Below are 57,671 nucleotides of genomic sequence, written 5' to 3'. Positions count from 1 at the left end.
CACTTTGTGTGAATATTAGTAATAAGTAATACAAACTTGTCGTAGAAAGAGGCATAATAGTTTTAGTGAGAGTTTTGATGATAATATAAAAGTGAATTAAGAAAACAATAATACACTATTGTTTTCAATATCACGCGTTATTTTTTTCCTCTTTAAGTCTCAGTTAGGCCTTAGAAAAAGTTCTTTTTTTTGTCATGAATTAACTTAAAACTTAATTTCTAATTAAGTTTAATAAAAAATCTAACCTATTATCGTAACAATAGATACAATTGTTATGTTTAGAAGCAAAAAAACAATACTTAAATAATATTTGATTGTTAATGCTTTCTGATAATATAAAGCTGCTTTTTTAAAACAAAGGGGAAATGAGATGTAATTTAGCTTTTTTGTTTTTAGTACGAAGTTTTACATTTATCAAATTGGATATTAAAATTATAAAATGATTGAGATAATATTTGTAAACATCATTTTTAAAAACTATAAACAGTTATTTGTTAAAAAAGCTACTTTTTAACAATTTATATCTAATTTCTTACCGCCATGAAATTTCAACTTTTTTTCACTTTCTCGATCTTTTTGACTTTACTATTATGTGTCTCTGCTGAAAAAAAAGGTAAGATTAAATAATTAAATATTGTTATTAATAGTTACTGTATTTTGTCTTATACCATTTTATTTACTAATCGTAATGTGTCTTTTTTTTCTGATAAGTTTTAAAAACATGGGCAAATAACATTTCTTTCAACCGAGTGAAAGTACGTGCTTGCAGTTGTTCACCACAAAACAATCCTCCTGACCAAATCGTCTGTAAAGACGGAAGTGAATTTTCGTGTCCTAAAGAACTACCAATATGTCTAGATGTTGGCGTTTCCCTCGTTTGCAGTCCAGATGAATAAAAAGTAGTAAAAATTTTCATTAATTTCCTAAACCTAAAAGTTAAATAAGTAAGTTGTAAACGAAAAAAAAACTAGTATTAGTTATCTATTAAACTTTGTTTTTATTATTTTGTTTTTTAAATCTTAAAAGATATTTTTAGTTCTTTCTTTGTAATTGTTTCTAGTTTATTTTTCTAATCAGTTAGCAGTAAAAATTACAAAAATAAAAAAATCTTAATAATATTATTAGTATATTGGAAATTTTCTCTTTCTTTGTTTTTTAATACTTCCTAGTTTCATCAATTTTGTGCAAAACAAATGTTGTTTCCTTTGAAAATTATAATAACGAAGAACTAATTATCATAAATTTGAAAAAAATCCAACATGATCGTCAACACTTAAAAAGTGAAAGATCAAAACTTAAAATTAGAGATATATTATACAAGAAACAGATATTTAAAGCCAATGAATTCTATTCCTTTAAGCAAAAAAACTCTTCTTACAGGAAAAAAAAGCAGCTCACAGGATCAGTTATAGTGAAATCAATAAGAAAACTGTTTAAGTAGTCTAACGAAATTATGCTGTAAACATTTATTGCAACAACTAATTAAGTGATTTTTTTTGTGTGACTTTTGCTTCTGTCCAAATAATAACTTAACACTTGGATATCAGTTGGATTTATTCCTGCTATCCGCATAGCTATCCCTAGTGTGGCAGGCTTTATTTTAGTTAATTTTTCCTGAGCTTCTTTGGATAAATTGTTTACTTGAAAGTAGTCAATATCAGAAGGCAATGACATTTTTTCGCATTCTTTCATTTGAGCAGCTTCTTTATTTTGTCTTCAAATATAGCCTCCTTTTTCGTCTTTTCCGTATTTTACATTGACTTCCACTTCTCGTTGCTCGTCTCAATTTAGTTTGGCAATTTCTGGTATTCATGGAAAAAACTGCGATAAGGAGATTTTAGGATTTTTTAGCAAATTATATCCATTTATTACTTTATTTGTCTTCCGCTGACTAGTATCGAATTGCGGAAAATTTCGAGCAAAATCATGGTCAAACTTAAGGTTAATGATTAAATTTTTTAACTTTTGAGTAATTTCTTCTTGAATTTTTTGTTTTTCTTGAAATAGGTTTCATTGTTCCTCGCTTAGTAATCATAATTGTGGATAATCATTGTGGATAATCGGCCAAAGACGAGTATAAACATTATCGTGTCTTAATAATGAGCGATATTCGGCTCGCGAAGTTAAGAGTCGATAAGGGTCAGAGACTCCTTTAATTAAATCGTCAATTAATACTCCAATGTAAGCTTGGTCACGGGTGAGAACTAATGGCGCTTTTTTTTTTAACTTAAGACTGGCATTTATTCCGGCAATTATTCCCTGTCCTGCTGCTTCTTCATAGCCAGTAGTGCCGTTGATTTGACCTGCCGTGAAAAGACCGTCAATTAGCTTGGTTTCTAAATTAATTTTTAATTGAATGGAGTCAATTACATCATACTCGATAGCATAACCTCATTTTTTTACTACGGCTTTTTCTAAACCCGGTAAAGTTTTTAAAATTTCGGCTTGGATTTCGCTCGGCAGAGAAGTTGATAATCCTTGAATATAGGTGGTATCTAATTCCTGAGATTCAGGTTCTAAAAATATTTGGTGTTTTTCTTTATCAGCAAATCGATAAATCTTATCTTCAATGCTGGGACAATAAAGTGGCCCAGTGCCAATATTTTCCTTATAAAAAATTGGTGAAAGGTGAGAATTAACACGAATAATTTGATGAGTTTTTTCGTTAGTATAAAGTAGGTAGCAAGGCAATTGTTTTTCAAAGGACAATAACTTTGTGTAATTACTTTGGGAAGAAAATCGGAGGGGTAAATTGGTGCCTGGTTCTACTTTCAAAACAGAAAAATCAATAGTATTAGTTAAAATACGTGGCGAGGTTCCGGTTTTGAAGCGTTTTAATTTAAATCCTAGCTCTTGCAATTGTTGGGAAATATTATTGACTACTTTTTTCTCGCCATCTGGTCCTTCAATTTGGCTTTCTTTTCCTTTATAAGTAATGGGCTGCAAATAAGTGCCAGTAGTCAGAATTACAATGCGAGAGTTAATAACTTCTCCGTTATTTAACTCTACTCCTTGTATATTTTTTTCATTAATTATTAGATTTTTTACTGCCCCTTCGATAACTGTCAAATTTTCTTGTTTGCTGACTACTTTTTGCATATAACGAGCGTAAGCAATCTTATCTGATTGAACTCGTAAAGCCTGAACAGCAGGTCCGCCTGAAGTGTTTAACAATTTGAATTGAAGTGCTGTGGCATCAGCCGCTTTACCCATTTCTCCGCCCAAAGCATCAATCTCTCGCACTACTATTCCTTTAGCTATTCCTCCAACCGAAGGATTACAGGGCATTAGACCAATTTTTTTTTTGTCTAGAGTAATTAAAACTACTTTGTGGCCTAATTTGGCACTAACGAGCGAAGCTTCGATACCAGCGTGCCCACCACCAATAATAATTATATTAAAAGTTTTGTTCATTATTATCATATAAAATTATAAAGCATTTTATTTAGATTATTTTTAACTTTGTTTTTTACAAAAATTTTTTTTGCTCATGTAAACCTGACTTAAAATTAGAGATATATTATACAAGAAACAGATATTTAAAACCAATGAAAAATAAAAAAAGAATTTTGATAATTTCAACCCTTTTTATTTTATTGATATCGATAATAATATTTGTAAATAAAAATTCAAGAAATAATTCTTCTCAAAATTTTCAACAAGATCAACATCTAGCAAAGTCAAAGACTAAAATGGCTTCCAAAATCGAATTAATATTGGAGAACAAAAACATTAAAGTTGATAAACTACTAGAAGAGATAGGAATCGACACTAACATTATTAGTAACTTGAAGGATTATCTGGTTAGTAACAGCGAAATAAACAGTACTAATAGTTTGAAAGATTGAGAGAAAAAAATATTGTCTATCATCAATATTCTTGATAATAAAGATAATAAAGATAATAAAGATGACACGACAAAATACGATTTAAATCAAAATTCAACTTGGGAGACAATTCTTGCCGACATAAGAGAGTTTATGGGTTCAGACAAGACAAAAGCACCTACATTGGAAAAAATAAGGTCGGAAGGAAAAAAGATTGATAAAAAATATGGAGTTAGTAACTTTTGAGATAAAGAAGTTGATTTGAAAGGGGTGCCAAAAAGCAAAATTAGAGAAATAGAAGTCGATGATGTTTTTAAAAGAGAAATAAATGGCGCCAAAGATTTTACATTTAAAGCTAAAATTGAAGGAAAGGAAACTGAAATTGCTTGTTATGCAAACAATGAAAGATGAAAGAACTATGTAGGTTATAAAGCTTTGGGAGATGGCAATTGTTTTTTAAATTCTCTATCTAACTATTTAGAAGGAAAAAACAACGGTAAATATGCTCTTCCATTACGGACTAAAATGTGTCTTGATTTTATGATTAAAGAAGGTTCAGATACAAACCACATTTGAAACAAATTAATGGAAAATATTGATAATTCTCATCCATGGGCAACCAACAAAAGTTGATTGGATGGTGCTGATTTAGTCCATGTTTCTCGTATTTTAAAACGACCTTTGACATTGACTTATAAAACAAATGGTAAAATATATAGTGCTGGAAGAGATGATTATTATATTTCAACTAATAATGTAAACATTGCTTATAGTTTTACTTTTGAGCATGAAGAACCATGATTTATTCATCATTCGGGAGGTAACCACTTTATTACTATTCTTCGACCAGATAATCACCAAGAATTTTTGCTGAAATACACTATGTCCTCAAAAAAGGTAATAAAATGGTTTGGCGGCGTTGTAAATCCTTCTAAAACAAGTGACAATCAAGATGCTTACATTTCTATTCCTTTAAGCAAAAAAACTCTTCTTACAGGAAAAAAAAGCAAGATAAGTATAGTGGATGAGAATTTGCGTGAGGAAATTAAAAATCAGTTGGATGCTTTGAAATTGGAAGATAAAAAAAACATAGTGGTATATTTTGATGTAAGCACAAAACAAGGTAAAGAAAGTTATGAAGATTCAGTGAAACTTTTGGTAGGAGAAAATACAAAGGGCGCAACATTCATTTTAAGAGTTTGAACAGGAGCAGACTTTACAAAAAATTACCGAGGTATACGAATTGACAGTGATGAAATTCATTTAAATTTTTCCGATATTACTGCTAATGAATGGTTAATGCTTGATAAAGATAATAAAGATAATAAAGATAATAAAGATAATAAAGATAATAAAGATAATAAAGATAATAAAGATAATAAAGATAATAAAGATAATAAAGATAATAAAGATAATAAAGATAATAAAGATAATAAAGATAATAAAGATAATAAAGATAATAAAGATAATAAAGATAATAAAAAAATATTGTCATCAAAAGGAACAAAAAAGAGAAAAAAGCCAAAAAGTAATATAAATAGGGCTTTATTAGAAATTAGAAATTATGTAGAAAATAATTCGTTTAAAGCTAAAAACTTGAGAGAGATTAAGTCTTGAGCTGAAGCTAAGTTAAAAGAAACCAAACCGTTGGAAGGTATTAGCTTAGATGGAGCAGACAAAGATACTTTACTAAACTTGCCAGAAGGTAGAGCAATTAAAGAAAAAAAATATTCGGGAGAAGCGTATTATTTAGGAACTGCCAAAGGTTTTTTCGAAAAATACCGAACTGATTATAAAGCTATAAATTCTCTTGGAGATGGAAATTGTGGTCTTAATTCTATAGCTATTTTGTTAACTGGTGATGATAATATTAAGATCCAGGAAGATATAGCTCAAAGGTTGAGATTAGCTGTCTGTTTAAATATAATGATAAAAGAAGAGTGACAAGAAGAGAAAGATGAAGTTGGAGACAAAGGTAAAGTAAATTGAATAAAAGATAAACTTCTTAGGAATTGAGGAATTGAAGACAAAGAAGGAGAATACCCATTGGTAGATAATGTTAAGGCTCTAACAAAAGACCAAGGTCATACTTGAATAGCAACTGATGATTACAATTATATTTCTAAGATAATTTCTCGGCCGATTATCCTACTTTACAAAAAAGAATTTGCTAATCTCAATGAAATCCAAAAGAAAATAAATGCCTATAACGGCAATATTTTTCGAACCCTTATCAATAGTGAAGAAAATTTGACATATAAAAACCCATTTGTATTCTATAATTTAGGAGGAGGTCATTTTGAACCTTTGGTTCAAAAGGAAAATCACAATGAAGGCTGATTTGAATTTTTTCCTACTGGGATTGATATTAATTCTACTGACGCGCCCTTTTACGATAATAGAAGCATTACATTTAATTTTATAGCTGGTTCTTTAATAGCTTATGGTTTTTCTGAAAAAAACAAGAATGATAAAGTTGATAAACTTAAATTGGCAAAAAAAACTAGTATACAAATTTTCTATGACGGAAAGGATAATTTTGAAGTAAGAGATGACCGGTTTGAGGAAATATCTGCTCAGCTTGAAAGGATTAACCGAGTTGGTAAAAAATTTTTAATCGAATTTGGTAAGTTTGAGAATGTTTGTCCAAATGGTGAAGCTATTCATATCAATTGACAACAAATAGTTGACATTTCATTTAAGCAAAATTTATTAGGTCGATTTTCTCCTTTAATTCCTTTTCTAAAAGGAAAAAAACAAGAACCGGAATATCAAGATCCAGAATTAAACATTTCTTCTTTAGGAACTTATGAAGAAGATGAACAAATAAAAGATGGTAAAAAACGCGCTACTCACCAAAAAACAAATAACTTGTTGCCTCGAGGAGCTGCTTTGCTAACTAAATCTTATGTAGAAGAACACAAAGGCAAAAGTAAATTGTTAAAAAGCGGTATTTTTTATATTATTCATGCTGCTACTGGTTCTCATGATGAAATTTATAAACCTTCTGATCATTCTTTAATCACTTCCATTCAAAACTCAATTGTTTTAGCTGAAAGATTAGTCAAAAAAGATGTTGGTATTAAAAAAGCAATAGCTATTCCCCTAGTCGGCGGAGGAATATTTAAAGATTTGATTGGTTTATCCGAAGTAGAAATTGCTGATTTGATTGTCCGAACAACTATTTACCAACGAAGTGATAAAGACTTAGAGATAGTTTTTATAGACTATTGTTCTGATGATAAGGATAATAGATATCTCGAAGGGTCTTTTTTGAGGTTTAAAAATGAATTAAAAAAAGTTGGTAGTACTAACGATTTGCTTAATAAAGTTTCTACAAAATATGGTAAGGGAAATATTCAAGATGGCAACCTTCACAAATGTTCAATAATTATTAATGCCGCTAATGCTGCTGTTAAAATGAGAGGTCAAGCGGGAATAGCTAAGGATATCGGTGATGCTACTGGTAATGTCGAGACAATAGATGACGAGGCTGAAAAATTAATTATCGAATTTAACAAACGGGTATTCAAGACATAAAATATCATGCATATAAATAAAAAACATAAGCTATTGACGCTAGCAGAAGCTTTGAAAAAAATGGTATTTACGTTGACAACACTTAGAACAGAATACACTTTTGCCTAGAATGTTTAGGAAAGAAGTTTTATAATAGGCTAGTAGATTGGCAGAGGAAAAAGTTTAGGGAGTATTTGAGGAGGGGGGGTATGTTTAACAATTCAATTGAGAACTCAATTATTAGACTAACCTAAGCCACAAAAGGAGGCTTTTTTGTGGCTAAAAGAGGACTTTAAATTTGTTAACTTTTCTAAAAAGCCAGATTCATTTTTATAAACGAGATACTGGAATTAGTGTTTTTTTTTTTTTGTAAAAAAGGAGGAGGTTATGATTACTGCTCCTCCTACTATAACTAGTGAAATCGTGGCACTAGTCCTAAAAAGAACATTATTTCCTCATTTATTCCTTAAAAATGGGTCAACTACAAACAAGGCAAGAAGAAAAGAAGGAGTAAATATAAAAATAAGAGGAAAGAAAAACCAAAATACTCATCTTTTATTTTTTTTCATTTACACTTAAATGTATTTGTATTTCATTGGAAGTCTTGAAGAAGATGAAGAGGAACTACTGCTGGAACGAGAAGAGGAACTTGAACTAAATAAATTTCTTTTTGCATCTAATGCTAAAGAACCTTTATCATATATTTCTGTGCCAACTTTGTATCCTTTTTTAAAGCCATCTTCCACACTACTACCTAAGTTTTTTGCTATGCTTTTAGATGCAACTTCACAAACTCCACTACTTATTCCGCTGCAAATCGTTCCCTCTACTATAGACTGATGACTTAGAAAATATTCAGTTGTTCAAAGTCTTTATCAAAAATACTCCGAAACAGGCTTAGATGAAATCAGCAAAATAATCCTCAAATAAACAAAGTATTGGCAATCATTCGCTTTTCTACCTAAATATAGATAATAGAAACTACAAAAATTAAACTGAACAAAAGAATAATAATGTTTAATTCTATTCAGCACTCCCGAATTTTTTCTTATTCTTAGTAACTCAATTAACAATGAAAGTATTGTTTGTTAAACAATAAGGAGAATCTAATTATAAATTAGATCCTTTATCCTTATAAAATCTTTAATCATTTTTGTAATATGATAGGTTTAAAGTTCTTTATACTAGCTAGTTATATTGAAATTCGGATGTATTTAAAGTATTCTTTGCTGCTGTTCTAACTTTTTTATCAAAACCAATCATTGAATAAAAAGTGTTACAAGAAATAAAATATTTTTATGAGTAACAGAGCAGATTATTTGCACTATAAAATAGATAAAAAGATTTAATTTTAAGCGTCTGAAAAATAGTTCAACTGATATTTTTTCTAATCTCTTTTATTATCATGTCGTTTTTTTTCGCCTTTTTTGCTAAGGAATCAGAAAAAAAAGAAACGGTAAATTTAGACGATGTTATTGAAGAAGGATGTTTTAATAGACAACAGAAAGAGGAACTAAATAAAACCAAAAAAGTAAGTTATTTTATTGCTGAATTCTTACGTATACAATTTAATCACATACCAATACTATAAATTTTTGTCTAATTTTCATATAAAGTTTCATTTAGTTGAAACTGATGAAGAAACTGGAGATCAAAAAGCTTTTATTTTTAAAAACAAAAAGAACGGTCAGTTCGAGAAAAAGAGCATTCCATTATCGACTATTGAAGATATAGATTTTTGTGTTTCTAAGGTAGTTAAGGGTCAGTATATAAAATTTTCACAAGGTGGTAAAAAAATAGAGTTGTACTTATAATCATGATTTTAGAATAGTACTGTAAACATTTTTTTGTGTGTTTTTAAGTCTTTACATTTTGTCGCGACTATATGAATAAAATTTGGGTTTCTTGCTTATTTATTGTGTGTCAGCTATTATTTTCTCATGAATAAAGGGTCTATACTAAAAGTTTTTAATAGGGTAATTAACTTAGTTTTAAATGAGCATAAAAGCAAATTAATTATATCAAAGTGAATAGATATCTAAGCTACTTAATTTGCATGCATGTTTACATCATATCTTATTAAGGCGTAAGCCTTATAACCTTATTTATATTAGACTAAAATTATCTAAAAGTTATACATAAATAGTTAAATATTTTTTAGACTTCAGACTAAATATTTATTAAAAACAAAAAAAATAAAGCAAAAACGACTGATTTATATAGAAATATTCTCTCTTTCAAGCTCTCTATTAAAATAGTCGGAACGGCGAGACTCGAACTCACGATCCCCTGGTCCTAACCAAGCACCTTGCCATTAGGCCACTTTCCGTTGCTATATTTATTTATTTTTTGGCAACTTTTCTTCCAAAATTTTTTTAAGACTTAATACTGAGTCTTCGATTGAAGCAGTGCCGCGAGGAAAAAGGATTAATTCTATATTCTTTTCTTCACAATATTTTTTGCTGGCTTCCAGAAGAAATTTTTGCGTTTCAAAATTTTTTAAAAATTCTTCCTCATTATCAGTTGAACGACCTCGTTCTTTTAAAGAACTAAGTCAATTTTCTTTATTATTCATCTCAAAAAAAATAACAATATCAGCATCTGGAAGTATGTCTTTGTCAATTGCTGCAATTTCTTTCATTACTGGAAGATAGCGGTCCGAAGGAGAAAGCAACCATCGCATACAGAATTTATTAATGTAATAATGGAGGAGTTTATCGTAATAAGTATCAATTAAGATAGTTTCTCCTTCTTCACTCAGTTTTTGAGCTTCAATTAGCATCGGGACACGAATAGAACGAAATCACATTAGCATCGAAAAACTACCATAGGTTTTTCAATCTTTTGCCGCATCGGCTCATTTTTCTTCTTCTGGTTCAGCAAAACATTTTACATTTAGCAAACTGGCCAGTTTTTTAACTGTGCTTGATTTTCCCGAGCCAGGGATGCCAACGAATACAATTAACATAATTTATATTTTAACTTATTTGTTAACTGAGAAATATTCTTATCTATCTTGATCTTGAAAAGCCTTTTTAACTCTTTGGGCTACATCTTGGAGAACTTGAGAATAAATGCCTTGGAGATTAGGATTAGTTTCTTTCAGACTAGGTAAGGAATTTTGTTGATGGGTATAACTTACTCTCTTTTGTTCTTTTTCGTATTTGTCTCTTTCCACTTTCTCCAAATTCAAATTTCTTAACAAAGTCTTCGTAATTTATTGAATCACAAACATTTTTAGAGACTAAGTATTTTTTAAATTCTTTGTAAAATTATTGCAAGTTTTTAACTTTTAACATTCTTTTTTAATGGTTAATTTCTGACAAGTATCATTTTTTATGCTTACAATTTTAATAATTACACGCGGGTAAATACATACAAAAGATAAAAACTTAGGAAAAATAAACAAAAAGATACTAAAAAAAATAAAATAGTTGAAGACCAAGAACAGAAAAAACTTGGCTATCAAGGGGAAAGATATAACTATTTTAGGAAAGAAAAAAGATAAAAAAAATTATTGTTTATAAATTATGAGAACCTTTTTCCAACTTATCGCGGTAAACTAAAAATCGTTTTAGAAAATAAATAAAAAAAGAGAGACAAGTTAATAAAGAAAAGAGAGAAACATAAACAAGATAATTTGGAGCATTCGTTCTTATTGAGTAAAAAAATAGAAAACAAAAAGGATAAAAAGAAAAAGAAAAAAATTAGATCTTCTATCATATCTACGTATTAAAACACGAACTAATTTCATCTTTTTCTTACCTACTTTCTTTTTCATAATAATTATTTTTTACAGAAAGTTAAGGGTAGTGAACATTTTGTGCGTGGAGCTTTTAAACCAGTTCCTGCTGTTACTAACGATGTTGCTCCTGGTTTAAAAAGAGTCATGCCTACTTCCTCTAATTCTTCATCGTCAGTAGCTTTACCAACAACTGCTACTGTTCCCCCTACTAATGTCGTGGAAGCTGCCATAGCAAATCCTGCTGGCGGACATACAAGAGAGGTAGTTACTATCGTTATTCCAATACCAATTTCAGCAATATCGCTCCAAAAACCCATGTTGTTTTTAAAAGTATTAAAAAAAAGATAAGATAGAGATTTAAACCTAAACAAAACAAAGACAATATTAGCAAAAAAATAATTCAAAAAGACAAAAGTTAAAATAAATTCTTAACTCACTTTTATTCGTAAAAAAAACTTAATCAAACTTATTTTTTGACCGCACAAGGTGAAGAAAAAAGCAAATTAAAGTTATCTTTTTATAAGAAAAAAACATCACTGATATTGCAAAGATTATCTATCATTAATTAACAACAGAGTAAAAGCAAAGATCTCTGATTTGGTTAAATTCTTTGTCTTTATGTAATCTCTGTCTATCGCTGACAATCGCAAACCTTAACTATTTTTACTCTTGTTCTATATTTAAGAAAATTTAAACAAAATATTTTATTTATTCACACGAAAACACAAACAAGCCTCAAAAAATCATTATTTTGTTGCTTAAACAAACTTAATTCTTATTCTTTAAGAAGTTGAAAGATAAAGAATGATTAGTCTATAAAATCATCCTCAAATAAGTGTAGAACCTTATAGAATAAAGATGTACTTAAGAATAGAGATTTCCCAAGAAAAATCTTAATTAGTTTTAAATTGATTGATTTATTTGTCTTATTTGTCTGATAGTAAAAAGTTTGTTTTATCTTGCTAGGAAGAAATCTTTTCTATTTTTGCTAAAAAAGTTTTGTTTTCACCTGAGATTCTATCATAATCTTCAAAAAAATGCTTTGTATTTGTATATAAAAGATGCAATATGGTAACAAAAGCATGTTTTGTATTTTTATGGTTAGAACATGCGAACTATCTTTTTAATAGTACTTAATTTCAGAAATCCAATAATCATTGGTTCTATTCATTCATATTTTCTGTTAGTTCGGAATCTTACTTATTTTATCTTTATGAAATCTGTATCAAATTTAGAAATTAACAAAGCGTATGAAATTCATTCTGAACAATAGGTAAATCATAATTTGTAAAATTATAACTATTTTGTGAACAAAGTTCTTAAAAGTTTTATTTATTCATACTATTTTAATACATAAATAAGAAAAAACAAAAAGCGAAAAGAAAATAAAAAACAAATAATTAAAAACTAAAAACAGAAAAAAAACTAATCCAAGGATGGGAATTAGAAAAAAAATTAAAACAAATTTATAAAACATGACTCAAAAACTAAAAACTCTTAAGAATATTCAAGTTATTGATGGAGCAATAAATTGTCATTATCCTATTTATAGTATCGAAGAAGAATATTTTAATTTAATCTTTCCTAATGGACAAGATATTGAGTTTATTGAGGATTTTTCGAAACGAATAAAAAAGACAGAGAAAAAAGAAGAAAGAAAGAGATGAGACAAAGTTTTCGAAGAGATGTGAAAAAATAGAGTAGATAAAAAGTTAGTAAATGGTATTCACGGAACTTTGTTTTATGATGCAGACTGACATAGAACTATGTATTTAAAAAAAAAGTTCTATCCTGATAAAAAAGAGGTGAATATCATTATTCATTCTTATAACCCCTCAGATAAGAAAAGTAAGAAAAAATCAAACGTTGCCTATTATAATTATAAGATGTCTAGTATCTCGCCGATAGACAAAAACAAAGATCCGGAATTTTTAGGGGTGCATCAAAATGTTTATCCTAAAAAATAAGTTCTGTGTTTTATTCTCACCTTTGTTAAAACTTCTTATTTTCTTCCTCTCCTTACAGTTCCATCTGGAAAAACATTTTCATAATCTCCGTAATGTCCGCTAGGATATTCGACATCCCAGTGAGGACCTCCATGAGAGTTAGGATTATTTGGATTCTCACCAGTAGGAACCCAAACACTGCCATCCTTATGAGGATAGCCTTTGGCTTTGCTTTTATCATTAGGTCTTTTTAGTTCTCCATTCCAGCCTTTTGGAGGTTCCCATTTACGTTCCCAGCCAGGTGCATTGACAGGCGGTTTACCTGGAGCTTTCACTTCACAACGGATCATAGTTTTCACCTCCTCCAACGAAAAACATTCAGTTCTGATATTATATCCTAACTCAAGTAGCTTTTGGTATTCCTCGTCAGTAAGACCATGACCCCACCAATCATAGATAGTCTTTTGTTCTAATGGAAAGCAAGTAGTAATGGAAGAGGAGGAACTGCTTTCTTTCCCCACCATGTCTCTAATTCCTTCAACAGTTTTAACTCCGACATAAGCGGTAGTTGCCACCACGGTTGTCACCACTGCCGCTTCAACGACTTCTTTCACAGCAATCTTTACTAATTCTTGCACAAAGAACTGACCGAGAAATGCCATATTCTAGCAGAGAAAAAAAGAATAATTAGCAAAACAAACAAAAGTTAAGGCATGACAAGAAAAATCAAGCAAACATACTTTTTCTTATTGATAAGGAACTTATAAAAAAATCTTAAAAACTTATATTTTTATGACCGTAGAGGTAAAGAATGAACTAAGGAAAAATATTCTTTTTTTTATAAGAAAGCAACGTAAAAAAAATCATCCATAAGATAGAATAGAGATAAGCCCAAAAAGTTAAATGTTCATCTCCAATATTTTACTTTTCTCGTAAAGGAAATAAACTTAGAAATGCAATCTCTTTATCGGATTATGAGAAATCAGTTAAAGTTTAATTCTGTAGATCATCTTCGGACAATCTAAATTAGTCTAATCATTAACCTAACTAAATTCAAAGTTTAACTATATTTTTTTCTAAACCAGTAAAGCAGTAATAAAACTAAAAGTAGAAAACAATAATTTCTGTTATTCACTAAAATGATTTGTTATTTTTATCTGATTTGTGTCTTTGTAAAAAATGAATAGATAAATAGAACTAATTAATAGCTTATTTTTTACTAGCTACTGATCAATTTAATCTCTAGATCGTGTTTGTTTCCTATTTTGCTAGTGACTCAGATGTCTTCTAAGATTTCTTCGATTTTGGCTAGATAGATATCTCTTCAAAAATCAGAAGAATTTAAATCATTTGATAAATTCATAGATAAAATCAGTTCTTTCGAACTGTCTCTGCGTTCAATATATTTTCCTTGCTTCCGGATTATTTTGCCTAAAAGTAAGTTTAAGGTTTTTAATATTAGCTCCTATATTATTATTACAAAAACTACAGTAATTATCTTACTTAAAAATACTTTTTTTCGAGTCACGAAAATCTTTAGATTTAGTAAACAATTATGTCAAAATTAAACAAAAAAAATTATTCAAAATTAGTTATTATTTCTGCTTCTTCATCATTAATATATATAGTGTGTTCAAAATGAGCATTTAGATGATTATTTTTTGAAACCACTGTTCACTTATCCTTTGAAATTTCGATTTTTGCATCATTGATTTGAACTAATGGTTCGATACAGATGAACATTCCACTCTTGATAATGCCTCCTTTATTAGGTATTTTGTAGTTAGGAATAAAAGGTTCTTGATGAAGTTTTTCCCCAATGCCATGACCACCATATTCTTTAATAGGATGATAACCACGGGTTCGTATGTATTTTTCTAACATTTCGCCAATATCTTGGACAGTAGTCTTGTTAGGTATGATTTTTTGAATCACATAATGTAAACTATTTTTAGTTACACTTAATAAATTTTTTTTTTTTTCATCTCCTTCTCCAACGATAATAGTCAAAGCTGCATCTGCATGATAAGTAATTCCTTTTTCGTTTTTCACGTAGCAAGCTACATCAAACGATACTAAGTCGCCTTCCTGAAATTTTTTCTCATTAGGAATTCCGTGAGTTAACTCACTATTTACTGAAACACAAATAGCAGACGGAAAACTGTCTTTGTAACCCAAACTTGATGAACAAACTTCTTCTTTTTTCATTAATTCGATAGCTAGTTTTTCTAAATGTTTTCCAGAAATATCAGGTCTTATTTCTTCTTTCAATCTTTTTAAAATATTAGCTACCGATTGTCCAACCTTTCTCATTCATTTTAATTTATGTATCTTTTCTGGCATTTTTAACCGTTATAACAAAAATTATTCTTGATCAGTTTAGTAATTACTCTATTTCTCACTTGGATAACAACAACGCTAATCAGTATTTCTAATGATAAAAAATTCTTCTTTTTACGCCCTTTTATTCATTTCTTTCAACAACTTTATATTTGATTTTTGCTTTACCATTATTTTTTGGTAATTTGTCACCAGCTTTTTTTAGCACTTTGTAAGCAACACTTTTAGATACTCCTTTAATTTCGTAGATAATGGTTCCGGACTTCACAACAGCCACTCATTCTTCTATTGAGCCCTTCCCAGAGCCCATTCTTACTCCTACAGATTTTTTTGTTTTTCCTAAATGAGGAAAAACTCTAATTCACATTTTTCCAGTTTTTTTTACGTAAGGACTGATGAATTTTCGCCCAGCTTCAATTTGTCTGTTAGTAATATAAGCTCCTTCTTGAGTCTTCAAACCAAACTCACCGAAACTAACTACTCTGTTTCCTTTAGGATAGCCTTCATAACTATAAGAATGATTATAGCGATATTTAGTTTTTTTAGGTATCAACATTATGTTTATTTTTTTTTTTCAAAATCTTCCTTTATAAACTAGCACTTTAATACCAATTGTTCCAGAGGATAATATAGCTTTATTTCTCCCAACATCAACATTACTATCAATAGTACTAATAGGCATTTTACCGTATGTTTCTTTTCTTTCTCGAGCAATGTCAGATTCATCTAGACGACCTTTGATTTCTATTTTTACTCCTTTGACTTCCTTTTCAAAAGGTAATTTAATTAACACGTTTTTTAGAATTTGACGGGAAGGAAGTCTCATTTTTAATTGTTTAGCAATTATATTGGCTATCGATTGAGCTTGGCTATAAATTCTTTTTACTTCGATTAGATTCACTTGAACATTGATACTACTATCATTAAACACAGTATGTACACCTTTTGCTACCATGTTTAACTTCTCTTTATTTTCTTCTATTAGGAAGCTAATTCCTGGCATGTGAAGATAGATAAAAATACTGTTTTTAGTATACTCAATTTTTAATTGATCAATGTCAGAAAAATGAAAGTTGAGATAATCACGAATCAGCTTGTCTTTTTTTAGATAGTCAACTTGCTCTTTTTTACTTTTAGCAAAAAAATAATTATTTCAGTCTTTATTATAACCTAAGCGGATTGAATAAGGGCTAGATTTTTGCGCCATTTTATGAAGATTTGTATTTATTTGATTATTGATGCAAAATTAATAAATGCTTTATTAGCTTTTTCACTAAACTGTTATTGTTGATTTTATACTCTAACTTTATACATCTATATTTATTATTTTAATATTGATATCAATGATATTTCTTATAATCAGATGTACTTTTCAGAATCGTCCAACTATGTTTTCCGAATCATTTTTTTCAGATTTAGTAAAACAAATTGAGCCGGCGACAACTATTTTTTTTGTTTTGTTAAATTAAATAGCCGAAATGTTTTCCTCGTTAACATTTGCTAGTTTTTTTTAACAAAATTTATTATACATCGTAAATGCTAATGAGAAAGAAATTAAAAAAATTTGTTTTGGTTGGGTTAATTGTTGCTATTTTGGTAATTGTAGCCTTTTTTATTGGAGAAAAATTCACTAAAAATCCTAATACTTTGGAAATTAAAATTGAGGAACTTCAAAATAAATTACAAGAAGCAGAAAACAAATTAACTAACGAAACTAATTCCATCAATCGACAAAAATTACAAGCCAAAATCGACCAATTAACTCGACAATTAACTAATTTAAAAAAAGGGAATGACCTCCTACCAAATAAAAATCATCATCAACTTACGGTTAAATATAACACCAAAGTAGGAGGGAAGCGCGAATATATTGATGTTAATGATCATAAAAAGAGGATTTTAATCGACCATAAAAACAAAATTTTCTCTTTGTCCGCAACTAGTGACTTAATTATTAAAGATAACCAATATAATTTTTCTTTTCATGAAGAAGATGCCACTAAGGGTCCAGGTAATAATAATTGAGTTTTTGAAGCGGATAATGATAAATTTACTTTAACTCCAAAATACTCTCCACCTTCGCAAAATCCAACTCCTAATGAAAAAATAGAAGTTGAAGTTAAACTTGATGGAATTTCGGTTTATAAGTGGAATTATTGAGGATTTGATGATAAATCTGACTGAAATTCTCGTAATCCAAACATGCAACGGCGCTTTTGTATTGCTAAAAATCATCCTTTTTTCAAAGGGAAAAAAATGGAACGCCAAAACTGCCCACCTTTCAAACTCTCTTTTCAAAAAAAAAATATTTCGGGCACAAATAAATGAGGAAATAATTTAGATGAATACTATTTTGATGAAAATAACAATGATTTTACTCTAACACCTTTGGCTAATTGACCAGATGAAACCAACCCAAATAATTCTCCCCCACCGATCGATAATCAAGAAAAAGTAGAACTTGAATATTCTATTTTTTCTATAGAAGGAACAATAAGTTTAGATAGTAAAGTGGCGGGGATTGGTTTTGGTCTCCCCAGTGAATATTATTATCTTTTTAAGCAAACTTCTGATCAAAACTTACCTGATCTGTACTTCTGTACTGAGCATCTAGTGTTTGGTAAAAACACCCGCTGAATGGTTAATCTTTGCAAAATAAAGTTATTAAAAGAAGACCTAGTAAATGGCAAAAATGTTTTTGAGATAGACGATTACGTTGAATTTTTGCATAAATAATTTTAATATACAGAACTTTTTTAGAGTCTACTTTTTGTCCATGCCATAAACAACATATGACAGAAAACAAAGTTTACCAAACTAACAAAAATAAATAAGTTTGTTAACAACAATGAGGTTCTTGTTTTGATAAATAGAAGCAGATTTAGACTGGTATAAAACAATATTGGTAAAAGAATCAAAAGGAGAAGAACAAAAAGAAGAAATAAAGGATTGAAAGAACATTCGCCCCCGACTTTACTTTTCTGAATTACAGAAAGAGTGAGAAAACAAAAAATTTAATTATGAAAAGGCAAATAAATAGAAAAAAAAATAGGTAAGTTTATTCTCCCTTATCTAATCTTCAGAAAATTAAATTACATAATATTTGGGGCTTCTATCCCTATCAAATCTAAACCAAGCTTTAAAATTATTTGAATATTCTTGACTAATAAGAGCTTTTGACTGGTCAACTCAGGCTGGTTTTTTTCTAAAATAACACCACTTTGATAATAAACTTGCCAAACTCGGGCCATTTCATAGAGATAGTGGATTAAAAAATGAGATTTGTTTTCCTCGATAATATTTTCTAAAACAAAAGAAAAACGAACTAATAAGTTAAATATTTTTCTTTCTTTGTCTCCTTTTAGCAAGTCAATACTAGAACTAATTTTGGCGATACCTTTTTCTTCAGCTTTTTGGAATATTTGATGACAGCGAGCATGGGCGTATTGAATATAATAAAGACGAGTTTTTTCTTTACTTTCTTTTAGCAATTTAGTATTAATAGCAAGGGGTTGGCTAGGTTCTTTTTCTAATAAAAAAAACTTTAATTGGTCTAATTCTAAGTATTTTAAGGCTTCTTCCAATTCAATGGTATTGCCGGCTCGTTTGGAAAATCTTTCGGGACCGTCTTTGGTAAGTAAATTAACCATTTGAACTAAAATTATTTGGATATTTTCTGATTGATAACCTAATAACTGGCAAGCACTCTTGATGCGAAAAACATAACCATGATGGTCGGCTCCCATAACGTTAATTAATTTATCAGCTCGCTGCATTTTATCTTGATGGTAAAGAATATCGGAAAAGAAATAAGTATAATCACTATCCTGTTTGATAATTACTCGGTCTTTGTCATCACCACCTAAACCACTACGGAAAAACGTTGCCCCCTCTTGACTATAAGTTAAGTTTTTTTTTTCTAATTCTTGAATTAAATCTAAGTGCCGTTTTTTTTCGTATAAATTAGTTTCAGAAAACCAAACATCAAATTTAATTCCACATTTTTCTAAATCTTGGCGAATTTGGGCTAAAACTAACTCTAAAACCTCTTTTTTTCAAATGTTAAAATCCTTTTTATTTAATTCTTTATTGATATACTTGTCACCTCACTTTTCTATTAACTTTTGAGCGGCTTCTCGGCTAGACTTGCCTACATACTCTATTTTGTCTGAATTTTCCAAAGTAACACCCTGTAATTGATGGTAAAAATGATAAACCGAATTAACCAATGAAGCAATTTGCCCACCGCGGTCATTAATATAATATTCACGGGTTATTTGATAACCATAAAATTGATAGACATTAGCCAGTGTATTACCAATGACCGCATGGCGAAAATGGGCTAAATGTAAATAACCAGTGGGATTAGCCGAAACATACTCAATATTTAGACGAATATTTTTTTTTTCTCCTTGAAGATTTTGTCCTTCTTTTTGGAATGTTTGGTTAAGAAATTGTTGATAATAAGTGATGGGAAAACGAAAATTAATATAACCTTGTTCGGTAATGGTATATTCTCAATTAGGACAATCAGTGACTTTTATTATTTCTCAGGCTACTGCTTGAGGATTGCTTTTGGCTTTATGAGAAGCAAACAAAGCCAAATTCAGAGCAAAGTCAGCCGAGATACTGGAAGGTAATTCTCATTGCAAAAAAGAATTTTTCCAAGGAATATTATACTGGGCAGCAAACTTTTTTCAAGTAGTTAGTAAATTTTTTAAATCGAACTTTTCTTCCACTGTACTTTGACTATAATTTGTAATTATATAATTTATTAGCAATTTTACAAAACGAACTGTCTTCTCTTGACCGCTTTTTCGTAGCTGTGTTTTTTTTGCATAAAATTTTGTGTAATTCATCAAGAAAATTGAGCAGGCCATCCTTGATATACTTGTCGCCTCACTTTTCTATTAACTTTTGAGCGGCTTCTTGATGAAAAAGCAGCTTAATGTATTATCAGTTTTTCATGTTACTATGAACTACTAACACACTGAATTTTTATGGAAATGTCTATTTTTTCGCTACTGAAAAAATAGATAAAATTACTATAAGATTGTGAAAATTACACATAAAATTATGGACAACAATGGGAATCAAATTTTGAAGAAATTATATGTTAGGAAAATGCAATTAATCCGAAATTTATTTCCCTTTTTTACTCAACAAAACAATTCTGTTTACTTGGACAGTGCAGCGACTAGTTTAAAACCAAATACAGTCATTCAAGCAATTAGAAGCTATTACGAAAAATATTCTATTAATAGTCATAGCGAGGGGAGTAATTTACTTGCTCAAAAAGTCCGTCAAACTATTTCTCAAACCCGTCAATTAATTGCCGAAAAAATTAATGCTGACCCCGAGGAAATTATTTTTTTGCCCTCTACCACTTATTCTTTAAACATTTTGGCTTTATCCTTGAAAGATTATTTAGCAAAAGGCGATAAGGTTTTTTTAACTCATTTAGAGCATAGTTCTAATTGCTACATATGACAGGATATTGCCCAAAAAAAAGAAGCAAAGGTAGATTTTTTGCCTTTAAGTGAAGAATTTATAATTGATATTAATAAATTAGAGAATTATATCGACAAAAAAACCAAAATAGTCAGTTTTGTTCACATGAGTAATAGTTTAGGAGTGATTAATCCAGTAAAAGAGATTAGCGAAAAAATCAAAGAAATAAATCCCGATTGTTTAGTAATAATTGATGCTTGCCAAAGTATCGCTCATTTGCCGATTAATGTAAAAGAATGAAACATTGATGCCTTGGTTTTTTCCGGACATAAAGTTTACGGACCAACCGGAATTGGTGTTTTATGAATAAAAAAGGAAGTAGCGAAAAAATTACCTAACTTGTTATGAGGGGGTGGAAAAAAATTCGGACCTAATAATTCTTTGGCGGAGAAAAATGAGTATTTACCTTTATCGAGAAAATTTGAGGTCGGCACTTTACCACTGGCCCAAATATTTGGTTTAAAGGCTGCTTTTGAGTTTCTAAATAATTTGGACATAAAAGAAATAAGCGATTATGAGAAAAAATTAAAAAATTATGCTTTAGATAAACTAAAAGAATTAGAGAAAATAATTATTTATAATCAAAGACTAGAAACAGTAGATATTGTTCTTTTCAATTTAAAAGATTGTCACGCTCATGATGTAGCTGACTATTTAGGAAAAAATAATATTTGTGTGCGGGCCGGCAATTTTTGTTGTCCTTACTTAAAAGAATTAGTTGGTATGGAAGCCGCCATAAGAATTTCCTTTTTTATTTATAATACTAAGGAGGAAATAGACAAATTAGTTGAAATCTTAAAAAAAATTATACAAGAACCAAAATTATTGGTGCTTTCATTATAAAGTAAAAAAATGCCATAATTAATCTTTCGGCTAATTATACAAAAAAAATAGTTATATGTCAAGAATTGCTAATAGAATCATTTCTATACCCGAAAACGTGAAGGTTAGATTAGAAAAAGAAAAAATTTTTGTGAAAAGTTCTACGGGAGAGAGAGAAGAACTAAATTTTCCTGTTGAACTAGAGGTCATCATCAAAAGTAGTCAAATTTCCACTAAATCAAAAAATAACCCTCTAGCAGGAACTTATAATTCTTTAATTTATAATATGATAAAAGGAGTGTTAGAAGGATATCAATGTATTGTAGAAGTAAAAGGAGTTGGTTATAAAGTTATCTTAAAAGATAAGAAGCTAGAATTTTCTCTAGCTAGATCTCATTTAAACTATGTTGACATTCCTCAGGGTTTAGAAGTAACAGTAGAAAAAAATAAAATAGTGGTTAAAGGATCGAACAAACAAAAAGTTAGTTCATTTGTAGCTAATAAAATAAGATCGTTACGTTTACCAAGCATTTATAAAGAATCTAAAGGTATTTATTACATTGATGAGGAAAAAACGATTAAGATAAAAAAGAAAAAAAATGTTAAGTAATAAAACAAACAAATAAAGAATAAAAAACATAATATATGAATATTAAAAATAAATGATGAGGCTTGTTAACAGGTTTAATAATAAGTATAATAGTTGGTTTCTTTCTCAAAGGAGGTTATGATACAAAAGGTGATAATGCAATAGTGAATAACTTAATTGGATTATTCATAATTATAGCTGGTTTTCTGATTGGTTGATGATTAGAAAAAGAATAGTGCTAGCCCTGAAGAAATAAACTATTCTAGAGCGTTTTAAGAGGTATTTAATATCTTTTTTTTTGCTGTTTTTTTAAGTAATTGGTTACTGATTGGGCAGCAATAGCTCCTTCGGCTACGGCTGTTACAATTTGCTTAATTTTTTTTTCACTAGCCCGAGCCACATCTCCAGCAGCAAATAAACCAGGAATCGAAGTCGAGCAATCATCCTTAATAGCAATATAACCTTGTTGGTCGCAGATGCCTAACTGGTGGGCGAAATTGCTAAAAGGCAAAAGTCCGATACAAGGAAAAACTGCGGCCACTGATAATTTTCTTTCTTCATTATTTTTAGTATCACAAATAGTTATTGCTTCCACTTTTTCCTGACCGTTAATTTCTCGGACCGTATTGCTACGATAAAAAGTTATTTTTTGCTCTTTTTTTGCTCTTGCTACTATTTCTTTTTCGGCCCGAAAAGTTTCGCTGCGGTGAATAAGATAAACTTGAGTAGCAAGATTACTCATATATAGAGCCGTTTCTAAGGCTGAATAACCTCCTCCTACTACTGCTACCTCCTTATCTCGAAAAAGAAAACCATCGCAAATAGCACAATAAGAAACCCCAAGATTAGTTAGTTCTTTTTCTCCTTTAATTTCTAATTTATTTTCAATCGCTCCTGAGGCAATAATAACTGTCTTACTGATAAATTTGTTTCCTTCACTAGTGCTAATAATAAATTCCTGTGCTTTTTTTTCTAGTTTAGTTACTTCCTCATATTCTCAATTAATTTCATAATGTTTGGTATGTTCCGTCATTCTTTCTGCCAACTTGGGTCCTTTAATAGAAGTAAAACCTGGATAATTATCAACATCAGCCGTTTTATTTAATTTCCCACCAGACAAGGATTTTTCTAAAATTAAACATTTCAAGAGAGCCCTTCTAGCATAAATAGCAGCAGTCAACCCTGCTGGACCTGCTCCAATAATAATTAGTTCATAAGACATATTAATTTAGGCTTAATATAAGACATTTTAGCTGATTTTAACATCTCTCTTTTTTCTTTGTATCGTTCTCCAGCCAACCCCCCGTCTTCAAAAGCGAAAGACGAATTGGTTAAAAGCTTAGTCACAAGTAGTTAGTAAATTTTTTAAATCGAACTTTTCTTCCACTGTACTTTGACTATAATTTGTAATTATATAATTTATTAGCAATTTTACAAAACGAACTGTCTTCTCTTGAGTTTTAGATTTATACAGTCAAATCGGATAACAATAAATTAACCAAATCAGAAAAAATTTCCCGATGTTAGTTAACATAAAACTAAAAGCTATAAAAACTAGGATTTTTATTTGCACTCATTATTGCAAGCGTCAAAAAAACCTTTTGGAGAAAATTATATGCTAAAAATTTAGTAGAACCTCTTATTTTTTTATAGAATTTCAGGCTTTAATTTGAATAAATTTTCATAACCTCACTGACTAAATTCAGCTAATAAAGGCACAAAAATTCGATTCCCCCTAGGCTTTATTTTTTTGTCTTTTTTTTCTACTAAAATAGCACAGTTTTTGCTGAACTTTATTCAAGTATTATTTTGACGACGAAAATAACGACGAGTAGCCACGATCAAGGCCATTACCACTTTTTCTTCCTTCTTAGTAAATTTATTGGCTTCGGCTTTTTTCACAGTTGCAATTACTAAATCACCAATTCGACTATACCGACGATTAGAACCGCCTAAACAGCGAATTACTAATATTTTTTTTGCACCTGAGTTATCGACCACGGATAAAATTGATTCGTTTTGTAGCATATATAATTATTTTTTAAATTTTGTGCGAATGCCGATGAAGAATATGAAAAATTCATTAAATATCAGAGATATCTTGGGCATTGTACAATATAAAACATATATTATGAATAATGATCAAAAAATAACTGAGCAAGAAAAAGAAATCAAAAATTTGCAAAGTAAACTAAAATTAGCAAAAAAATGGTTAGAAGAGGAAAAGATAAAGAATAAAATTATTGAATGAGAAATTAAAAAAATAGTAGATGAACAAAAATGAGAGAAAATTTTAAATAAGGCAGAAGAAGCAGTTTATGTAAATGATCCTGAAAAACTAGAATTTTTAATTCAAACTAAAAAAGAAGAATTAGAAAAATTAATTGTTGAAAATAGCGAAGAAACTAATTATCTACTAAAAAATTTACTAAAAAAACATTGAAAGGTTAATATTCAAAATATTTCATCCGACTCTAAGATATTTGTTAAAATAGAAGAAATTAAAGAAATACTTACTAAAAAACTAGGCAAAGAAGAAATTGAAGAAATATTGAGTAAACAAACTGAAATCATTAGGTTTGAAGAACAATTAGCAGACTTGGAAAGAAAGGAATTAAAAGTTTGAAACTAAAACAGAGGCTTATGATAAAAAAGATTATATGAGTTTTCACAAAAATAAACAAGGCGAATTTTTCCTATATTAAAAAAGATATACAAGATAAGTATTTACTAAGTTAGTTTTGTTTATATCATTAATTTCTATTATCATGTCTTTTCTTAGGTTTCATAATTGAGATTTCGTTCAACTTATTCATTAATTATCTAATTAACTCGTTGCTAATACCGTGTTTATCATGTCCACTTTATTATAAAATGGTCGGTAATAGTCAATCATTTTATTTCTCAACTACTACTAAAAATTATCTTACAACGAAAAGTTCAAGTTTTTTTATTTAACTTTATTTCTGTCATTTGTACTGTTAACTAGCAATTTTTGGTTATCTTCATTTCCAAAAGTTAGAATAAGCTCATTAGCATAAGTAATCAGTCTATAAAGGGTAAAACAATCTATTCGACAAAAAAGAATATCCTCAGTTTCTGCAGTAACTTCTTTATCAGTTAGTTTATGTTTTTGCTGATAAGTTAATATTTTCTGACAAATATCATACTCACTCTTTTCTAAAGCAGTGGGGGGGTTTGGTAAAGATCAAAAACCTTTGCCAACATAATCAGGGTTTTCTAATTCTTGGAGAATTTATTCAAATTCTTGATTCCTTACTAAGTAAGGAATTAGATGGTAAAGTGAATTATGAAGATTTAGAAAGTAGTGATATTAGAGATAGTAGAGGTTATGGTCCTGTCTTTGGTTGAAAAGCAGTTAAATTTTTATATGCAACTACCGGATTTGCTACCAATGTTGCTTTTCCTATTTCTGGAAATATAGTAGGTGGATCATTTTCTGGAGCAGTTATTCTTGAAAAATACAAGAACCTAAATAGAACTGATGAGAATTTAAGCAAAAGAGTTGATTCATTAAGAACTATTGAACTGGCAGAGAGTTTTCAGTCTACTTTAGAGATGGGGTTTATTTATGATATAGCTGGTAGAATGTTACGCGATGAAGATATAGCAGAAGATTATAAAAAAGCTGTTGGAGAACTATTAGTCAGCGAAAGTTTAAACCATTTTACTCGCATTAGCCAATCAGTCGCATTATAGTACGAAATATTATAAGTTTACTTAAAAACGAAAGTAAAAGTATAAGCGAAATTCTGAATACTTTAAGAGAACAAGAGAGCTGGAAGAGACAACTGAGATTTTTTAGTTAAATCTCGAAAGTATATGTGATTTCTAAATAAGAAAAATGTTGGTAGATGAATAGAAACAGAGTGTGATTGAAGTCGACATTTAGAAGCAAACAAACTAGTAAATAAATAACTTAAGAACGATCAAAAATTACTAAAGAAACATGCATGATTTCAATAGATGTGGAAGAGAACGGAGATGATGTTAGAATAAGAGTTTTATTATCATGAATATCAAAGACCATGAATTTGATATGAAAGCAAAATCTCCTCGTCAATACCAAGAAAATAAGCAGATGATGTTTTTTTTTTTGGTTTTTGTACTTTTTTTTTGCGTAGCTAAATGAATTTATAGAAGATATATAAAAAAGCAAAGAAAGATCGGTGATGAGATAGGCCTACCTAAAATTCTTTCTTGAATTTTACTTTTGGTACTTATTACTTTTTTTTATTTTGATGCTTTTGTATGAGATTTTGCAAAAGGTGTAAAATAAAAAAAATAAAACGAGAAAAAACCAAAATAAAAAAACCATACGTTAATCATGTCCTTTCCCCCCTTTCTAATTTATATAAAAAAGTGTAAAAGAAGTGGAAGAGACGAAATAAAAGTTATCGTAGTCTAATTTGGAGAAAATGATTATATAATCAGCAACATTCACTAATTATTTGGTTTAACTCTTGTTCGGGATGAACTTTAAGTTGAGCCAATACTGGAAATATCTTTTAAGCATAATTTATATAATAGTTCTTTGCCAATTCATTAACTAGTTTAATAAACTAGTTAGATTTTATTCTCTCCTGATTCTTTGCTATAAGAATTTGAGAAGGAGCTTTCTTAGCTCTCATTAGTGTTTAAAATTACTATAAGTAGATAAATAAAACATGATTTCTTTTTCACAAATCACCAAATTAACTTTTGAACAATTGAACGAAGAAATTATTCTCTGTGTTTGAGTTACTAATATTAATGATAAAGGTAGCTCATTATGGTTCATTACCGGTCAAGACAGTAGTGGTTACATTCAAATTGTAGTTAAAAATAAAGAATTAATTTCACGTCTAAGAGCAAGAAAAAAAGGTGATCTACTAGAAGTGCAAGGAATTATTAAAAAAAAAGAAGGTTTGAAAAAAGAGTTGGAAATTGAGTTGACTAACTACCAGTTAATTAATGCTAATATTTCTAAAAGAGAGTTGCCTTTTCCTCTCATTAATGTTAAAGAGGATACTAAATACCGTTATCGCTATTTAGATTTACGCAACCCTAATAGTAAGAAGCTATTGCTTATTAAAAACCAATTTTGCTATGAATTAAGAAAATTTTTTCATGAACGGGAATTTGTGGATATTGAAACTCCTATTTTAGCCAACAGTTCGCCCGAAGGTGCCAAATGTTTTGTAGTCCCGGCTAATTTAAAAAATCGTTATTATACTTTACCTCAGTCCGCCCAAATATTTAAGCAGTTATTAATGATAAGTAGTTTTAATAAATATTATCAAATTGCTAAAAGTTTCCGTAATGAGGATGCTCGTAGTAATCGTCAAATAGAATTTTCGCAGCTAGAATTAGAAATGAGTTTTGTTACTTCTCAGCAGATTAGACAATTGATAGAAGAAATGCTAGAAACTATTTTAAAAAATGTTTTTGGTTATCAGATAAAAACTCCTTTTTCTACGCTAACTTACCGAGAAGTAATAAAAAAATACGGCACTGATAAACCTGATTTACGCCAAAATCTAAAAGACGAAAAAGAGTTAAATTTTTGTTGAATAACTGATTGACCGTTGTTTGAATACAATGAAGAAACAAAAAAACACGAAAGTCTGCGGCACCCTTTTACCATTCCCAAAGAAAAGTATATTGAACCTTTGTTAAACAATAAAATTAGACCCGAAGAAGTGATTTGTGAGGCCTTTGACTTAGTTTGTAATGGGGAGGAGATATTAAGTGGAAGCCTACGGATTTATACTCGTGAATTACAAGAAAAAGTTCTAGAAGTCTTAGGTTATAATCAGGAGGAAAAAGAAAAAAACTTTAATTTTTTTTTACAAGCATTAGAGTTTGCGGCACCTCCACACGGCGGACTTGGCTTGGGGATCGATCGCTTGCTGGCTGTAATTTTAAATACTAATAATTTAAAAGAATTAATTGCATTTCCAAAAAATATTGATGGATCTTGCTCACTTACAGGAACACCTAATTTTTTAGATCATTGTGTAATAAAAAAAACCAAATAATTCTTTCTCATTCCGCTTTTGACTGCTTAAACTTTAGGTAAGAATTCAGAGTATATTACCAAATTTTGAGGCTGGTAGCTTTGTAATTTTTTAAACTAAATTTATACAAAATTTATTAATCGTACATTGTTGTTCAGTAATTTTAAATAAACATTAATGAAAAAAAAATAGCAGAACAAATTTTAGGACTAACTCCTTCTTATACTCCTGATGATTTGAAAAGAAACTATAGAAAATTATCTCTTAGACATCACCCCGACAAGGGAGGAACTAAAGAAAAATTTCAAGAACTACAAAATGCTTATGAAACATTAGTCAAAATCTTGGAAGAAGAGACGGGTGAAAAAATTCCTTTTATCTGTATATTTTGCGGTCAGGAATTTAATGACGCGGGTGACTCGCAGGAGAAACCTTGTCATTGCTGCCGTTGTGGGGAAAGTTATGAAAAAGTGTACGAATGAGGAAAAGTTTTAGGGAAAATGGAAAATTACCCTGGTTATTTTTGTACTTTAATAGTTGATGGTTATGAAACAGGTTGCTTTGATGAAGTTAAAAAATTACCTAACTGCCAGCGACAGCGATGTAATAAAAAATGCTATCCTTACCCTATACAATGAGGAGGGCAAAATTATTGCTCCCAAGAATGTATTAATAGAGTTGGATTAGGTGGTAGTGGCCCTGGTTCTCCCCCTCCTACTGGTGGCAATGAAGGAAATGGGGAAAACGATACTACTGACGACTGACAAAAATATAACCAAACTATCGCTAAGGAACAAATTGAAAAATTATTCACCAAAAGTAAAATCAAACCTAGCGATTTAGATAAAAGCCTATGAAATAATGTTAAAACTTGACAAAAATATTTGCTAACCATTCAAGACAAAGCGGAAATAATCAATTTTGTCGAACGAATGCGACAAGCCATAAAAAATAAGCTCGATGCCAATTCTCAAACTCGAAAACCAAAAAAAACTAACTCTGACGGCAATTTTCCCGCTCTCCCTGTTTTCATTTTTGGTGTGATTTTTATTTGTCTAGTAGTAGGAGGAGCTTTTTTAATTATTCGCTCGCGGAAAATTAGTAAAAAGAAAATACGAGTCCATGCTAGATAAAAAAAGATTTTTTACTGATTTCGAAAACTTGGTTAATCGCTTAAAATTTCGTGGAATAACCCACGAGGAATTATTATCTATCAAGGAGAAATTAATTAAGCAAAAAGGGTTAGAAAAAAAAATTAATGAATTACGCCAAGAAACCAACAAACTAAGCCAATACGGACCCCAAAACGCCGAAAAAGTCAAAGAAATTAAAGAAAAAATTAAGCAAACAGAAGCCGAATTAGACCTTTTGACCACCGAATCAAACCAATCAACCAATCAACTTCCCAACCTTCCCGCCCTTGAAACTCCGACTAATGAAGAAGGCAATAAAATTATTGACAACAGTGAATACCAACATGCCATTCAACACAATTTAAGTCATGAGAAAATATTAAGAAAATTACAGATGATTGATGAAGACAAAAGCATTCTTCTCTCGGGTAGCAAATTCGCCGTTTACCAGGGATTCGGAAGCGAATTATTACACATTCTAATTAATTTTATGCGGGTCGAAAATAAGCAACGCGGTTATCGTTTATTTGATACTCCTTACTTAGTCCAGGCTCATAATCTCTATAATACCGGGCAGTTTCACAAATTTCAAGATAATCTTTATAAATTAGAGGGAAATGATTTTTATCTCCTTCCCACTGCCGAGGTCAGTTTAGTTAATCTTTACCAAAATCAGATATTAGCCGAGGACGATTTGCCCTTAAATCTGTGTGCGTATAGTCCTTGTTTTCGAGCCGAAAGAATGGCCGCAGGTCAGGAAAATAAAGGCTTAATCCGTTTACACCAATTTCATAAAGTCGAATTAGTGAAAATAGTCCCGCCCGAACAATCTTATTCTGAATTAAAAAAATTATTAGCTGATGCTCGTCATCTGCTCCATCTCCTCCAAATTCCCCACCGCGTAATCGAACTTTGTCATTCAGAATTAGGATTTACCGCCGCTAAAACTTATGATATTGAGGTTTGGTTGCCCGTCAGCCAAAAATGGTTAGAAATCTCCTCGTGTAGCAATTGTGAGGATTTTCAAAGTCGCCGTAGCCAAATCAGGGTCAAAAAAGAAGGCAAAAAATATTATCCCCATACCCTTAATGGCTCCGCATTAGCCGTGGACCGCTTGATTATTACTTTGTGCGAATATTATTATAATGAAAAAGAAAATAAATTAATTATCCCGCCCGTGTTAGAAAAATATTTCTATACCTCAATTAGTAGTAAATTACATTAAAGCATCTTTATCTTTATAAAATAAATAGCATATACAATTATGGCTAAATTTATCATAACCCGACATCATGACACTATGGAAGAAGAAAGGGAAGGAAAGGCAATTTTTATTTTATCAATTAAGGGAATAATTGGAAGTAATAAGGGGAAAACCCATTTAGAGGTTCATGCTGATAATCTTATGACTCGTGGGCTTAACTCTCTATTATTAGAAAATATAACAAAAGAGAAATATGTAGAAGTAGATGATAATTTATTACAAGAACATAACATAGCAGTTAATAGAAGAACTTTTACAGGTGAAGCGGCTAACTATCCAGCTTGAAAAATAGACCTCGGGGACCAACAACCTATCCATGTCATTAAACCAATTCAGTTCAATAATTCAGAATTAGTTTTTCAAAAAAAGTATTTTGTCGGTAATGTTCCCGAATTTGAGATAAAAAACGAAGAAGTAAACCTAGGTGAAATTGATACTGATACTAAGTGAGCGAACGATTTTAGCACCGATGGAGAAAAAATAATAATTAAAGGAGAAAAAGCCGAGGAGGTAGCGGAATTAGTAAAAAAACAAGCCAACAGAGCGGGAGAAAATAAAGAAAAAAGAGTTATTATCAAAGGCATCAAAAGAGAACTTACCTACTTTACATCTGTTAAGCTTAATAAATATTTAGTTTTGGAAAGTAATGCTTTCGATGAGGTTATTTTAGCCAATCCGACCGAAACCACCGAACCACCTTCAATCATCCTAGAAGACGCAAAAAATAAAGAAAATAAAGAAAATAAAGAAAATAAAGAAAAGGAGAAAGTTGCCAAGAAACTCAAAGAATTAAAAGACGACATTAGCAAATTATCTTTAATTGAAAAGGAAAAAATAGCATTATCCACCGCTAAAGATAAAGCCGAAGCAGAAAAAGTTAGAACCGATGCCAGTAATAGAATTAGCCAAGAAAACAAAGATAAACAGAGCAAGGAAGAACAGGAAAGAGTTGATAAATCATGACAACCTTTTTTTGATAATTACAGCATCACCAAGGAAAGCGATAAAAATATTTGGAAAACTCAATTTAAAGAAGATACAAAAGGAGCGGAAAAATTATACAATGATGCTCTAACTTTAAATAGTAAAGGGGAGCAAGCAAAAAACCCTTTAACTGAAGACCAAAAGAAAGTTATTGAGAGTGCTAAAACACCCACCGAAATAAAACAGAAGCAAGTAGAAGTTAAAAACACTAGAACTACGCTAAAATGAAACGAGTTTTATAAATTACATAACATAACTAACGAGACCGATAAAGCAGCATGAAAAAACTATTTTAAGGACAAAGAAGTCAAGGAAGCCGAAGAACTTTACACTAATTATTTAAATGGTAAAGTAAACGGAACCGAATTGAACTCCAAAGAAAAGGAATTATTAAGAAAAGCCACCGTACCAGAAACCCCTGAGACAAATGGGACTCCAAAAAAAAATCTCCCGACCATTCTCGAGGCTTTTGAAACAATATATTCAAATGATGAAAAATTAGAAAATTATGTCGACCAATGAATTAAGGAAGATAATAAAGAATTAAAAAAGGCCATGTTTTTTTCCTTAATAGAAAGCGGAGATATAAACCAAAAACATTTATTTGACAGTCGACGAGGAGTTAAATACAGTGAACTCGAAAAAACGCTTAAAAATGTTTATCCTAAACCTCAAAATCCTCCAATCAGTTCTTCTTCGGAGAATTCTGGCAATGATAACGACTTTTCTAATGCTAAAGATGCTGTTGTATTTCTAATCAACAAGGCTTTAAATGGTGACCTCGTAATTACCGAAAATGAGTTAAGTTTTGAATATCGTGGTTGAGAAGAAAAAATTAAAAATCTAAATGTTAAAAAAGAAATTACAAATTTTTTGGAGAGAATGACGCGTGACATTAATGCCAAAAGACAAGCCAAAAAAGACAGTGAAAAAAAACGTGCCGCCCAAGCCAATGCCGAAACCTATCGACAAGATATGGCGGTTCCAAACGTGAAAAAATTCCTGACTAAATATGGACTGCAAGAAAATGAATTAGACCTTGCTACCCAAGAAAAGTGAAAAAAACTGAAAAATGATGAGATCAATGATAGAAAAAAGATTATCCAAATAGAGAATGAAATTTGCCAAAAAATTGGTCGGCAGGGGAGCCAAAAAAAAATTACTGACTTAACCAATAAAATAGAATCAGCCTTAAAAACTAGTGATGAAAAGGTTTTAAAAAAGTTAAAAAAAGAAACCACGGAGTTTATTAATGACGGTGACATTTATTTTTCCGCTAAAAAAACTGTTGCCGAAAAATTATTAAAAAAATTATTAAATCATGAGAAAACATTGCAAAATAACTCGGACGAATTTCCTTGAAAAAAAGTGATTATTCCAGCTTTTCTGGTCGGGGGATTAATAATAATGTTTCTAGCTATGGTTAGAAAACCAAAAAAAGAAACGGGCGAAAATAAAATATGCTTGTAAATGTCAGAAAAGGATGTAACCACTTATCTCAAACGTTATGTTTTTTGGTGCCAGAAATATATGGTCGCTTAGCTATTTTTTGAGATTTAGGGCCTTACAGAGCCGAAGTCAAAAAAAATCTCTGATGAAAATATTTTCTGAGTTAAAAACAAAAAATAACTACTTACTGTTATTTCTATTTATCAATAATGACTTCACTCGTGAGAAAAATCAGTAACCAAAGAAAACAATTCCTAATAAACCTCCCACTATGAAACTAAAAACCCCAACTGGACTTCAATTGGAGCCAAACTTTTCATTAAAGATTTCAGTTACTTCATAAATTCAAGCAATCTCTTCTCCGTTATCTATTTTATAGTTATAGGCTATTCTTTTGGGATTATTTTCAAGAGCTTTTTGAAGATGTTTATAATTTACTGCTTTCTTTAAAACTCAAATTTTTATTTTTGTTTCTTTAAGAGCTCTTAAATACTTTTTTTTGTTTGTTTCAGAAATACTATTAAGAGAAAATTTTAATTGATTACTCAAGTTTATAAAAGAATTAGTTTTATCTATTATGCTTGCTTTTTTGTCTAAAAAACTATTAATATGAATTAAATAATTAGAATCTAATATTTCTCCTCATTGATAACTAATGTTATCTAGTGAAGTTCCTTTAAAATATTCATCAAAAATGTCTCTTAAATTACTTTCTGTAATCCTAATATTGCTATTTTGATAAAACACTTGTTCTCCTCAAGTATCTTTTATGTCGATAATTATCTCTTCTGCTTTGTTTGCATTTTTTAGAGCCGAATTAATATTTCCTCCCATGCTGTTTATAGTGTCATCAGCATCTTTAAGTTGTTGTTCTCGCTGATTTAAATCAGACTTTAAGCCTGCTAGCAAAGCCTCGGTAGTTTTTCCTGCTCGATGTTTTTGTAAATAATATTCTGCTACTTCTTGGGGAGTATGTCAAACAGCCAGCAATTTTTTGGTTAAAGTTTCAATTTTGTATTGTTCTTTTTCATCAATTATGTCTTTATCATATGGGTTACTTTCAAAATAAATTTTTTTAGGTACCTCAATTACTTCTAATTCTAGTGTAGGAATTTCATATACTTTGTTTCCTTTAGGAGTTAATCCTTTAAATTTTACTTCTACCATAGCTTATAGCTATTAAAAATCTCTTGAAGTTTTTTCTATTTTTTTTCTAATTCTTTGACTTTATCTTCTAATTTCTTTACTTTTTCTTTTTCTCTTAAAAAGTCACTATCACTTGTACCTCGCTTTCTTTTGTATTCATCTCTTTTTTTCGCTAATTTATCTCCTTATTCTCCTCCTGCGACTGGCAAACCAAATCCCAAAGCAAATTAAAGCAACTACTCCTATTACTATTCAAGGAAGTCAATCAATTGGAGTAAAATTGGTTCTGAATTGTCTGTTTACTCGATTATTTATTTCAGTTAAGATAGGAGCAGTTTCTCCTTTATCCACTCTGTAATTAATCACTACTCTTTTTGAATCAGTAATAATGTCTCTTTTTAATTTTTTCACTCCCACCGAAAGAATTCAAGTCCTTATATTATTTTCCACGATAGCTCTTTGAATTTTTTTTCTCTTAGTTTCATTTGCACTATTAATCGAGTTTTCTAATTTAGTTCCAATACTGACTAACAATTCAAACACTTCTATAGGCTCTGCTCCTTCTCGAGTAATTTTATAAACTTCAATAATATCTTCTAAATATTCAGGATTAAGAATTTCTCGTCATTTATAACCAACATTCTCTAAATTAGTTCCGCGGAAGTATTCTTGGAAAATTCTTTTCATATAATCTTCAGTAATCTTGACATTATTCTTATTATAAAAAATTAGAGAAGTAGGCTGTTCTTCTATTATATTTAATAGTGCTTCTTTTACAATTGTATCTGCCTTTTCAATGCCTCTTCCTAATTCTCGATAAATTTTGTTAAAATCTTTTCTATTTTCCTTAACTCTTTTTTGTAAATTAGATAGTTCTCTTATAGCTTCGTTTTGCCTATCTGTTGCTTCTTTTTGTCTTTTTTCAGAAGATTTAATATCAGTCAAAATTGCTTCGACAGTTTTTCCCTGCTGGTGATATTGTTGATAAGCTTCATAAACCTCTTCAGGAGTATGCCAAACCGCCATTTCTCCAATAACTTCCTTATAAAATTTTTTTTCTTCGCTTATATTAGGAAAACGAGAAGATAATTCTTCCTTTCTGTATCTTCCGTCGCGAATATTTTTATAGTTTATCATAACTATTATAAAATTCTTTTAATTCTTTGATAATTTTTTCTAACTCTCTAATTTTTTTCTTCTTAATTCACTTTCTTGAGAAATATTTCTATTTCCTTTCTCTAATTCCCTTAATTCTTTCTCCTTTTCTTTAATTATTTGTTTTAGTTTATAATTATTTATCTCACCGCGTTTGTATTGAGTTTTAATTTCTTTCAATTCATTTTGTAATTTATTAATACTTTCTTTTATTCTCTCGTTTTCTCACTTTAACTTTAATTCATTTTCTATTCCTTCTAGAGTTTCGGTAGCACCGTTTATTGTTAAAGCAGTTCCTCCTACTGCACTAGCCGAAGCAGCAGTACTTAAGCCTGTTGCTACTGCTAAAGATGCACCACCGGTAAAGGGAGTCGCTGCTAAAGCACCTCAAAAAGCAACTCCTGTAGCAATGCTAGCAGTAGTTCCAAGAAATCCACCCACTCTATTACCAGTTATTCGACGATAATAACTACAATCCAAACTTCCACACATGTTTATATGCTTACCAGCTATTTTATGGGGGTTTACTACGCATGAACTGTAAGAACATGGACCGTAACCTTTGTCTATGCTTATATCACTGTTTTCCAAATCAGCATAATTCAAATTAATTTCTTCACAACTAGGGATTTCATTTTCAATTTCTCTAACTTGCGGTGATTTATTAAAATCACTTTCAATCATTTTGATTTCTTCGACTTTTGCTAAATTTTCTTTTGGAATTATATATTCGTTGTTTTTTACCATGTTATTTATAAATTATAAATAATTTATATTTTTTTTATTAATTGCTAATTTAAGACAGTTTAACATCTGCTTTTTTAAAAGTTTAATTTTGTTCTTTGGCTTTTTGGCCTTATTCTCCTAATTATTTACGCCAAAAATGGCGCGACATTCTCCTCTTTTCAGATTGCGGTAATAGTTGTTTGATAATGGTGAATATGTTGATTTGTCATGGCTTCGTTCCATATAAAAATTTTATTATTACATAATAATTTTAGAAAAAACTTCTCTTAATGAGTAAGTTTTATTATAATTACACAAAAAAAAGATAAAAACACCACCATTTAAAAAAAGTTGAAGGGCAGGAAACTTAACGCTTATTTCTTATTTGTAATAAATTATTAATATATACCGAATATAAAACTTTATTCTAAAAAAGCACTCACTAAATGCTTTAAAACTCTTTCCAAAGGTAAATTAAAACATTGACGAGCCTATACTTTCCATCTGGCTTATAGTAAATCCACAAAACAAAAAAAGGCACTTACGAAAAAGTTCTTTGCTAGGCAGTAGCGATTGAAAGCGTCTGAAAAATGGTGATTTATTAGGAGTAGGTGATTCGGTGGTTTTACCGGTTGGAGGTGATAAAAACAGGCAGTTAGTTATTACCGAGTGAGGGAAAAAATTAGTGAAAAAATATGGAATAGAAGGAACATTAAAAAAAGTTTGCTTACTGGGAATGTTCAGGAAAAAGTGGAGGAGATTTTGAATGGGGTTTATTTGAGTTTAGATAAAAGTGTCGTTCAGAAACCTAAGAATAGAAAAATACCAATGATTAGGGAATATTCTGTTAAAAGCCAAGTGGAGAATGTGGGAAATCAGAAAAGGAGTTTGATGGAAGTCAGTATATCAGGAAAGCAGAAAACTTGCTTAGAGGATATTTGGAAAGTTTTTTATAAAGATAATCAACAGAAATCAGGCTACTTTTTAGTCAATGATTATCAGAAATCAGAGGCTTTGGATGATTTAGTGCTTGGAAAAACAAAAAATATAATGCTAGTTAGTGGTTGGAAGCATGAGTTTTTTAGTAGGATAATTTAAAAGTGATTAGGTAAGTGTGCTTTGTTTTTTACAGAGTTCTTGAAGCATAGATATTTTACTAAAAAACAACACTCCTAGATATCAGGCTTTTTTACTTCCTGGACTCTTAGAAAATTTATTTACTTATTCTCTGAATAAAAAATTAATGAAAAATAACTAAGGAGAACAGTCTTTTCTTACAAAGATGTTCCTAGGATGCTTAGGGGGTTTGGTTAGATATTTACTCAACATTGAAATAAAAAACTATAAAACAATACATGTAGGTATTTTCTAAAGAAAGGTGCTTATGTAAAAAAAAATATTCAACTAGTTATCTTAAACCTTTTGATGTTGTCAAAACAGACATGACAATGTTTGACCATGTTGGGGTATATTTAGGTAAAATAGACGGAGAATCTAAGGTTTGTCAATATACTAGAGAAAGACAAAATACTACAATTGATAATTGAAGTTCTTTTTTAGAAGGAAAAGTAACTGCGTATCATCCAATCATTCCCTTTAAGAATTACAAAGATATTGCTAAGCAAATAGTTTGAGCTAAAGATAATGATTATCGGAAGAATAACTATGATTTGCATCGTAGAAACTGCGAGCATTTTGCTAACATGCTCGTTTATGGGATTAATTATTCAGGGCAGATAGAGCAAAAAAAAAAGAATGCTTATGGCCTCAGTTAATGTTCCGGCTGGTGCTACTATGGGAACTATAACAGGATTAGGACTTTTTAATGTTATTGGTTCAGTTGCTTTGGCTCCTGCTACCGGTGGAGCCTCTTTATTATTGGGAGTTGCTTCGGCCGGACTAACAGGAATGGGAGTCGCTGTTACTTCAAAAATCTGTGTTAATATTGATGACAGTGATGCTAATGACAGAAAAAAAAGTGTCAATTTAAAACATGAAATAAAAGAAACTGATAACAGATTAGGAAGAACATCTGATTATGAAACTGAAAAATATGAACAACAATATTTACAAGAAGTTCCTTCTAAGGAATGTTGTAGGATAACGTAGCGAATGAGATTTCTTTCTTGACTTCCTTTTTATTTTTTACTTTTTTGTAGCCTTTGTAGTCTTTGTTGTTTTATATTTTTTTGTTTTTCTTCCTTAACCACTATTAAAGATAATAGTAGTAAAAGTTGAAAAAGATTTAAGTTGATGATTTTGTTTTGTTTTTTATCTTTTTTGTTTGTTTTTTTAGCTGTTGGATTTTTGTTTTGAGGTTTAACACGAGGACATGGTATGTAGCCACTTATCATTTTTTTAGGATAAAAGTTGGTGAGTTATTTAAAAAAGAAACAAAAAAAAATTACTAAAAGCGAAGGCCGCTACTTCTTTATAAGTTAAGGAATAACAAAAATAATTTATATGGAAAATACTTGAGAAACTATAAAAAAAAACTGCGTTGATCAATTTGAAAAAAGGTTAGAATTTTTTATTGGTAAATTAAAAAAAATTCGGAGTGATCGGATTTCTTTAGAAACAATAAGGGGGCTAAAAATAAATTATCAAGGCGAAAAAAAACCGATAAAAATAATAGCCAATTTGCGGATTTCTCCTAATCATGAACTCGTTATACAGGCTTTTGAACCAAACTTAACTTCTTTAATCTCCAAAGCGGTTTTAGATGAGCAATTAGGATACAAACAAGAAAAAATTTCCAAAGACGAAGTGATTTTTACTTTATTACCTATGACAGGAGAAATGCGAAAAAAGCTTATCAAAGATGTTAAAGAAATAATTGAGGAAGGAAAAAAGTTCTTTCGTCTTATTCACCAAGATATAAAAAGCGCTTTAAAAAAAGATAAAAATCTTTCCCAAGACCAGAAGAAAAATTATGAAAAACAAGGAGATAAACTCTTTAAAGATTATCAGGATAGATTTGCCGTCGCATGAGAAAAAAAAATAAAAGAATTAAGTTCTTAAAATTATTATTAATATTATGCCCAAAAAAATTATGAATGTGGAAAAAATAGTTTTAAAGTTATTGGCCTTTTTGCCGTGTTTTTTTACTTTCACTAATTACTTTACTGTCATGACAACGGAACAACGTGATAAGAGTGTAATGGGAATAATATTTTTAGTCGCTTCAACTGTGTATTTTTGTTTATGTTTATGATTTTTAATAGTTAATTGAAATGGATAAAAAAATAGGTTGCTTAAAAGTAATTACTGGTCCCATGTTTGCGGGAAAAACTGAAGAGTTATTGCGTCACATTCATCGATTACAACGAGCCAAGAAAAAATATTTAGTTTTTAAACCAAAAATTGATAATCGCCACGCTACTTCTGAAGTAATTTCGCACCAAAATAATAAAACCGATGCTCTAATTATTGGAAGCGTCCAGGAAATAGAGAAATATCTAAATAATGATATAGAAACAATTTTTATTGATGAAATACAATTTTTTTCTTCCGAAATCGCTAGTTTTCTTTGTAATCTTACTCAACAAGGATACCAAATTATCGCGGCTGGACTAGATAAAAACTTTCGCGGAGAACCTTTTAACGAAACTATAAAGTCTTTTCTTGCCCTGGCTGATTGCGTAGAAAAGTTAACGGCCATTTGTCAAGTTTGTCAAAATGAGGCTTCATTCTCTCAAAGAATAATTAATGGCCAGCCTGCCCGCTATCACGACCCTCTTGTTTTGGTGGGAGGTCAAGAAAATTATGAAGCCCGCTGCCGCTCTTGCTATGTCATTTAAAGATAAATATAATTCAACAAAAAACAGCAAAATTAATTATGAAAAAGAAAGATAAAAGAAATCCCAACAAAACCAAAATTAATTACTTTTATCTAGTTCGACAATTTCCCCTATTAACTTTTTTTCAGTATTTAACTGGCTTTTTAAGTGCTTATGGTTCAGAAAAAATCCTAACTAAAATAACTGAATATGCCGATAAAGATAAAAAAAATGTTAATATTAGACAAATTAAGGGTAGTTTTTGAGAAATAATTGGTCGATTTTTAATTTTTTATGGGATTATTGTTCTGTTTCATATTGCCATGGAAACTTGATTAGTGGAAGTTTACAGTTCTCATTTACGGAAAAAGTTAGCTCAAAAATATTTGAGTGCTAATTTCTCGCAGACCCAAAAAGCTCGATTTATTCTTACTAATTACGAAAGTGAAGCCATTAATGTCGGAGCCAAAGCAGCTCAGATTTTTAATCGTTGTTTTTATGCTGCAGTATCCGTTTTTTTTCTTTTTTGAGGACTTAGTAAAGAAAAAAATTCAAGATGGCTTATACCTTGGTTATTAGGAGCTCTGTTGATTTTGACCATTTTTGGTTTACTCCTTTACCTATTAGCTTATCTTCCTCGCTTACGCCGAACCAAAGATGTTCAACAAGAAAATAAGCATTTTGAAGAACTAAAAACTAACATTGAATACATTAAAATTGTCGGATCTGAAAAAGAAGAAATTAAAAAAAATGATAATTTAGTGACTAAAAATCTAAAAAAAATTTTTCCTTTGGTTGTTGGTAAAACTACATTTGCCACCGTTCCTAACTATTTATTAGTCAAAGCTCTCCCTCTTCCTTTTCTTTTGTTTGCTGAAACTAGGGGAGTGGCTGGTCTCTTTGCGTTATACACTAAATTAAATGTTCTTTTTGGTGAATGGAAAAAGTTTTTTGAAGAATTATGAGCCAAAGGAGGCTATGACGGTTATTGTTCCAGTTTAAAACAGCTAAATAATGCTTTCACTATTTTAGAAAAAGATGCTGATTTTTCGGCCGCAACCTCTAAAAACTTACCCGTAAAAAATCCTAGCATTAGTTTTCAAAATATTACTTTTTCTTACCCTGAAACTAACAAAAAAATACTAGATAACTTTTCTTCTAACTTTCAAAAGGGAAAAAAATATGTGATCATTGGACCCAACGGAGTCGGCAAAAGCACTTTATTTAAACTAGTTTTTAAACTTTATCAACCTCAACAAGGAGTTATCAAACTAGATAATAACGAACTGAAAAAAATTGACAATTCTGCCTTGCGAGAAAAAATTATTTACTTGCCCAACAATCCTTCCTTTTTTAATACTAGTTTAGGAAATAATATAGTTTACCCCAAAGTTTATCAAGAAAAAATTCACCAGTCAAAATTAGAAAATATTGCTAAAAAAATAGGAATTGAAGAGTTTATTGACAAACTGCCAAATCGCTGAGAAACTATTGTTGCTGAAAAAGGGCAAAATCTCTCCGAAGGACAAAAACAGTTAGTTAGTTTAATGCGAGCCTTGGTTAAAGATTATGAAATCTACCTTTTTGACGAATTTTTAAGTAATATTAGCAGTGATTTAAAAAGAAAAATCCTGAAAACTATTTTTAGCGAATTACAAGATAAAACAATTATAATTATTAGTCATGATGAGGAAATTATTAATTACGTTGATAAAGCACATAAGTTTACCTGCTATGGCCTAGTTTAAGAAAAAACAGACAGTAAAGATTAGACTCAGTTCAATTTAAGGATTTATTAGTAGCTATAGCTCAGTTGTTGAAGGACAAAAGACGATTCTAAATACCAATGAGAAAATTAATTTCACTTCTTTTTTTTCATTTTATAATTTTTATAATGGTAGTGTATATAAGTTTAGATGAAGCTTTTTTTTGCGTTACACAGTAGAAATAAATAATAAATCAATATTATCTTCATTGCTTTTTTATAAAATATAAGTGCGTGTACAATAAGAAACACAAAAAAATTAGTGTTATGTGCTATTTAAATATTATATCAAAAGTACATTTCTATTCTTTTACTGTCTTGTAAAAAACTCATATGTCGGCCTTGAACTCTTTTAGAAACACAAAAATCTATATCTTCAATAGTCGATAATGGAATGCTCTTTTTCTCGAACTGACCGTTCTTTTTGTTTTTAAAAATAAAAGCTTTTTGATCTCCAGTTTCTTCATCAGTTTCAACTAAATGAAACTTTATATGAAAATTAGACAAAAATTTATAGTATTGGTATGTGATTAAATTGTATACGTAAGAATTCAGCAATAAAATAACTTACTTTTTTGGTTTTATTTAGTTCCTCTTTCTGTTGTCTATTAAAACATCCTTCTTCAATAACATCGTCTAAATTTACCGTTTCTTTTTTTTCTGATTCCTTAGCAAAAAAGGCGAAAAAAAACGACATGATAATAAAAGAGATTAGAAAAAATATCAAAAAAATAATTCTTTGAACTATTTCCTTAGACAATTAAAATCAAGCTTTTTTATCTATTTTTTTTGGTACAAGTATATTCCATTTTGGCTTATAAGGCTATTTGTGTTATACATAATACCTTGTTTGCTATTGCTTAAATTGGAAACAATTAATTAATAAAAAGGGTTAGAACAACGGCAAAGAATATTCCACATTTTTATTACACAACTACTAAGATAAAGACCAACTATGGTTAAAAAAATGATGATAAAGATCTTATAAAGATAAATTAATAAATATTTCTAACTCTAATTTTATACTTAGATTGCTTTAGGATGATAAGTAGATAACACAAAGATAAAAAATTTAACTTTTTTATTCCTAATCTCTATAGCATTCATGGGTTACATATAATTTTTTTACACTAGCAATTTGCTTTTTAAAATTAGGAAGTGTAGAAAAAAATGCTTTGTTTATTTTTTTATGTTTAAATCCTTCTTGTTAATTTTTTGCAATTCGGTGGCAGGTATTTTGTTGGTTATTAAATTGCCAATACTTCATAATTTTTGACAAAAGCGCCAACAACCAATAATTTTACTTTCCTCGTAAATTAAATCGGATCCTCAAATATTATTTTCTAAAAGAAACAAACGCAAACTATCACAACCATATTTTTCTATTAATTCTTCAGGTTCAACCCCATTACCCAAAGATTTTGACATTTTTTTTCCATATTTATCTCGAATTAGGCCATGTAATAATACTTTTTGAAAAGGCACTTTACCAGTAAAATAAGTTCCGAGCAATATCATTTTTAGCACTCAAAAAAAAAGAATATCATAACCGGTTATAAGAGTAGTTATTGGATAACAATTCGGCGGCGGAGAAGGAAATTTTTCTCCCTCTTTGGCAAGCGCAATCAGTGGTCATAAGCCACTGGAAAATCAAGTATCTAAAACATCTTTTTCTGGTTCTCATTCTCATAAAGAACACGGATGAAGCATGCACTTGATATTTGGATTTTTCTTATATCCTTCTACGCAAAAACATTTATTAAGTTCTTCACCCACATAAATCTCCCCAGTTTTTTTATGATATCAAGCCGGTATTTGGTGTCCCCACCATAATTGGCGGGAAATACACCATTCACGAGTTTTATTTTTTCAATCCTCGATTTTTTTTTGGAATTGATTAGGTATGAACTCTATTTCCTTTAAGAAATTAGGATTTTTTTGTTCTATTTTTTTAATTAAAGTGGGCAAATCAAGAAATCACTGCTGCGACAACAAAGGTTCAATTACTGCTCCTGACTTGGTAGAACAAGCGAGATTTGTCTCATACTCTTCAATTTTTACGCAAATGCCTGTTTTTTCTAATTCTCTGACAAATTCTTCGCGAATACTGCTAATTTCTTGGCCTTGCCACTGACCTGCCAATTCATTTAAAATACCTTTTTCATCACAACAACTAATTATTGGTAATTGATATTTTTTCCCTAACTCATAATCAATAAAATCATGACCTGGCGTGCATTTTAATACTCCGCTACCAAAGTCCATTTTAATACTTTCATCGGCCAAAATTGGAATAATTTTTCCTGTAAACGGGTGTCTTACACTTTCGCCCAAATAATTTTTAAATCTTTTATCATGAGGATTAACAAATAAAGCCACGTCAGCAAAAATAGTTTCAGGGCGACTGGTAGCAACTAACAAGCAATCATTTTTTACAGAATTTAATGGTTTTAGATATTCATCAAGATTGGTAAAAAAACTTCGGTAGAGTCCGCGTGCTTCTTTAACTTCCAAAGAATTATAATCTACAAATTTAACCGCTAAAATTTTTTCTTTTTCTTCCTTTGGTATTTGGATTTCACCTGAGTAATTTTTGACATAAAAAAAGTAAGTTTTTCAATACTGATTAGCGTAAAAAACAATTTCCTCAACAATCTTTTCTAGACTTTCCACTTTTAGATTAGTTTCTTCTTTTACCTCTCGACAATTTGCAGCAGCAGGTTTTTCATTAAGCTCGATTTTGCCCCCCGGGAAGTTCCAACCTCATTTTTTATCTTTTACTAATAAAATTTTTCCTTTTTCATTTTGGATGACTGCTCTCGTTACTTTTGGCAAATTTTCCTCCTGATTTTTCCGTTTTTTAATGTTAGTCAAGAGAGGATATTTGAGGTAGTATAATTTACTAGTGGCCGGTTTATGCTCTACTTCAATATCGGAAATTACGCTTTTTAATTGTGGGTCTCAATTTACTAATCTTGTTCCACGATAAATTAATCCGTCTCAATAAAGTTTGATAAAGGCTTCTCGCACTTGTTTTTGAATGGCAGGGTCGAGGGTAAAACTGGCTCGTTCATAATCAATCAATAAACCAAGTTTTTCTCATTGTTGAGCAAAAATTTTTCTGTTTTGCGGATACCAAGTTTGTAAGGTATATTCTTTTTTTTTTTCGTTGGTATCAAGTTCAGGCAAATTTAGTTTCTCAACTTTGCTTTGGGTAGAAATTCCTGCGTGGTCTAATCCTGCAATTCAGTAAATAGACTTTTTATTCAGGATAGAAAAACGCACCAAAAAATCTGGGGAAACTGTATCAAGAGCATGACCTAAATGCAAGTTACCAGTAATATTAGGGGGAGGGAGCAAAATAGTATCAGCAAAATTGTTGGGAATGTGAGATGCTATTTTTTTTCAATAATCATTTTTTTTGTTTTTTTCAGTTAAATGAAAATCGTATTTTGTTGAGAACATACTAATAAAGATTATTTTCTTTCTCCTCGTAAAAATTTGATAAGAAAAAAGAGAAAAGATGAAATAGAGAAAAATGTTAAAGTGATTGCTAATGAATTTGGAATAAAAGGTCTTGAAAGTTTTCTTTTAGTTTTTTCTAATTTAAAATAATCTCTTATCTGATAAGGAAAGTAGAAAAAAGAGATAAGTCATAATATGCCTGAGCGAAAAAAATTTGACATGTTTTTTTTAGCATTTTATAAACCTCTTTTTTTTCACCATTCATCACTTTTGAATTCTTGGGGAATATCTTTGTTTTCTCTTCACTCAAAAATATCAGTTTCTATCTTATATTCTTTTTCTAAGATATCAAACCATTCATTTCTTAACCCTTTTGGTAATTTTTTCCCACACCACGGACAGAACTGAATAAGATATATAACATTTTTAGCGTCAGACCTTTTCAAATAAAATTCACGGAACGAACTATCATACTTAATATAAACATTTCCTTCTGACAATCTTGAAACTAAATAATCACAACAAAACTTATCCATAACTATAACAAATGAGATATTGAGTTTGTAGGGTCAGGAGCTCTATACATTTTCCCTGTTCGAGGATCCATGGAACCTAGTTTTAATTGGTCAAGATCGTCAAGATCGAAGTATTTTGGATATCCATAATAATCTGCCAAACCCTTATTTCTACCATAACTAGCTAATCTAGTTTCAGCAGGATTTAGTCCTTTTTTGATTCATATTTTTTTATTGATTGCTTGATGTCTTCACCATTTAGTTTTTATTTTCCACTAGCTAATTCATGAGTAAACTATACCCTAATTTTACTCTTGCTTTCCACATTATGAACCTTTGGGTAAAGAATTAAGACTTCTTTTTCCCCACCTTCATAAATATTCCTCTTTCTAATAAAAACTTCTCTTCTTCCATCACGCATCAGATTTAAACTCTTCTGGTATGTCTGTTCTTTCTCTAATTTCTGCAAACCCAATATCATCATCCTTTATATTAAGTTCTTTTTTTAATTCTTCAATGAATTCATTTAGAAGTTCCTTAGGAAACTTCTTTCCACATCAAGGGCAGTATTTTATTAACTGGCAAGTTCCTCCATATTCGGGTCTAACGCCTATAAAATACTCTCTAAGCACTGGATCATAACCAAAACTTAATTCACAATTGCCATCTCCTTCGCCAAGCAAAACTTCATATATTTCATTGCAGCAAAAGTCATTTCTACTTAAATCAATGTAAGTCGTTTGGTAGCAAACATCATCCTCTTCCCAAATATCATGATATTTTAAGTTGGTAGGCTTAGTAATTCTCTTAGTCATCAATTTACCAATCTATAGTATGAAATTTTGGTCCCTTATACATTTTCCCTGTTCGAGGATCCATGGAACCTAGGTGTTTATTTCCACTGTCACTGAAAACTTCAATATCATTATGGGTATCGTCTCACTGATATAATCTTTCCTTTGAGCCAGTTCTTCCATTAGTCATTACTTTATCACCATACCTATCTCTCCCTTTATATTTTAATCCTTTCCAAACTGGACTGTTTTTCTTGGAGGGATTAACAATTCTTTTATTTTGCTTCCTTTCTTCACCTGAAGAATAATCATTTTCTTCTCTTCATTGTTGGATATAAGTTTGTGATTGCTGAGGAAGTAAATTTCTTTCACGATACTTAACTTCATCTTTTAACTCTTTGAGAGAGTAACAAGTTCCTTTATCACTATAGCCTCACCCTAATAAAACTTTTCTTTCTTCACTTGTAAGTCCATTACATCATCAGTCATAAATAGTTTTTCTTTCTGTCTGAACAGAAGTATCAGTGGTTTCGTTGTGTTCTTGTATTCTTTCAACTACTTCTTGGGCTACATCTGCTATTGCTCTCGCACCAGCTACTGCCGCTCCAACCACTACTACTGTTTGAACAGCTTCTACAAGTTCTACTGTAATTGGTATTAAAGCTAGAAAAAATGGCATAATTATTTAATATTATTGTTTAAAGCCTCTAGGGCTATTTTGTTTTTAATTATTTTCACGATAAGTTAGCGATTTTATAACTAATCAACTATTTAGGCAAATTAGAAAGGAGTAACCTTTCTGTATCGTCATTTTATTTTATTAAACACAACTTTATTATCTATATAGAAACTTTTTTAAGTATTCTATAAATTAACTTTATTACATAAAATTAGATCGAGAAGCATTTCGCTTTTGGCAAAACTTTATCATATACGCCAGCAGTTAATTTAAAAAGTGGTTAATGGCTACTGTAAATAATGGAATTCACGTTCCGGTAATGTTAAATGAGGTTCTTGACTATCTCAATTTGAAAAAAGAGGGAATTTATGTCGATTGCACTTTTGGCAAAGGAGGACATTCAAGATCGATACTAGAAAAATTGGAAAAAGGTAAATTAATTGCTTTTGAATGGGATGAGGAAACTGCCAACTTGGTTCAAAAAGATAAACTTTTTCTCTCTTCTCAGTTTCATCTTATTAACGACAATTTTGCTAATCTTGAAGAGCATTTAAAAAAAATGAATATCCAAGAGGTAGACGGATTTTTGTTTGACTTGGGACTTTCTTCGGACCAATTAGCGGAAGAGGGAAGAGGGTTTAGTTATCGATTAAACTCACCACTTGATATGCGAATGAGTGGAAAAAGTAAGTTAAAAGCCGAAGACATTATTAATAATTATTCTTGTGAAAAATTAGCCGATATTTTTTATCATTATGGCGAAGAAAGAAGAGCCCGAATTATTGCTCGCAAAATTTGCTACCGACGAAAAAAAGAAAAAATCACTAACACTGAACAATTAGTAGGAATAATTGCTTCCTGTTTTTCTCGCAAAACTAATAAACACCCTGCTCGGAAAGCATTTCAGGCTCTGCGCATATTTATTAATAATGAATTAGAAAATCTGACCCAAGCCTTAGAAGTTGCTCTTAAATATCTAACTCTAGACGGTAGAATCATTGTTATTAGTTATCATTCCTTAGAAGATAGAATTGTTAAACAATTATTTAAAAAAATGAGTCTAGAAAATAATTTTTATGTTGTTACTAAAAAACCATTAGCCCCCAACTCTGAAGAGATAAGTTACAATCATCGAGCGCGTAGTGCAAAGATGCGTGTAATTTTCCATCACGGATAGAGAAATCACAGAATCAAATTCAGTCAGTTTTTCTAATGACGCTAAATTACCAGCAAAACTAGTGTTTGTAACATCGAGACCTTTAAGTTTAATAAAATTGCTGAAAATATTTACATCCTTTTCAAGTAATTTATTATCATTTAGATCCAAGTGTTCGATCTTATAAGAATTTAGGAAGCAAGATTGGTTATTGCCGCAAGTTAAAAGTCTTAGTTTTGGATAGTAATTGGCTAATTCTAGGTTCGAGATTCTATCACTACTGCAATCAAGGCTGATTAGTTGTTTTAAACAAAAACGTTTAAAATTTCAAGTCTGTTTCTTTCGCAGTTTAATTCTCTCAATTTAGCGCATTCATTTAAATCGAAATTAGTAATTTGTTAAAAAGAAACATTTAGCCCAGTCAAATTTGCAAATCCTTCTGGTCTCAAGGAATTGTTGAGAAGATTTAGAGAGATATCTTCCAACTCTGTGATAATTTCTCTTTCGTTTTTGGGATATTTCTCATCCAACCAACTTTGAGCTGGAGTAATCATTTAAATTATAAAAATATTAAAATTCAATGGCTAGAACAAAGATTATTATTAATAATGATAAAAATAGTAACTACTTAAAACTATTGTCTCGACAGATAAATAAAGCGTTGTTTCTTTCTAATTATTTATCGTCATATTATTTTGAATTAACCAATATTGCTTATACTATTTATAATCTCCATACAACAATCAAAAAAAACAATCAACTCTAAAAATGGGTTATTTTCAATTGTGAAAATTCATATTGTCAAATTTTTTATAAACAATAATTAACATTGTTTAGAGGGCTGAATAATAAAGATTTATTAGTTTCAGTTTCAGTTTCTTGCTTTCAATTATTCATACTAAAAGTTAAAAGTATTAGAGAAATTGTTCTTTTTTTATTTTTGTTGTTTAACTTTATTCCAGAACTTTTTTGTAATTTTATAAATTATTAATTTTTTTTAAGTGTTTATCAGAGGCAAAACATGTCAGTTAATGATGTTCAAAATTGCTTTGACAAGCTAGATAAAATTATTCAAGATATAGGAGTTAACTTTCAAAACCAACCATATGCTAATGATTTAAAATTACTTTTGCAAAACGAAAAGCATTTCTTTTCCACTTTGCTATATGATTTCTCAGAAAACAACAAAAACCAATTATGCTACTTGCAGCATTTAAAAGAAGAACACTTTTATCAAGACGAGCTGTGGTTATGTTTTATTAGTTTTAAACATAACCATCCTTTCCAAGAAGATACTAAGTTATGTCAAAGATTTTTGTTTCGACTTTTTGATTTAGATTTTGACAAACATAATTCTGCAGCAATTAGAGTTTGGCAATTAATTGCTAAAAAAATTGCAGAACAAATTAGAAAAATAGAAGGTTTTCTTATAGAAGTTAATTCATCAAAAATTTTGGACGTAAGAGATGTGATCAGAGAAGTACTGTTAATTGAATTAGTAGATGCATCTAGAATATGGGCAAGTCATTCTTTTAGTTTTAAAATAATGTAGGTCAAGAAATAAAAATAATCAACGTAATCTCTCTTTTTTGATGAAAAAGATTTTTCCTAAAGTCTAGGTAACAAAGAAATATTTTTTGACAAAAACAAAATAGCAATTTTTTCTTTTACAAAAAAAATAAACATTAAAAATATGGTAGCAAGAAAAAATTAACTCTATCTTAAAATTTCGCAAAAATACCTGAGATTATTTAGTTTAAAGTGAGCTTAGAAATGTGAAAAAATAACATTTAGTTGAAATTAAAGAAAACTTTGATAGCGATATTTTGAATCTTTTTGACGCTAAACATGTGAAAAAAAATCAGAAATAAAGGATTAGTTCTAAAAAATTAGAAAAAAAAGTTATTAAGAAAGAGTAGAAAAAATCTTTTATCACTGCCTAAAATATTCTAATAATGAAAGTTCGTAGTTCTATTAAAATAATGTGTCGCGGTTGTCAAGTAATTAAGCGAAAGAAACATCGTTTTGTTTATTGCAAAGAAAATCCCAAACACAAACAAAAACAAGGTTAGATTAAAACTACGCTCTTGTTTTTTACTGATATTACTTAATATTTTAGATTCTATTAAACATAATTTACTAATATGAACTGTTCCGTAGCACTAAAAATAATTCTGTGAATAATAGGAATAATAATTGTTATTTTTTCTTTTTTTTTTGAAGAAGAAGATAATTTTTCTCCAACTCAAGAAGCTAAGGAGAATATATACAAAACTACTCATTTTACTAAACTAACTAATTTCATTCGTAATATTTATATTTTGTTGATAGGCATATTTATATTACTAGTTTTTTTACTTCCTGGCATCTAAGAATCTTTATTTACTAATTTTTATTAGTTTTTGTCAAACTTGATGAGCGTTTTGTTGAGCAAGATCAATTACTTCTTTTTTACGGCCTCGTTGGGGTGATTGGCAAGCAAATCCTAATTCTTCTCCTAATAATTCAATTCCGGGCAATTTTTTTTAAGACATAATTAATACGAGCGAGACTTTCAGTTTTTGTCATCATTCATTAAGAAAATAATGTTTTACTATAATTAGCTTGTTAGCCACTGCATTTTTTTCTCGTTCGAAATTACGAGAAATAAAAATAATTAAGCAGGAAAATTAGCTAATAAAAATGCTTCTGTGAGAAAATCTGAGATTTGATAAAAATAAGCAATCTTTTGCATCTATCCGGCATCTGGTTATATCAAATGTTTAGAAATCTCTAATTTTTATAAAAAAATATGTAGTAATTTACTTTGCGATATTTATTGATATTGATGAGAAAAGAAAAGTAAATTATATAAACTAAACAACAAATTCGAGCGAAGATAATAAATGATATATATAGAACAAAAAAAAGGATGTTTAGCTATTTAGTTTCGCAGAAAATTGCATAGAAAAATACTTTTGAAATAAAAAAACTTTGAACGATATTAATTGCTTTATCACATTTTTGCTTTTCGAAATGCCCTTCTAGACTTAGAAAAAATAGAACTAGCAAGGTAAAAATATGGACAACGATAAAAGAGAAATTAAAGATATTATAGGAATAAATTAATATTTTTTAGGGGGGATTAAAATTTGGAATCGCCGACGAGTTTGTTTAACGTCTTCTTCTTTCCATAGAGGAGTTTTTTTTAGTCTCTCTAAATCTAAAGAGGATTGAATAAAAGGAGAAGTACATTCTTCGTTTTTAGACGAGTAATCATTAATTGGATCTAACTCAATTTGTTGTTCATCGGATTCAAATTGAGTAATGTCTATTTCTTTTCTAATAGTATCACATTTGATTTTAATTTCTTCTAGTCGTGATTCTGGAATTATTTCTAGTAATTGCTTCAATAACTCTTTAAATAATTTGTTTTCCCTTTGAAGTTGTTGATTTTCCTGCTTTATTTTCTTTACTAATTTTTTATTATCCAGATTTATTGTCGAGGCGATTAGGATAGTTTTTATTACTAGTTGCTGTATACTTATCTCTTCTAATTCTAACAAAAAATCCAAGTCTAATTTGGTGATACAGTTATCATTATAATTCTTGCTGCTCGTCTCAATTTAATTTAGCAACAATTTCTTTAACTCAGTGTTTTTTAATGATTTTAACTCGGTTAAATAATATATGAGAACAATACAAAATTTCTAAGCTTTCAAATTCTTTTAGGTTTAGATTGTCTTCTAAATTTAGATCAATAATTATTACTTTCTGATAAACAGAAAGCGTAAGTTTTACTCTTATTATAGAATATTTATTTCTGTGCCGATTATCTGGCAAATCGAGAAACCTGAAGAAAATAAATAGTTCAATCAATAGAATTTTTTAAATTTTCTTCTAAATAAGTACTAGTTTCCTCTCTATTATTTATTTTCTTATTTTCTGTTTAATTGTTTCAAAAAAATGAGAAGTTGTTCTCAAAAGATAAAAAGCTGTTTCTCGATATATATAATAATAATCTTATCTTCGTAAAAGAACATGATAAAAAGATGTCTAGAGTAAGGCCGAAAAAGATTAAAGAAAACGTTCTTTTTTTGTTTTAAAACTATAAAATGTAAAAACCAACTTCTTATTACAAATATTTAATAATTTAAATATACAGAACTTTTTTAGAGCCTAAATTTTTGTCTATATCAGCAACACTCTCTGAATTCCTATATTAAATTCAAAAAGTTAAAGGTAGAATGAGAAAGAATTGCTCGAATAGTCCCTAAAAATCAACAGAAGTTTTTTAGCACTCTAAATGAAACTGAACTAACCAAACTACAACGTGATGATAAAAAATTGAAAAGACTAGTAAAACAAGCGAAGTAGTATACCAAAATAAATTAAAATATCTAATATATGGCAAATCCAGTAAAATCCAACTCAAAAAGCAAACTAGTAAGTAAGAAAATTTTAACTGATCGGATTAGTGCTAATCTAAGTAAAAAACATTCTCTAACTAAAAACCAAATTGAAACTGTTTTAAGTGAATTTTTGGAAGAAACCAAGAAATCCCTCATTAAAGGTGAAGAATTAAGGTTCCCAGGATATTTATCTCTGAAAACTACTATCCAAGCTACTCGGGTAGCCATGAACTTGCAAACTAAGAAAAAGATGACTATTCCTGCAAAAAGAGTTCCTAAAGTTAAATTTAGTGAAGATTTGAAAAAAGAAATTGCTAGAAAAAAATAATTTATATGAATTTAACCTCTCAAAAATAGTTTAAAAAGGTCTTTACTGCTCATTTTCTCTTTATTATTCAGCGATAAAGATAATTTAGCCGGGCAAGAAAAAGCCCAACTAAAAGCAGAAAATTAACTAAAATGTGACTTGAAAGTTATTTATAACTTTGCTTTGGAGTTAGAACGCACTAGTGATTTTATTCTTGAAGAAAAGGAAGATGACTGAGAATATTACTCTTTCATAACTTGAATTTGATGAAGAGCCTATGAAATGATCTGATGCCTCCAAGATCAAGCAAAATTTTTTAGGAATAATAACTTGCTATCGTCGTAGTAAATACGATAAAGAACATTAAAAATATGGTAAAAAACAATAAACAAATAAATAAAAGTTATCAGTATCCACCTTGTCATGAGGAGATAATAACTAAAATGAGACATCCTAATTATGATGGGGGGGGAGTTTTGCTTTACCTCCTAATGCTAGTCCATTAGAAAAAGCTAAATATGAAATCTGCCGTAATATCGTTCGTTATAAAAATGAACGTGATTTGACTTTAGAAGAAGTTGCTGAAAAGATTCAATTAAGTTCTGCTTAAACTAAGAGAATATTACTTTATCGAATTGATAAATTTACTTTGGATAGATTAACTGATTATGCTAGTAATTTGTTCTTTCCGTTGGAAGTGGGAATTACTAAGATAGAACCACGAGAAAAAGAACATGCTAAAAAATAATAAGCCTCTAACCATTCTTCCCACTAATCAGTTACTTCAGCAAGTCTGAGATTACATTACTTCTCGTTCCCCTAAAAAAGGTGAATATAAGAAACTAGAACATGAAAGCCTTTTCTTGCTCTGCTGAAAGGTAGGTTTAAGGATTAGTGAAGCAATTGCTTTTGATCTCTCTTTAGAAAACCAAGAAGTAGCTTATAAAAACTTGTATCTTTTACGAGGAAAGAGAAATAAGGAAAGGTGGGTGTTTGTCAGGAAACAGAAATAAAAGAACTTTATATTTTTTTTGCTTTAATCATCGAGTAAATATTTTACTAAAACCTAAGCATTCAAGAATTATTTTTTAAGAAAATTACTGATTTTTAGGACATTATTTCTCATTTAGCTTTATTCAAAATAAGCAAACAAGCATTCCTAAGTATTCAGGAAGTAAAAACCCTTAAAACACAGGAGCATTGCTTTTTTAAAAAAATCTATGTTCTTCAAGAACTCTAATAAAAACATTCCTTAACTGTTTAGCAATTTTAGTTCAACCTTTTTCATCAATATCTAATCAACCAACATAACAGTTCTTTCAATTATCTTCATAAATACGAACACAGCCTCTTTCTAGGTTATTCAAATCTATTTTTTTAGAATATCAATAATCAGAAGAGTTTCAATTGGTGGTAAAAGCCGAATAGTTATCATGGGTAGTATTGAAAGTGGACGTGAGGAATAAATAATGGAGAGGGTATTGTTTAAAGAGGCATTTACAAAAGAAGTTAGCTTTGAATTAGTCTTTGAAACGAATATGAAGTCTTTTACCTTTGTTATCATAGAATTTAAGGTGTTGGCAGTTTTAAACATCATGGAGACAATCTTCAATTGTTACTTCTTTTTGAATATCTTTCAAATGAGATGAGCCTAAATAAAAATAATTAACACTGTTTTGAGTTAAATGGTTAGTTGCTCAGATAACCTTTAGTAAAATGACGCCTTCTTAATCTTTTGTTTAGTCTATTCTTAGAGATTGGAAGAGTTTTTCTCAATAAAAATTAGTTAGTACCAAATGTAAAATTAATAGTTCATTAGTCATTAACTGTAACTTCAAACAATCTCATAATAAAAGATATTATTGACAAAGGATTATAAATAGTAATAACATTAATAATCTAAAATAATTAGTTTAAGTTGCTCTCAAACGTAAAAATATTTTGTTTATCACTACTGCAAAATAAATATGGATGCTGAAACTTGGTTAAATAATAAATACTCAAAAGATAGAAGACATGAAGTCAAAGAAAAAAAAATTTGTTGTCTTCAGTTTAATCTTACTCATTCACTAAAGTTGAAAGGATTCATCAATCTAATTACATTAGAAATTGAGAATCAAAAAATCATTCATCTTAGTTTAAATGAATGCACAAAACTAAAGGAATTATATTGTTCCGGTAACGACCAACTCCAAACATTAGAAATCAACAACTTAACAAAATTAATCCTCCTCAAGTGTGCCAACAATAAGCTAAAAGATTTAGATATTAGTCAATTAGAGAAATTAAAAGAATGTGAATGTGAAGATAATCAATTAACTTGTTTAAAGTTAGGTTATCATCCCAATTTAAGAAATTTGATATGTAGCGATAATGAAATAACTGAAATTAATTTGAATAGTTTAATTAATGAGGAACCTAAAATAGAATATTTAGATTTAAGTAACAATAATTTTTCCAGGCAAAACATATCTATATTTGAGGACTTAATTAGTCTGGAAGTATTAATGATTAACGATAATTCTTTTTATGGTTCTTTAGCGGTTCTTCTAGAAAAGTTAGCTGAATTATACATAATCAACATTTCTAATACCAATGTTAATTGTCTTGATTATAAAAAGGAAAAATCTTCTGACTTGCTTCTTTACTTGTAATTTGATTACTTTAAACTTATCTTCGTTATTATTATTTTTTTTCAGCTAGTAAAGAAAATAATAAAGAATTTTGTGATTTGTGAACAAAAAAGCTATTTAAAGGAAATTAATCTTCAAAATTTATACATATTTTGTTTATGTTTATATTAATAAAAGACCGCATAAAAACACAGAGAGTCAAATAAGAATCAGTTTTTTTATAAAAAGTTAGCATGTTAATCTTTCTTTAACAAGACTTCAGTATAAAGAAGCATTAGTAATTTTATCAATTTTCTGTGAAAAATTTCCTAAATTTTATTTTTGTTTCTAATTCTTTTGCTAACTTTAACACTTTTTCATCGCTTCCTCAAATGCTATTAATATTGATACTTACCGGTAAACCATTAACAAATCCAATAGGTAAACTTAATGAAGGCAAGCCAACTAAATTAGCTAAGAGTAATAAATTTTCACTCCAATGCATTTTACTGCCTAGTGAAAATAAGCTATTTTCACTAGTTTTAGGAGCTTCATTATTAGTAGTAGGAAAAACTAAAAAATCATATTTGCAAAAAATCTTCTCACATCATTTTTGTGTTTTTTTTTGTCAATAATAAGCTTGTTCTAATAATTCTTTACTTTCTAGAAAATAAGCGCCTATTATTAGACGTTGCTTAACTATTTTACCCAAATATTTGCTTCTTTTTTTAATAGCATTGACATTGTTTTTCTTAATACCATAAGTTATTCCTTGAAGGGAATTAAGATGACTTACTAATTCACTGAAACAAATGATTAACCAAGTAATTTGGATATTTTTTCGAATATTATAAGGAATTTCAACAACTTCGATTTGATAACCTCTTTTTTCGATCAAAGAGAGAGTTTTTTTATATAATTTTAGAAAAGAAATACAAAGGCATTTTTCTATTCCTTTCAAAATGGCTATTTTTCTAACCAGCTTTAAAAACTTTTTAATTTTTTTTTTACTATTAACAACGGTTAACAAATCATTTGGATCAGACCTAGCAATCGTTAGAAATATTTTTTTTGCAGTAGTTATAGAATTAGCTAAAATTCCTATAGTATCTAGAGAAGAAGAAGTAGGGATAAGTCCGTAGCGAGAAATAAGACCATAGGATGGTTTGAAGCCAATTATACCACAGTAAGATGCCGGATGCCTAATCGAACCTCCTGTATCGCTACCTAAAGCAAAAGAAACTATTCTTTTTGCTACTACCACTGCTGAGCCTGAAGAAGATCCTCCTGATACATGAGAAGAATTATAAGGATTAAATATTGGTCCAGTATTTGCTCATAAACCAGTGCCGCCGCAAGCAAATTCATCGAGGATTGTTTTTCCCAACAAAACAAAACCATTTTTATTAAGATACTTAATTACAGATGCATCTTGACTAGATTGAAAATTAGTTAGAAAATGCGAAGAAGCAGTAGTTGAAAAATCCTTAGTTCAAAAATTATCTTTGACAAAGTATAATCAATTATTTTCATAATTAAAATCAAATGATTTACATGAAATAATGCCGCAATCTTTCTTTTTTTCGTCACTTAACTTTATATTTAATTTCTTCATTTATTCAACAGTATAATACTAAACGCCTTTGACTATAGAATTTTTGTTTCTTGACGGATAAAGACTTGAGAGTTATGTTGTATTTAAAAAAGCAGTAAAATTTTTTAAATTTATTTTTTCGCTGCTATTGATGTTATTTTTCTTTTTTTATCATCGTAAAAATGTTCAGTTTATTTCATTGAGGAATTTTGTTCCAGCTTTTCTTTTTTATCAACGACTCCTTTGATTTCTATAGAGGGATGATTATTTAGTTTTATCTAAGTTGGGTCAAACTTAATTTCTATCATAGTTTTGTAATAGGTAATGCTTTTATAGTGGTTACTTCTACTTTTTTAAAAGTAGAAGTTGATTAATTTCTACACTCTCATTAGCACTTCTCTCAAAAGGCTAATTTATTGCAAGCAGTACTAATATGAA

General features: G+C 29.6%; 53 protein-coding genes and 1 tRNA gene. 30 read left to right on the top strand and 24 right to left on the bottom strand.

The genetic code is table 4. The features are described 5' to 3' along the window. Nucleotides 1-1,482: 1,482 nt before the first annotated feature. Entirely contained in the window at nt 1,483-3,414 is a 1,932-nt protein-coding gene (gene mnmG / locus GvMRE_RS11705) for a tRNA uridine-5-carboxymethylaminomethyl(34) synthesis enzyme MnmG (protein WP_147411428.1), read from the bottom strand. 278 nt (nt 3,415-3,692) lie between these two features. Here mnmG and GvMRE_RS11700 point away from each other — a divergent pair, with 278 nt between their 5' ends. After that, the gene (locus GvMRE_RS11700; protein ID WP_147411427.1) at nt 3,693-7,367 is read left to right on the top strand and encodes an OTU domain-containing protein; all 3,675 of its coding nucleotides are present in this window, start codon (nt 3,693-3,695) and stop codon (nt 7,365-7,367) included. Between the two features lie 564 nt (nt 7,368-7,931). Continuing rightward, nucleotides 7,932-8,276, top strand: a complete 345-nt coding sequence (locus GvMRE_RS11690) for a hypothetical protein (RefSeq protein ID WP_147411425.1) — start codon at nt 7,932-7,934, stop codon at nt 8,274-8,276. A 1,328-nt stretch (nt 8,277-9,604) separates the two neighbouring features. Here GvMRE_RS11690 and GvMRE_RS11685 read toward each other — a convergent pair. The 4 genes from GvMRE_RS11685 to GvMRE_RS11670 all read right to left on the bottom strand — a co-directional run bounded on the left by GvMRE_RS11685 (nt 9,605) and on the right by GvMRE_RS11670 (nt 11,408). Next, nucleotides 9,605-9,675, bottom strand: a tRNA-OTHER gene (locus GvMRE_RS11685). A 9-nt stretch (nt 9,676-9,684) separates the two neighbouring features. Continuing rightward, the gene (locus tag GvMRE_RS11680) at nt 9,685-10,314 is read right to left on the bottom strand and encodes an AAA family ATPase (RefSeq protein WP_147411424.1); all 630 of its coding nucleotides are present in this window, start codon (nt 10,312-10,314) and stop codon (nt 9,685-9,687) included. A 39-nt stretch (nt 10,315-10,353) separates the two neighbouring features. Further along, nucleotides 10,354-10,533, bottom strand: a complete 180-nt coding sequence (locus tag GvMRE_RS11675; protein WP_147411423.1) for a hypothetical protein — start codon at nt 10,531-10,533, stop codon at nt 10,354-10,356. Nucleotides 10,534-11,132: 599 nt separating this feature from the next. After that, nucleotides 11,133-11,408 (bottom strand): hypothetical protein, encoded by a 276-nt coding sequence (locus tag GvMRE_RS11670; protein WP_147411422.1) that lies wholly within the window; start codon nt 11,406-11,408, stop codon nt 11,133-11,135. Nucleotides 11,409-12,566: 1,158 nt separating this feature from the next. Here GvMRE_RS11670 and GvMRE_RS11665 point away from each other — a divergent pair. Further along, complete coding sequence (locus GvMRE_RS11665; protein ID WP_216361646.1) at nt 12,567-13,058, top strand: hypothetical protein; 492 nt, start codon at nt 12,567-12,569, stop codon at nt 13,056-13,058. Nucleotides 13,059-13,093: 35 nt separating this feature from the next. Here the strand turns inward: GvMRE_RS11665 and GvMRE_RS11660 are convergent, their stop codons facing one another. The 3 genes from GvMRE_RS11660 to rplP form a co-directional block, all read right to left on the bottom strand. Then, complete coding sequence (locus GvMRE_RS11660; RefSeq protein WP_147411421.1) at nt 13,094-13,699, bottom strand: polymorphic toxin type 37 domain-containing protein; 606 nt, start codon at nt 13,697-13,699, stop codon at nt 13,094-13,096. Between the two features lie 916 nt (nt 13,700-14,615). Next, nucleotides 14,616-15,380, bottom strand: coding sequence for a type I methionyl aminopeptidase (gene map, locus GvMRE_RS11655; protein WP_147411420.1), 765 nt, complete (start codon nt 15,378-15,380; stop codon nt 14,616-14,618). Nucleotides 15,381-15,501: 121 nt separating this feature from the next. Continuing rightward, a complete protein-coding gene (gene rplP, locus GvMRE_RS14570; protein ID WP_147411419.1) occupies nt 15,502-16,584 on the bottom strand; it encodes a 50S ribosomal protein L16 in 1,083 nt (360 codons plus the stop codon). Nucleotides 16,585-16,919: 335 nt separating this feature from the next. Between rplP and GvMRE_RS11645 the strand changes: the two genes are divergently transcribed. Both GvMRE_RS11645 and GvMRE_RS14005 read left to right on the top strand, forming a co-directional pair. After that, nucleotides 16,920-18,113, top strand: a complete 1,194-nt coding sequence (locus GvMRE_RS11645; protein WP_147411418.1) for a hypothetical protein — start codon at nt 16,920-16,922, stop codon at nt 18,111-18,113. 166 nt (nt 18,114-18,279) lie between these two features. Further along, a complete protein-coding gene (locus tag GvMRE_RS14005; RefSeq protein ID WP_172575404.1) occupies nt 18,280-18,417 on the top strand; it encodes a hypothetical protein in 138 nt (45 codons plus the stop codon). Between the two features lie 52 nt (nt 18,418-18,469). On the opposite strand, the gene argS is transcribed toward GvMRE_RS14005, so the two are convergent. Further along, nucleotides 18,470-20,116 carry an arginine--tRNA ligase gene (gene argS / locus GvMRE_RS11640; RefSeq protein ID WP_172575403.1) on the bottom strand — a complete coding sequence of 549 codons (1,647 nt, stop codon included), beginning with the start codon at nt 20,114-20,116 and terminating at the stop codon, nt 18,470-18,472. 337 nt (nt 20,117-20,453) lie between these two features. Here argS and GvMRE_RS11635 point away from each other — a divergent pair, with 337 nt between their 5' ends. From GvMRE_RS11635 to GvMRE_RS11625, 3 genes are read left to right on the top strand one after another with little or no spacing between them, the layout of a single operon-like run. Continuing rightward, nucleotides 20,454-21,731: an aminotransferase class V-fold PLP-dependent enzyme gene (locus GvMRE_RS11635; RefSeq protein WP_147411416.1), complete on the top strand. Its 1,278-nt coding sequence runs from the start codon at nt 20,454-20,456 to the stop codon at nt 21,729-21,731. Between the two features lie 55 nt (nt 21,732-21,786). Continuing rightward, complete coding sequence (gene rplF, locus GvMRE_RS11630) at nt 21,787-22,320, top strand: 50S ribosomal protein L6 (RefSeq protein WP_147411415.1); 534 nt, start codon at nt 21,787-21,789, stop codon at nt 22,318-22,320. 35 nt (nt 22,321-22,355) lie between these two features. Continuing rightward, nucleotides 22,356-22,535, top strand: a complete 180-nt coding sequence (locus tag GvMRE_RS11625; protein ID WP_147411414.1) for a hypothetical protein — start codon at nt 22,356-22,358, stop codon at nt 22,533-22,535. Between the two features lie 47 nt (nt 22,536-22,582). Here GvMRE_RS11625 and trxB read toward each other — a convergent pair whose 3' ends face one another. After that, complete coding sequence (gene trxB, locus GvMRE_RS11620; RefSeq protein WP_147411413.1) at nt 22,583-23,521, bottom strand: thioredoxin-disulfide reductase; 939 nt, start codon at nt 23,519-23,521, stop codon at nt 22,583-22,585. Nucleotides 23,522-23,946: 425 nt separating this feature from the next. Then, nucleotides 23,947-24,327, bottom strand: coding sequence for an uL14 family ribosomal protein (locus GvMRE_RS11615; RefSeq protein ID WP_147411412.1), 381 nt, complete (start codon nt 24,325-24,327; stop codon nt 23,947-23,949). A 103-nt stretch (nt 24,328-24,430) separates the two neighbouring features. Between GvMRE_RS11615 and GvMRE_RS11610 the strand changes: the two genes are divergently transcribed. From GvMRE_RS11610 to GvMRE_RS11580, 7 genes are all read left to right on the top strand, one after another. Further along, nucleotides 24,431-24,931 carry a hypothetical protein gene (locus tag GvMRE_RS11610; protein WP_147411411.1) on the top strand — a complete coding sequence of 167 codons (501 nt, stop codon included), beginning with the start codon at nt 24,431-24,433 and terminating at the stop codon, nt 24,929-24,931. Nucleotides 24,932-25,497: 566 nt separating this feature from the next. Continuing rightward, entirely contained in the window at nt 25,498-26,019 is a 522-nt protein-coding gene (locus GvMRE_RS11605) for a hypothetical protein (protein ID WP_147411410.1), read from the top strand. A gap of 313 nt (nt 26,020-26,332) precedes the next feature. Next, nucleotides 26,333-26,599, top strand: coding sequence for a hypothetical protein (locus tag GvMRE_RS11600; protein ID WP_147411409.1), 267 nt, complete (start codon nt 26,333-26,335; stop codon nt 26,597-26,599). Nucleotides 26,600-26,987: 388 nt separating this feature from the next. After that, nucleotides 26,988-28,340: an amino acid--tRNA ligase-related protein gene (locus GvMRE_RS11595; RefSeq protein WP_147411408.1), complete on the top strand. Its 1,353-nt coding sequence runs from the start codon at nt 26,988-26,990 to the stop codon at nt 28,338-28,340. Between the two features lie 146 nt (nt 28,341-28,486). After that, entirely contained in the window at nt 28,487-29,452 is a 966-nt protein-coding gene (locus GvMRE_RS11590) for a DnaJ domain-containing protein (RefSeq protein ID WP_147411407.1), read from the top strand. Then, entirely contained in the window at nt 29,442-30,677 is a 1,236-nt protein-coding gene (serS, locus tag GvMRE_RS11585) for a serine--tRNA ligase (protein ID WP_147411406.1), read from the top strand. The genes GvMRE_RS11590 and serS overlap by 11 nt, the downstream gene beginning before the upstream one ends. 39 nt (nt 30,678-30,716) lie before the next feature. Continuing rightward, nucleotides 30,717-33,170 (top strand): hypothetical protein, encoded by a 2,454-nt coding sequence (locus GvMRE_RS11580; RefSeq protein ID WP_147411405.1) that lies wholly within the window; start codon nt 30,717-30,719, stop codon nt 33,168-33,170. A 159-nt stretch (nt 33,171-33,329) separates the two neighbouring features. On the opposite strand, the gene GvMRE_RS11575 is transcribed toward GvMRE_RS11580, so the two are convergent. The 3 genes from GvMRE_RS11575 to GvMRE_RS11565 all read right to left on the bottom strand — a co-directional run bounded on the left by GvMRE_RS11575 (nt 33,330) and on the right by GvMRE_RS11565 (nt 36,197). Further along, entirely contained in the window at nt 33,330-34,316 is a 987-nt protein-coding gene (locus GvMRE_RS11575; RefSeq protein WP_147411404.1) for a hypothetical protein, read from the bottom strand. Nucleotides 34,317-34,472: 156 nt separating this feature from the next. After that, the gene (locus tag GvMRE_RS11570) at nt 34,473-35,432 is read right to left on the bottom strand and encodes a hypothetical protein (RefSeq protein WP_147411403.1); all 960 of its coding nucleotides are present in this window, start codon (nt 35,430-35,432) and stop codon (nt 34,473-34,475) included. Nucleotides 35,433-35,471: 39 nt separating this feature from the next. Next, nucleotides 35,472-36,197, bottom strand: a complete 726-nt coding sequence (locus GvMRE_RS11565) for a hypothetical protein (protein WP_147411402.1) — start codon at nt 36,195-36,197, stop codon at nt 35,472-35,474. Between the two features lie 702 nt (nt 36,198-36,899). Here GvMRE_RS11565 and GvMRE_RS11560 point away from each other — a divergent pair. From GvMRE_RS11560 to GvMRE_RS11550, 3 genes are all read left to right on the top strand, one after another. Beyond that, nucleotides 36,900-37,274, top strand: coding sequence for a hypothetical protein (locus GvMRE_RS11560; protein ID WP_147411401.1), 375 nt, complete (start codon nt 36,900-36,902; stop codon nt 37,272-37,274). A 344-nt stretch (nt 37,275-37,618) separates the two neighbouring features. Further along, the gene (locus GvMRE_RS11555) at nt 37,619-37,951 is read left to right on the top strand and encodes a lecithin retinol acyltransferase family protein (RefSeq protein WP_147411400.1); all 333 of its coding nucleotides are present in this window, start codon (nt 37,619-37,621) and stop codon (nt 37,949-37,951) included. Beyond that, the gene (locus GvMRE_RS11550; protein ID WP_172575401.1) at nt 37,932-38,285 is read left to right on the top strand and encodes a hypothetical protein; all 354 of its coding nucleotides are present in this window, start codon (nt 37,932-37,934) and stop codon (nt 38,283-38,285) included. The genes GvMRE_RS11555 and GvMRE_RS11550 overlap by 20 nt, the downstream gene beginning before the upstream one ends. A 29-nt stretch (nt 38,286-38,314) precedes the next feature. Here the strand turns inward: GvMRE_RS11550 and GvMRE_RS11545 are convergent, their stop codons facing one another. Further along, entirely contained in the window at nt 38,315-38,530 is a 216-nt protein-coding gene (locus GvMRE_RS11545; protein ID WP_147411398.1) for a hypothetical protein, read from the bottom strand. Nucleotides 38,531-38,639: 109 nt separating this feature from the next. On the opposite strand from GvMRE_RS11545, the gene GvMRE_RS11540 reads away from it, so the two are divergent. The 3 genes from GvMRE_RS11540 to GvMRE_RS11530 all read left to right on the top strand — a co-directional run bounded on the left by GvMRE_RS11540 (nt 38,640) and on the right by GvMRE_RS11530 (nt 41,703). Then, nucleotides 38,640-39,197, top strand: coding sequence for a ribosome-recycling factor (locus GvMRE_RS11540; protein WP_147411397.1), 558 nt, complete (start codon nt 38,640-38,642; stop codon nt 39,195-39,197). 212 nt (nt 39,198-39,409) lie between these two features. Continuing rightward, a complete protein-coding gene (locus GvMRE_RS11535) occupies nt 39,410-39,976 on the top strand; it encodes a thymidine kinase (protein WP_147411396.1) in 567 nt (188 codons plus the stop codon). A gap of 38 nt (nt 39,977-40,014) precedes the next feature. Continuing rightward, a complete protein-coding gene (locus GvMRE_RS11530) occupies nt 40,015-41,703 on the top strand; it encodes an ATP-binding cassette domain-containing protein (RefSeq protein ID WP_147411395.1) in 1,689 nt (562 codons plus the stop codon). 1,196 nt (nt 41,704-42,899) lie between these two features. Here the strand turns inward: GvMRE_RS11530 and GvMRE_RS11525 are convergent. The 4 genes from GvMRE_RS11525 to GvMRE_RS14565 form a co-directional block, all read right to left on the bottom strand. Beyond that, entirely contained in the window at nt 42,900-45,185 is a 2,286-nt protein-coding gene (locus tag GvMRE_RS11525) for a class I tRNA ligase family protein (RefSeq protein ID WP_147411394.1), read from the bottom strand. A gap of 236 nt (nt 45,186-45,421) precedes the next feature. Next, the gene (locus GvMRE_RS11520) at nt 45,422-45,721 is read right to left on the bottom strand and encodes a DUF6980 family protein (RefSeq protein ID WP_147411393.1); all 300 of its coding nucleotides are present in this window, start codon (nt 45,719-45,721) and stop codon (nt 45,422-45,424) included. Between the two features lie 368 nt (nt 45,722-46,089). Next, complete coding sequence (locus GvMRE_RS11515; RefSeq protein WP_147411392.1) at nt 46,090-46,515, bottom strand: DUF6980 family protein; 426 nt, start codon at nt 46,513-46,515, stop codon at nt 46,090-46,092. Between the two features lie 4 nt (nt 46,516-46,519). After that, on the bottom strand, nt 46,520-47,173 hold the full coding sequence (locus GvMRE_RS14565) for a colicin E3/pyocin S6 family cytotoxin (RefSeq protein WP_147411391.1): 654 nt from the start codon (nt 47,171-47,173) through the stop codon (nt 46,520-46,522). 283 nt (nt 47,174-47,456) lie between these two features. On the opposite strand from GvMRE_RS14565, the gene rsmH reads away from it, so the two are divergent. The 5 genes from rsmH to GvMRE_RS11485 all read left to right on the top strand — a co-directional run bounded on the left by rsmH (nt 47,457) and on the right by GvMRE_RS11485 (nt 50,701). After that, nucleotides 47,457-48,350: a 16S rRNA (cytosine(1402)-N(4))-methyltransferase RsmH gene (rsmH, locus tag GvMRE_RS11505; RefSeq protein ID WP_147411390.1), complete on the top strand. Its 894-nt coding sequence runs from the start codon at nt 47,457-47,459 to the stop codon at nt 48,348-48,350. A gap of 559 nt (nt 48,351-48,909) precedes the next feature. Continuing rightward, nucleotides 48,910-49,095: a hypothetical protein gene (locus GvMRE_RS11500; protein ID WP_147411389.1), complete on the top strand. Its 186-nt coding sequence runs from the start codon at nt 48,910-48,912 to the stop codon at nt 49,093-49,095. A 255-nt stretch (nt 49,096-49,350) separates the two neighbouring features. Beyond that, nucleotides 49,351-49,881, top strand: coding sequence for a hypothetical protein (locus tag GvMRE_RS11495; RefSeq protein WP_147411388.1), 531 nt, complete (start codon nt 49,351-49,353; stop codon nt 49,879-49,881). 403 nt (nt 49,882-50,284) lie between these two features. Beyond that, nucleotides 50,285-50,401: a 50S ribosomal protein L36 gene (rpmJ, locus tag GvMRE_RS11490; protein ID WP_147411387.1), complete on the top strand. Its 117-nt coding sequence runs from the start codon at nt 50,285-50,287 to the stop codon at nt 50,399-50,401. 72 nt (nt 50,402-50,473) lie between these two features. Further along, a complete protein-coding gene (locus tag GvMRE_RS11485; RefSeq protein WP_147411386.1) occupies nt 50,474-50,701 on the top strand; it encodes a hypothetical protein in 228 nt (75 codons plus the stop codon). A gap of 6 nt (nt 50,702-50,707) precedes the next feature. Here GvMRE_RS11485 and GvMRE_RS14000 read toward each other — a convergent pair whose 3' ends face one another. The 3 genes from GvMRE_RS14000 to GvMRE_RS11475 form a co-directional block, all read right to left on the bottom strand. Then, nucleotides 50,708-50,848 (bottom strand): hypothetical protein, encoded by a 141-nt coding sequence (locus GvMRE_RS14000; protein ID WP_172575400.1) that lies wholly within the window; start codon nt 50,846-50,848, stop codon nt 50,708-50,710. Between the two features lie 585 nt (nt 50,849-51,433). Further along, on the bottom strand, nt 51,434-51,874 hold the full coding sequence (locus tag GvMRE_RS11480) for a hypothetical protein (protein ID WP_147411385.1): 441 nt from the start codon (nt 51,872-51,874) through the stop codon (nt 51,434-51,436). A 34-nt stretch (nt 51,875-51,908) separates the two neighbouring features. Then, a complete protein-coding gene (locus GvMRE_RS11475) occupies nt 51,909-52,151 on the bottom strand; it encodes a hypothetical protein (RefSeq protein WP_147411384.1) in 243 nt (80 codons plus the stop codon). A 564-nt stretch (nt 52,152-52,715) separates the two neighbouring features. Between GvMRE_RS11475 and GvMRE_RS11470 the strand changes: the two genes are divergently transcribed. The 3 genes from GvMRE_RS11470 (at nt 52,716) to GvMRE_RS11465 (ending at nt 54,040) form a co-directional block, all read left to right on the top strand. Beyond that, entirely contained in the window at nt 52,716-53,048 is a 333-nt protein-coding gene (locus GvMRE_RS11470; RefSeq protein ID WP_147411383.1) for an HU family DNA-binding protein, read from the top strand. 350 nt (nt 53,049-53,398) lie between these two features. Then, nucleotides 53,399-53,533, top strand: a complete 135-nt coding sequence (locus GvMRE_RS14435; RefSeq protein ID WP_281267979.1) for a hypothetical protein — start codon at nt 53,399-53,401, stop codon at nt 53,531-53,533. Nucleotides 53,534-53,761: 228 nt separating this feature from the next. Further along, entirely contained in the window at nt 53,762-54,040 is a 279-nt protein-coding gene (locus tag GvMRE_RS11465; protein ID WP_147411382.1) for a site-specific integrase, read from the top strand. A 195-nt stretch (nt 54,041-54,235) separates the two neighbouring features. Here GvMRE_RS11465 and GvMRE_RS13995 read toward each other — a convergent pair whose 3' ends face one another. Then, nucleotides 54,236-54,394 carry a hypothetical protein gene (locus GvMRE_RS13995; RefSeq protein ID WP_172575399.1) on the bottom strand — a complete coding sequence of 53 codons (159 nt, stop codon included), beginning with the start codon at nt 54,392-54,394 and terminating at the stop codon, nt 54,236-54,238. Between the two features lie 600 nt (nt 54,395-54,994). Here GvMRE_RS13995 and GvMRE_RS11460 point away from each other — a divergent pair. After that, entirely contained in the window at nt 54,995-55,681 is a 687-nt protein-coding gene (locus GvMRE_RS11460; protein ID WP_147411381.1) for a leucine-rich repeat domain-containing protein, read from the top strand. A gap of 262 nt (nt 55,682-55,943) precedes the next feature. Here GvMRE_RS11460 and GvMRE_RS11455 read toward each other — a convergent pair whose 3' ends face one another. Next, nucleotides 55,944-57,254 (bottom strand): amidase family protein, encoded by a 1,311-nt coding sequence (locus GvMRE_RS11455; protein ID WP_147411380.1) that lies wholly within the window; start codon nt 57,252-57,254, stop codon nt 55,944-55,946. Between the last annotated feature and the right edge of the window lie 417 nt (nt 57,255-57,671).

The organism is endosymbiont GvMRE of Glomus versiforme, from assembly GCF_003546845.1.
Note: the sequence above shows the minus strand (reverse complement) of the source record. Positions and strands in the feature narration are given on the sequence as shown.